We start from the raw sequence: 57,671 nt of genomic DNA, 5'->3' as shown, positions 1-57,671 counted from the left end.
AGGCAATAACTGCGAGAATGAGCGCAAATATAGCAGTTACGGCTAATTCAGAAGAGGATAGGACATGCATGGTCTCAGGCATCCTTTCGGCTTGCAAAAGTTAGGATTCAAAAAAGGTGAATTACTATTTCTTGAAGATACCCAGGGGAGCTCCCATCGGCAAGAAAGTGCGTCCGAAATGAGCATTTAACACTGACGCTCCGCATCCGTATAGGGACACTATACCAATTCCAAGTTCGGCACAGGCAGCAAGCTTATGGAAGAACTCAGGAACGATACCGAAGGAATCAAAAGTTAGTCCAAGAAAGAGGAAATCTATCAATACAAAAATGATAAGCAAAACTCTATTAGCTTCAACCGCACCAATGGTCATAAAGATTGTGAAGATCAAGTAACCCAGAAATACAAATCCGAGCTGCTTAGGATCTACAGCCTCCGCAAGCGTTGGGCCGAATACGCCGAGCTTGATCAGCCAGCTGCTAGCCATGCCGAACCAAAAGAACGCGTAGGCGCCAAAGGCAGTCATACCAAAGGTGTTATTGTGCTTAGCATCTTGAATTGCGGCGAATAGTTGAGCGAATGCTCCCAGGAAGATAGCCCAAGGAATGACGTAGCTAAGTCCTGTTGTAAATTCAAGCTTCTGTGAAGAAGCAACCAATGTGACAATAGCCAGTCCGAATAGCCCGATGGCGCTAGGGTCTGCGGTGACGATTTTGACAGATTGGGTGTTAGGGGATTGCGCTGACATGACAGTAACAGCCTCCATTATTATATATAGTTTTACGCTCTTAAAAACAGCACTCAAGGAGCGCTGTTCATAGGCTTGCCTATCATATCATATCGGTATGTGCTTGCCTATAAAACAGCACTCATTTTTTGTTGTAAAATGGTGGTCCTATGTTAAATAAGAGGTATTATCGGGTGTATCTTCAAATATCATGTTTCTAAACCAAACAAACGGAGGTATTGTGTCAAGATTAGACATTAAATGCAGTGATAATCTTCACAATCTGTTGAAAATTGATGTATAATAGTCAGTGATAATTATTATCAAGTCATAATGAAAAGGCGGTAAGCTTGAAGTGAACAAATGGACATTATTTACGAAGGCGACCCGGTTTTGGAGTTTTTCTGTTATGCTCATCCCGATTGTTTTAGGTACAGTTGGGGCATATGTATGGGAAAGGTCATTCCATCCGGTCTTATTTATTCTAACCTTAATAGGGGCGATTTCCGCTCATCTGTTCTCCAATATGGTGAATGATCTATGGGATTTTCGCAACGGAACTGATACAGAGGCGAAGAATTCCACTGGTGAAATCAGCACAAACTCCGGGCTACTGACAGGTGGAATCCTCTCGGAGTCTTTTTATGCGAGTATGACGTGGGGGATGCTGGCGATTGCCATCATATGTGGTGGAGTACTCAGTATATATAGCGGTTGGAATATCCTCTGGTTTGTACTTGTGGGTGTTTTAATTGCTTATTTCTATGTAGCCCCGCCACTGCGTTATGGATATCGCGGCAAAGGATACAGTGAGGTGGCCATATTTATAGCTTTTGGGATTATGCCTGTGTTAGGCTCCTTTTTCGTACAAACCGGTCATTTTAGCATGAAGCCTGTAATTCTTTCGTTGCCGGTCGGATTCTTGACTACATTACTGTTGTTTAATCACCATTTCCTACATTGGAAAGCGGACGAGCAGGCTGGAAAGCTTACGCTTGTTGTAGTGTGGGGTGAGCAAAAAGCACTTGTATTCTCGCGAGTACTTCTCTTCACCGGATACGCTTCGGTGGTGGTCTGTGTGCTGATGGGCGTACTTCCAGTTTATGCCCTATTGGCGTTGGTTACAGCCTTCTGGCCGATTCGTATTTATCGTGGACTGAAGCCGCATAACGCTTCGCCAGCTTATATCCCGCTCATGGGTGCTTCACAAAAAGCCTCCGTCCGATGCGGAGTAGTGATGACAGCAGCATTACTAATTCAAGGATTATTCTGATACTAATAGTCAACATACAGAAGGAGTGAGCTTTCATGGAAAAGAAGGACAAGGAATTGATGAAGGAAGAACAAAGCGCTAAAGGCAATCAAATGGTACTTGGAGATTTCCACTCCATTTTAGAAGAAGGAAAGGTCTGGAAAACAGGCGGATTTACACTGCCTGATGGATCCTTCTGGGCTTATCGTGAACCGGAAGCGGTAGTTATTGTTCGTAACGATACGCTTTATGTACGTGCGAAATTATCTCGTGAGAACCATCAAGTACAAATTCTAGACAATGCTAAGCATATGTATTACTCCGCGGAGCCTGTGGAAATTCCTGAGGCCGGAGAGATTAGCTTCGAGCTGCAAATTCGTTGCCGTACACAAGGAACAGCACATGGAGATTTGTACGACGGTTATGTATCGCTGAACTTGCTTGATTTTACGACAGGCGCGGCGCTTGACTTTTTTGCGGGAAATGATAAATATGCTAGTGTATATGGAATTTTGCCGTTCCCAGGGGTACAAGTACCAGAGAGCAAAGGAACAAAATATTTCTGCATCTTTAAAGAAGATACGGATTTCAAACCACGTGAATTTAATACCTATCGCATTACGTACCACCGTGGCAATGATGAGGCTATATTCTATTTGAATGGCAAAGAAGTACGCCATGAGAAAAATATACCGATCAAATTCAACAACTTTACAGTGGCGCTCGGAATTATGACGGAGAAGGATCTGAGTCCTGAAGGCAGCGTGTCTGTGCATGGACAAACGGTTATTGCAGAATGGTCCCCAGTGAAGATTACAACGACTGAACAGTAATACCTTGCAGGCTCAATTGATAGATAAGGGTGTATGGTGTGAATATTAAAAGTTTTCTAAGATTTGTTGAGCTGCCGACAAAAGTAGCCAGTATGATTCCTTTTCTAATGGGAACGCTGTATGCCCTGTACCGGTTTGAGGATTTTTATGTGTTACGTTTTGGTTTGATGTTCGTTTCCTTGCTTAGTTTTGATATGGCAACGACGGCGATTAACAACTATTACGATTTCAAAAAAGCATCCAAAACCCACGGCTATGGCTATGAAACGCATAATGCGATTGTACATTTTAAGCTAAAAGAGAGCACCGTCGTGGCGACGATTGTTATTTTGCTGGCTCTGGCTGCAGGGGGCGGGATTGCGCTTGTTACTCAGACGGGATTGCTGGTCTTTTTGCTTGGTGGGCTGTCGTTCTTAATCGGCATTCTTTATTCGTTCGGGCCGATCCCCATTTCGCGGATGCCGTTAGGTGAACTGTTCTCAGGTTTGTTTATGGGCTTTGTGATTATTTTTATTTCTGCCTATATTCATACAGATGAGCATGTGGTATCGCTGTTGCTTCAGAACGGCTGGGTCAGCCTGAATATCAACATCGTGGAGGTGCTGTACCTGTTCTGGTTCTCCGTTCCCGCTATTCTGGGGATTGCAGGGATTATGCTCGCTAATAATATCTGTGATATTGATGAAGATGTGGAGAACCGCAGGTACACGCTTCCGGTCTACATTGGCCGCCGCAATGCGCTCATGCTGTTTAAATATCTCTACTATGTCTCTTATCTGGATCTTGTAGTGCTGCTGATCTTGGGGATTAACCCTATTCTTGTCTTGTTGATTCTACTTACACTGATCCCGCTGCACCGAAATATCGATTTGTTCACACAGAAGCAGGAGAAGGCGAGTACTTTTATTCTTGCCGTCAAAAATTTCGTGTTGATGAACGCGGCGCGTATTGTTGTGCTTGGTGCGGCTGTGTTGTTAAATGCGATAATGTAACTTTTCAATTGAATTAATAAGCAGTACCTATCGGAGACGAAACTCCTATGGGTGCTGTTTTTTTCCATTCTGACTGCTCCTTTTTATTAGTGATGGGTTTCATTCTATGGTAAGGTGTCTTAAAGTATAGTAACTAATCCAAGGGAAGAGGTGTAGCCATTATGGTGCAAAAACTTCGCTGGGGAATCATAGGCTGTGCGCAGATTGCGACAGGTTCAGTGATGCCAGCTATCATGAATTCAGATTCGGGAATGATTAAAGCGGTAGCGAGTCGTAGCTTGGAAAAAAGCAGCGCTGTTGCCGCAGAGTTCGGAATAGAGAAAGCATATGGCAGTTATGAAGAGTTACTTGCGGATAAAGAAATCGATGCGGTATATATTCCGCTCCCTAATCATCTCCATCGTGAATGGGTGATTCGAGCGGCAGAAGCAGGTAAGCATGTGTTATGTGAGAAACCGATCGCACTGAACAGCAAAGAGGCTGCAGAGATGGTAAAAGCGTGCAAAGACGCAGGAGTTCACTTAGCAGAAGCATATATGTATCGGCATCATCCACGGATTGCTGAACTACAAGAGACTATCGCTAGCGGTGAAATTGGAGAATTACGCTCGATTCGTGGGACGTTTACTTATAATGACGCTACAGATACATCTAATATTCGCTTTAAATCAGCATGGGGCGGCGGCTCGCTTTATGATGTTGGCTGTTATCCGCTTAGCGCGGCACGACTGCTGTTTGGGGCAGAGCCGGAAGCTGTGACTGTGCATGCGATGTTCTCCCCAGAGCATGACAACGTAGATATGATGGCCTCAGGTCTAGTAGAATTTCCGAATGGTTTAAGCTTGATCTTTGATTGCGGAATGTGGGCATATAATCGCCAGCTGTTAGAGATTCTTGGGACCGAGGGACGAATTGAGGTGCCTATGCCTTTCAACGCTAGAGATGAGGATGCAGAATTCTTTGTGTACACTGGCGATGAGGTGAGACGAGTAGATGCCACCGGGGCTAATCCATATATCCGGCAGGTGGATAATTTTGCAGTCGCTGTATTCACAGGTGAGAGATTAATTGAGCCTGAGGATGCGGTGCTGAGTATGCGGCTGATCGAGGCCTGCCTTGCTTCCGCCAAAGAGCGGAAAAGAATTAGTGTGCTTTAGAAGCTGAATCTAATATGGATCTACGCAAAAAAACCTCCGGCTTTCTGCTATAAGCAGATGCCGGAGGTTTTTTAAATATAAGAAAGTATAAGTTTCACGTTATACATTATCCCTATATTTCTCGCATAAACGCTTACCGTCCTTTAAGGTCGCCGAAGGCGTTTTTGCTTGCGTGTTCAACTTTTAAACGGTACTCAAGAGAATATCGTCTTCGTTATCATTGCTATTAAACGCTTCGCGGTCAAATTCACCTTCTGAATTGGCCACTAACAGCGCGGTTACAGCTGTTCCAGTTGCATTTACAGCGGTACGACCCATATCGATGAGCGCTTCTACACCCGCTACGATAGCGATTCCTTCAAGCGGCAGACCGAGAGCAGTTAACACTACAGTAGTGGAGATTACGGCAGGTCCAGGTACGCCAGCTACACCAATGGAAGAAATAATACTTACTAATACCAGTGTGATGTAGTCAGTCCAGTTCAGATCAATTCCGAATACTTGGGCGGTAAACACTGCCACAATGGCCGGCCAAATCCCACCGCATGCGTTAAAGTTGACGGAGGCCCCTAACGGTGCGATAAAGCTTGCGATCCGTGGGGAGACATGAAGCCGCTTCGTAATCACTTCGAGATTAACAGGAAGTGTTGCGTAGCTACTTCTGGTTGTGAAGGCGACGGTAATGGTTGGATAGATTTTGCGGAAGAAACGAATTGGATTCACCTTCGCTACTAATAAAACCAACCCACCAAAGATAAGTACAAAATGTATAATCATTGCGACATATGAGGTTATAATTACGCTGCCCAGCTCCTGCAACGTTTCCCAGCCATAACGTGCTGTAATTCCGGCAATCAGCGCGAACACGCCGTAAGGCGTCAGGCGAATAATGAATTTCACTACCTGATGCAGTACCAGTGTCAATGATTCTATTAGATCACGTACAGGCTTGACGGCTTCTGGTTTCTTGGAACCAATCTTGATTATAGCTACAGCTAAGAAGATAGCGAAAATGAGCAGAGGCACAACCTTACCTGTGGCCGCTTCATTTACAGGATTAGAGGGTACAAGATCCAGGATGACTTGAGAGAAGGTTGGAATTTCTCGCGCGGCAAAATCTGCGGGTACATCTTGTTGTATGCCTTGACCAGGATTGAACAGCAGGGCAATTGAAAGGCCAATAATAGAAGCAATACCCGTTGTTCCGAGGAACCAGGCAAAGGTCTTGATACCGACTTTGCGTAAATATTCTAGGTTGGTTAAGGAAGAAATGCTGTTCAATACAAGAATGAATACTAAAGGAATAACGAGCATGCGAATCAGGCTGACATAAATACTGCCGAATGTACTAATGGCTTTAGTCTCTAAGTCAAAGTACTGAAAGAAAATACCTGCTACAAGTCCGATACCGAGTCCGATAAGCACCCGTACGCCAAATCCAATCCTTTTACGTGCCAGTAGAAACAAAATCCCAAACACAACTATGGAAACGACAAATCCATACCAGTTGGTTTCAATGGCGGACAACAAAGTGTTGTTTATGTTCATTACCAATACCCCCTAAACCTACAATTTTAGTGTGTATATCTTGATGTGATCAATCTATATACAATTTATAGTAAAGTCAATGTAATAATATGTTAAAAATAATTAATTCCGATAAAAACCATGTGAAAATAAAAATTAATTGACATAAAGGCCTGATATATCGTTATCGATTTGTGGGTACAGTAAGGCACTTGATGTTATTTCCAACAAATTTACAGCTTTAGTCATCTATGCCATGGAAGATGGAATCATTCGATACAGTGATATCAGAAGATGTATCGAAAGCATCTCTAAAAAAAGCTAACTCAAACTTTGCGGCAACTGGCACGAGATGGATTGGTCCAACGTGAGATTACGCCATCTGTTCCACCCATCGTAGAGTATTCTTTAACCTTTGGGGGGATGATCTCTACACTCTCAGGGAGAACCAGTGGTTCTCCCTTTTGTTATGAATTAGGCATTAGCATTCATAGATATAAGAGGAGTGAGTTAAATTATGGAGTGGGAATCTGTTGAATGATACATTGATTGTAATTACATGAGATAGTAATTTTTTTGTGTTATTAATTAGTCACTAGAGAGGGGATTAGGATATGGGACATGCTGATGAACCAGTCATTGCGATTTCTGGTTTATGGATGAACTACACTGACCGAATGGTGCTAAGGGGAATTGATCTTAAGGTATACAGAGGACAAATTATTGGCTATATCGGCCCTAACGGGGCTGGCAAGAGTACAACTGTCAAGATTATGCTCGGTTTGGTAGAAGGTTATAACGGCAAAGTAGAGATTTTCGGTAGGGATATTGCTGATGGAGATGTTTCTTACAAGAAACGAATAGGTTACGTGCCTGAGGTAGCTGAATTATATGATAGCCTCACCGCTAGAGAGTATCTAACCTTTGTTGGTGAGTTGTATGGCCTAAAGCGTAGTGATGTGGATTACAAAGCTGAAAAGTTAATGGCCTTGCTCGGTCTTGAGAAAGCTTATGATTCGCGGATCGCAACCTTCTCCAAAGGGATGAAACAAAAGGTGTTGCTGATCTCCAGCATGCTTCATGATCCCGATATTCTATTCTTAGATGAACCGCTGAGTGGTCTGGATGCTAATAGCGTAATGGTAGTGAAGGAGATTTTTGCATCTCTGGCAGCACGGGGTAAGACCATTTTTTATTCTTCACACATCATGGATGTGGTTGAGAAGATCAGCAGCCGGATTGTTTTGATTGACGGAGGAGACATCGTGGCAGATGGGAGCTTTGCGGAACTTAAAGAGAAGGGCCGTGAAGGGACGCTTGAGGATATTTTTAATCAATTAACTGGATTTGATAAATACCGTGATATTGCTGGGGAATTTGTTGCGGTCATGCAAGAGGACTCTCCTCATGACTGATTTCTTTGTGTTGAAGCTTCTGGATAAGATGCGTGGTGGGTTTAACCGAATCGGAGTTGATTATGACGTGATGCGGAGTATTCTGCAGGTCAAACTGACGATGGACGGAAGAAGAACACCAACAGTGCTTGCTGGAATGCAGAAAAAGGAGGAGAAGAAAGAGGGCTCACCGCTGCGTGTGCAATGGATTTATTTACTTTTTGGAGTCATGTTAATTCCCCTTATGATGTTAATGGGCAACTATATGCTGCAAATGAGCCTTGTATTTGGTGTAGTGATGTTTATGATTACGACCACACTGATCTCTGATTTCTCTTCCGTGATGCTCGATCTTCGGGACAAAAACATACTGGCTTCAAAGCCAGTGAACCGCCTTACCTTGAACATGGCGAAGAGCATCCACATTCTCATTTATTTATTTACAGTGACGCTAACATTGACCGGACCATCGCTGATTTTTTGCTTGTTCAAACAGGGAGTACTTTTTTTTCTACTATATGCTGCTGAGATCATTCTGATGGACTGCTTTATCCTCGTCATTACGGCGCTGCTTTATTTACTGATTATGAAGTTTTTTGACGGGGAGAAGCTCAAGGATATTATAAATTATGTGCAGATCATTTTAACTATAGGAATTACAGTAGGGTATCAGCTCATAACTAGGCTGTTCGATATTGTTGAACTGAGTACTTCTTTTAAACCCGCATGGTGGCAGTATTTGATTTCTCCTGTTTGGTTTGCGGCTCCTTTCGAGATGTTTTTGAGCGGTTCGAGAGATACACACTTCGTGGTCCTTTCTGTGCTAGCCTTAGTAATTCCGCTTCTACTGATTGTGGCTTATATTAAGCTGATGCCTCTATTCGAAAAGAGCTTACTGAAACTTTCAGAGCAAGGCAATGTTGGCAAAGGTAACGCCCGAATGGTGGACTGGATTTCGAAAATAACTTGTAAGAACCCGGTAGAGGGAATGTTCTTTCGTTTTAGCTGGTCGATGATGAAGAATGAGCGTGATTTCAAGTTAAAGGTATATCCGGCAATCGGCTATTCCATCGTCTTCCCGTTCATTTTTATATTTGGGATCCTTTGGGATGGCAATGCATCTACCATCAAGGATTCCAACACGTACCTGATGATTTATTTCGGTGCGATGTTACTTCAGACGGTTGTTCTAATGCTAAGGTACTCTGCGAGTTATAAAGGTTCTTGGATCTATAATCTGATTCCTCTGCTGGACACCACACCCATCTATCGTGGAATGCTTAAGGCAGCGATAGCTCGCTTACTATTACCTTTATTCGTTATAGAAGCAATAGTATATCTTTGGTTGTTTGGAGTGCGGATTGTGCCGGACTTAGTAGTAGTGCTGTTCGCAATGCTGATCTATTCGGTGATTTGCTTCCGTTTATATCCCCGGGTATTACCTTTCTCAGAGCGATATGAGGCAGCTAAGCAGAAGGATTACACCGCAAGCTCCTTTGGGTTGTTATTCTTGTTGATGGGGATGGCAGGTATACATTATGTTTTCACTTTGTTTACGGGTGGGGTTTATATCTATTTGTTAGTTCTGGTAGTTTTGAATTTATGGATATGGCGAATTACCTTTCCAAAAAACGTATCGCCAACAGGTCATGTTTCAAACTTTCCAGGTTGAGCGATTGCGTCAAATATGGACATTTTTTGCGTAATAAAAAAAGGGTTTAAATTCCAGTATTTACTTAGACAATCCTCTGAATACAGAGTAGAATACATCTAAAGTTTCTTTTTCAGGGATAACCTATAATCTTTACGCACTCTTCCATATATCTGATATTCGTGTACTGATTTTTTACTTGAGAAATACGCTGAAGCAATTACGGTGTTCAAAGCCGGCGAAGAGGGTTAACTAATGGACAAAATGGGAATCCACTATAATGTTTGGATTGTTTTACTATCATTTGCACTAGCGGCAACTGCTGCTTATTCCGCACTGAATCTGATCTCGCAAGTTTCTCGTTCTACCTGCAAGATTCGACGCCTGTGGCTGATCTCGGGGGCTTGTGTGCTAGGCTGCGGGATTTGGACAATACATTATGTTGGGATAATGGCGAGTCGTTTTCCGGTTGAGGTCAATTATTATCCAGGCAGAGCTATGTTATCACTATCGGTGGGTGTATTGTTCTGCTATTTGGCATTCCGGGTAACATTAGTGCCACGTTTAAGGATATGGAATTTAGTAGTAGGTGGTATTCTCTTGGGAAGTGGTATTTCGGCTATGCATTATATCGGAATGTCTGCCATGAAGATTGTGACGAAGATTCATTATGATATATGGATTCAAGCCGCTGCTGTCACCCTTGTTTTGGTTTCGTCTTATATTGGATTATTGATGTTTCACAAGTTTAAAGAATGCGCGGGGTTTCACCGATGGAAGCTATACTCGGCATTATTTATCGGATTTTCAGTTACCGGATTACAATATACAAGTATAAGGGCTAGCCATTTTGAATATAACAGCTTGCTCGGAAGCAAACCTATTTTCGTGGAGACGGATATTGTCCTGTTAATGGGAGTTTCGCTGGTAACGTTGCTTATGCTCGCAGCTTCTGTTGGCGCCGTATTTCTGGAGCACCATGTGCTTGAACGAATGGCTTATCAAGATCCATTAACGGAGCTGCCGAATCGGCATGGACTGGAACGCTATTTTAAAGATGAATTTTTCGGAAGCAGATCTGGTGCCGTTTTTTTTATGGATATAGATCGGTTTAAGTCGATTAATGATACGATCGGACATGACATAGGTGATATGTTACTGCAGGAGGTCGCTGTAAGGTTAAGACGTTCTGTAGGAGTTAAAGGCAAGGTCTTTCGTTTAGGCGGTGACGAATTTCTGATTGCTCTCCCGGATTGCACGCTGGAGGAAGCGCAGGATGTGGCAAAGCATATTATGCAAGAACTTAAGAAATTCTATCGTATTAAGGGCAACGAGTTATATGTTACTGCAAGCCTTGGAATCAGTATGACTCCTATGCATGGGACTGATCGCTCAGCGCTAATGAAGGCTGCAGATACGGCGCTTTATACTTCTAAGGATTCTGGTAAGAATAAATTCAGTGTGTTCGACCTCGAAATGTATCGCCATCAGTTGCGGCGGATGTGCCTGGAGAAGGATCTTTGCAAAGCGTTGGCACGCTCTGAGTTTATGGTTGTGTATCAGCCTAAATGGGATTCTTATATGAATGTTACGGTGGGTCTTGAAGCGCTGCTGCGCTGGAGACATCCAGAGCATGGGATCATTTCGCCGGCGGAATTCATTCCGATTGCAGAAGAGACTGGACTGATTGTTCCGATTACCCATTGGATGTTGCATGATGTGTGCAGTCAGAACAGGCTCTGGCATAAGGAAAAGATAGCTAACGTCCCAGTCTCTGTTAATATGTCAGCACGGATGTTTGAGGGCGGAAGCTTATACGATGTTGTAGAGGAAGCACTCACACGCTCAGGATTAGAGTCTCACTTCCTTGAACTGGAGATTACAGAGTCCATTGCGATGATTAACATGGAAGAGACGGTTGCACAGCTGTCCAGACTTCGGATGCTTGGGGTAAGAGTGTCGCTGGATGACTTTGGGACAGGTTTCTCATCCCTTGGTAATCTGGATGAGATTCCAGTCAATACGCTCAAGATTGACCAAGTATTTATTCGTAACAGTAAGATGCATTCCAAAAAATCCATTATCAGCAATATTATTGCGATTGCCACCAATCTTAATATGGAAGTCGTAGCGGAAGGTGTGGAGACACCAGAGCAGAGTGAATTGCTGCAATCACTCGGTTGTAGAGTCATGCAGGGGTATTATTACGGACGGCCGATGCCCGTTCATGAACTGGGCGAGTGGTTTATAGCGAATACGGCAGCGTCGTGATCTCAATACATAGAAGAGGGGGCTAGCGACCAAGCAGAATTTCTCTGCTTGGTCGCTAGCCCCTTTACGGTTAAGAACGAATAAGAAGGATTATACTTTGAAACGTTCAATAAGAATCTGTAGCTTCTCAGCTAGCGAGGACAGGAAACCTGCAGCTGATTCCACTTCTTCCATTGCTGCAAGCTGTTCTTGTGAGGAGGCAGATAATGTTTCCGCACCGCTCGCTGTCTGATTAGCGACGTCTACGATATTCTGAAGGGCAGCAACGAGACCATCGGAGATTAACGCTAGTTCGCGAACTGTCCCGGAAATCTGCTGACTTTGTGAAGCCATTCCAGAGACAGACATCTCAATCTCGGAGAAGGATTGGCCTGCCGTTACAATCATCTCCCGGCCTTGGTCCATCTCTTCCGTAGAGCGTTTCATAGTTTCTCCAGCTTGGTCCATCTGGTTAACGATGATGCTTACCAGTTGGCCGATTTGAGCAGCGGAGTGGGCTGATCGCTCGGCAAGCTTGCGTACGGAATGGGCAACTACAGCAAATCCTCTTCCCTCTTCTCCGGCTCTTGCAGCTTCAATTGCTGCATTTAGCGATAGTAGATTGGTTTCTTCTGCGATGCTCGCAATCGTGCCCACGATATTCTCGATTTCCTTGGAATAGCCACCCAAGGTTTCAATAATGACAGCTAGATCAGCGATGCTGTCACTGACGATGCTCATCTGTTTCGTAGTAGAATCCATTGCTTCTCGACCTGTACGTGCCTTATTAGCGTTATTGGCAGCATCATTCATAGCATGATCGGCATTGCCTGCAATCTCAGTAATGAATCGTGACAAGTCTTGTACAGACTTATACCCACCCTCCAAATTCTGTAACTGTGTATTGGCTCCATCAGCAAGTTCAATCGTAACGTTGACGCTGTGCTCACCCGCTCGGTTGGTTTCTTGCGCACTGGCAGAGAGTTCTTCGGAGGAAGATGCCACCTGCATGGAGGTTTCATTGACCTCCGTAATGAGCATGCGTAGGCTTTGTGTCATGTCATTGAAATTACGGGCTAGAGTACCAATCTCATCTTTGCTATTGAATGTAATAGGATCATGAGTAAGGTCACCCTGAGCAACAAGATTTACGCCTCTGGACAGCTTCGTTAATGGACTTACCATTCGGCGGATTGACAGATAAGCTGCCACAATAGCAATAACCAGAATGGAGGCCCCAGTAATAAAAGGCTGGACAATAATGTCTCGGGTCCGTTCTTGAATTAATGGGCCGTCGAAGTTAATAGCCATTAGAGCGACTATAGGCTTGGACGGATCATGATCTTGATAGATGGGGCCGTATCCCGTCTTGAGTGATGTGCCTTCGTATGTATAAACCTTGGAGTAGGCGGAATGCTTAGATGTAGTGATCTTTTCCTTCTCTTCATCTGAGAAATAAAAAGTATCGCCTGCTTTATAGCCTCTTGCTTTGAAGCTTGAATCTGCCGCGAGTATCTTTCCATCTAGAGATAAAATGAACGCCTCTTTAAAAATAGCCTTATGTGCCACAATCCAACCAATCCGGTCCTCGATAGCCTCCAGTTTACTTTGATCTCCTGCAATTAATGCGGTAATGTCTGATGGGTCAATCAGCCCGGTTGTAATATTGGCGCATCCTACCAATTCGATACCTGCTGCTTCGTCTACTTGCTTGTACGCAGTACGGTATCCGAAGAACCCGATGGATGAGCCCACAAGAAGTAACACGCTGAACATCATCCAAGTTAATTTTGTTGCCAATTTCATTTTTTGCACCAACCTTGACAAATTATGTTTTCAGAGACAATCGCTCTCACTGCTACGATTATAGCGTATCGTTCAGCCTAGAACCTTACATAGAATATAGTATTTTTGTGTCGGATATTGTAAATTGGTGGAAGAATTATGGAAAAAAACGTGATTATGAAATGTTTAGTAGACAAAAGCATTGAATCATAACCAGTTCTAGTGGTACGCTTGAGTTATTAAAAACGGATTGGGAGTTGAAACAAGGATGCCACAGCAAGTAGATCCGTTAATAGAGCGTCTTGGATTGTCCATGTGGAGGGTACAGCGTAAGATCATGTCTCAAATGTCTTTGCATAAAGAACTCGGACTTACTGTACCTCAAATGGGTCTGTTAAATATAGTAGCGAAAGAGAAGAAGTCGCGGGTGGTACAGCTGGCGGAGTGTATGGAGGTCAAATCCAGTGCCATTACAGTGATGTTGGATCGTCTGGAAGCGCTGGGTTTTATTAAGCGTGAGACGGATGGGAAAGATCGGAGAGCGGTTGTCGTGACCATCACCGAGCAAGGTCAGCAAATGCTTGAAGAAGGACATTTCCGTTCAAAACAACTGCTTGCTGAGCATTTATCCATACTGAAGCCGGAAGAACTGCAAAATTTCGCGGAGTATTACCGTATGATCGAGAATCAGGAACGGTAAATCTCTAGCTTTGGTATATTGATACAGAAAGAAGGCCACCTTCTCTTCGGAGAAGGTGGCCTTCTTTGAAATATAATAATGATAAGTTCTAAGGTTCAATTGGTTTGTCTGGCAGCTGCGTAATGTAGCTATGGGAAAGCTGTAGAAGTCTCAATGCTCGGTTGTATTCATCCTCAGTGGCAGCCGATGCTTTTCCATTATAAATAGGATATTGGGTATTATCTTCAAAGCTGTTACCCGGAATAAGTAGTCCTGAGCTGGAAATGAAAGATCCTGAAGGTAAATAATATCGCTCTGGCAGCAAATTATAAGTCTGACTGAGTAAATCTTGACCGAAAACCAGGTTATTCTCTAATGAAATTCCAAGAAGACCAGCAGCAGTTGGCATAATATCCACTTCGCCACCGACTTGCTCTAAGGTCTGTGGTGCTGTGCTGTCTCCTGCATGAATGAGCAGAGGAATGTTTAACATATCCGCATAGGTATATTCATGACCATAAATTTCAGTCATTAATTGCTTATCATCATGATCGAGAGAATAAATGGGCAGTCCCATATGGTCTCCATAAATCATGATCACGCTGTTATCCCATACGCCATTCGCTTTAAGCTCTTCTACGAAATGTCCGAAGGCATCATCCGCATAGTTCTGGGAACGGATATAGTCACCCACAAAAGTACCTTCGTAACGCTCTGGCAGCTTCATGCGGTATTTTTCCTCAGGGATTGTGAATGGGTGATGCGCTGACATCGAAATAACCTGAGCGTAGAAAGGTTGACCCTCTTTGCTCATGTCTTTTAGCTTATTGGCTGTCTTACTGTAGAGCGTATCATCAGAAGCGCCGAAGAAGAAAACATCATCTTCACCGAAAAATGAGCGATCATAATAATGATCGAAGCCCAGTGATTCATATAGTTCGCCACGGTTCCAGAATTCTACAACATTGGTGTGGAATGTTGCGGTTTGATAACCATTGTCTTTAAGCAAGCGTGGCAGACTTGGTAGCACCTTATCCACATAGGACATCGTAGCCGCTCCACGTGGCGGAATGTAGGCGGAAGTGTTCACTACGAACTCCGCATCCGACGTATTCCCTTGACCGACCATTTGATAGAAATTAGGGAAGTAGAGACTATCCTTCATCACCTTGTTCAGGTTCGGTGTAATCTCTTGTCCGTCTAGCTGAAGTCCCATCAAAAAGTTCTGGAAGGATTCCAATTGAATAATAATGAGATTTTTGCCTTTAGCCGTGCCGTGAAGTGGGGAACTAGCCGTAGTATTAATCCCCTTCAGTTCGTTGATGGTATCCTGTGTAATGTCACTTGATTGCACAAGCTCTGGTTCTTCTTTAGCAAAGATCGTATAGGCTTCATAATTAAGAATACCCATTTCCTGAGCCTTCTTAATTTCGTTCATACTAGCCTTATTAGGTAAAATGTTGAACAAGCATAGACCAAGTGAGACCGCGAATAGAACACTGTACTTCAGTTTTCCACTATGACGGTTGATATTCTCTTTCTTAAAGACTCGGCCTTTCTTATTAAAGAAGAAATAGCCTCCTAGGACAATGATATCTGTAAAGATTAACAGGTAGTAAGGATCCATTAGTGAGAATACGCTGTTGCTGACGGCTGTGACTTGATTCACCTGCTCCGCTGCATGGTAAGTTACAATGACCCCATAATATTTAAAATACATAATGGCTGCGAAAAAGATGGCTGTCACTAATAAATTGACCGTCATGTAATATCCAAGCTTGCGTTTGGAAGCGAAACGTTCAATGATACAGAAGAGTGCCCAGGCAAAAGGGATTTCTGTCAGTAATGACTTCCAAGGTAGCACATCGTCAAAAATTACACCCCAAGCCAAGAAAGCTTTTAGAATAAAGAGTATCGTGAAAAACACAAAAGGTTTAATGATCCACTGTTTAATGTTAAAGGATGACACAGCTTCCCCCTCTTTCAATATGATAAAAACGCCATTTCTTAGATATGAAGAAACAGCGTCCAGACAAAATGACTCCATAGTAATAAAATTTATTATGCAGGGCTAGCTATAGAAAGTCAAAAATCAAAAACGTAAGTATAAGCTTTGTGGAGCGCGTAAAGTTAATACACACGGGTAAAAGATGACGTTTATGCTGTCATATGGGGTTATACAGAGAATAAAGGACCAAAATAGATGTTGGGAAGAAAAAGGATATATGACTAATTGAGGGAAGTGAGAATAGGTGAATCATACAGTAACCCTATCGGTTAGAAACCTCGTTGAGTATGTTTTTCGCAGCGGTAGTATTGAGCCTGGATTTCACGGCACTGCCTCTATGGTCGAAGGAACACGAATTCATCAGAAGATACAAAAGCAATATAAGGAGGGCGACCGCAAGGAGGTATATCTGAAGACAGAAATTCCTTATGGAAGCTTACTCTATATTGTGGATGGGCGCTGTGATGGATTACTTGTTTCCGAGGATGGGAGCTTTACGGTCGAAGAAATCAAATCAACCTCCGGGCTACTGGATTTGCTGGAAGAGGGACATGAGGTTCATTGGGCACAGGCGCTAATGTACGCTTATATGGTATCGCTGGAGCAGGAGCTTTCCTCTATTCAGGTTAAGCTTACCTATGTCCACCGGGCTACTGATGAGCAAAAAAGCTTGTACCGAACATTGGCTTTAGAAGAACTGATTTCATTTGCTAATGACACCGTAGCCAGATATGCTCCATACGCTGAGATGATGGTTCGTCATGATACTAATAAAGAGCAGAGTCTTCGAAAACTGTCTTTTCCGTTTCCTTCTTATCGAAAGGGACAACGGCATTTTGCCGGAGCAGTGTACAAGTCAATTGTGGAAAAAGTCAGCTTATTCGCTCAGGCGCCCACAGGTATCGGAAAAACAATGTCGACATTGTTCCCTGTCCTTAAAGCAATGGGCGAAGGACAAGCCAAAGGATTGTTCTATTTAACGGCTAAGACGGTTACCCGTTTTGCCGCGGAGGAAGCTATCTCGCTGCTGCTGACGCAGGGACTTCAGCTGCATGTCATTACACTTACTGCTAAAGAGAAGGCTTGTTTTCGAGAAGAGGGAATTTGCGGTAAGGATTCCTGTCCCTATGCGGATGGTTATTATGATCGGATTAACGATGCGGTAATGGATCTGCTTAAGCATGAGACGCTGATGAGCAGGGACACCATTGCACTGTATGCTCACAAACATAAAGTGTGCCCGTTTGAGTTCTCACTGGATGCAGCCTATGCCTGCGATGTGGTGATCTGCGATTACAATTATATATATGATCCTCGGATCAGCTTGAAACGGCTAACGGAAGAACGAAAGAGAGAAACGGTGCTTCTGGTAGATGAAGCGCATAATCTGGTGGACCGGGGACGGGAAATGTTCTCCGCCTCTTTGTTGAAGGCACCTTTTCTGGAAATCCAGCGTCAGTACAAGGAAGTAAACCGAAATTTGAGTAATGCAGCTAAATCGGTGAATGCTTTTTTTATCTCCCTTCGCAAAATTTGCAATGAAGAGGGGCAAGGGCAGTGGGCTTCGTTCCCCGAGGAGCTGCCAGGATTGCTTGAGACTTTTTCCTTGGAAGCGGAACAGGAGCTTATTCATCCAAACTCCAGCATTGTTCCTCTGAATGGAGAAGGAGAAAATGTTCTCCTGGATACATATTTTGCAGTTCAAGGGATGCTTCGCACATTTAAGACCTATGATGAACGCTACTTAACCTATGCTGAGGTTCGGCGCGGTGATGTGTATATCAAGTTATTCAATTTGGATCCCTCGCATCTACTTCGGCAAATGTCCAAGAGCTTTCGAAGTCAGATTCTGTTCTCCGCTACGCTTTCCCCATTATCGTACTACCGGGATATGATTGGTGCAGTGGAGGAAGATTACAGTTTAACCGTTTCATCTCCTTTTCAGAAGGAGCAGTGGGAGGTAACCGTGCTGCCTGTCTCCACACGTTATCATGACCGGGAAGCTTCCCTAATTCCGTTGACTAAAGCATTGAGTCAAATGGTGTCCAAGAAGGGCAATTATCTTGTTTTCTTTCCTTCTTACCTATATTTGCAGAATGTATATCAGGCCTTTACCGAGAATTACCCCGAAATACGAACATTGATGCAGGATACGGGCATGAGTGAGCAAGCTAGAGAAAGTTTTTTAGCTTCATTCCGTCCAGACAATGATGAGACACTGTTAGGATTTGCTGTACTCGGAGGGATTTTTTCTGAAGGTGTAGATCTGCCGGGGGATCGTCTCAATGGGGTAATGGTTGTCGGCGTTGGTCTGCCACAGCTTGGTCTTGAGCGCAATCTGCTGCGTCAGTATTTTAATACCAGAGGTAAAAACGGCTTTGATTATGCCTATGTCTACCCAGGAATGTGCAAGGTATTGCAAGCTGGCGGCAGGTTGATTCGCAGCGAGACGGATACAGGTATTATCGTGTTGGCTGATGATCGCTTTTTGCAGAGTCCGTATATGCATTTACTGCCCGAAGAATGGAGAGATTATCTTAACCGCTATTAAGAGGATATAATCTATGAAAAGGTATTCATTATCAATGGGCAGGAGGAAAATAGAATGACATTAAGAGTGGGTATTGTGGGTACAGGTTGGTTCTCTAAGGTACATGCTGATTTGCTGGCAGGGATGGAGGATGTCCGTTTGCAGGCGGTTTGCGGAAGCAGTAAGGCCAAAGGCGAGGATATGGCACGTCCATACGGTGCTGCTGGATATGGTGATATTACGGAGATGCTCGATGCGGAGACGTTAGATGCTGTCTATATTTGTGTGCCTCCACAATCTCATGGTGCGATCGAACGTTCATTAATCAAGAGGGATATTCCTTTTTTTATAGAAAAGCCGCTTAGTATGACCACTGAAATTCCTGCGAGCTTGTTGCAAGATATTAAAGAGCATAATTTGCTAACCTCGGTAGGGTATCATTTTCGCTATCAGGAGAACGTTAAACGTCTGAAAGAAACTTTGCGTGGTGACAAGGTCGGTATGATTATGGGGCAATGGATGGGCGGCATGCCAGGCGTAGCTTGGTGGCGTGATCAGAAGCAATCCGGAGGACAATTCACAGAACAGACTACACATATCGTGGATTTGGTGCGCTATCTAGCCGGAGAAGTGAAGGAAGTCTACGGCATGTTTGGAAACCGGATTATGCATGAGCAGCATGAAGGTGTGAGCGTCGCAGATGTGGGCACCGTATCCATGAAGCTTGAAAATGGAATTATTGCTAATATTTCAAATACATGCGTTTTGCCTGATCAGGTAGGAAGTGTAGGTCTTAGCTTCTATAATGATCGGGGACTATTGGACTGGAACCCGGATCGTCTATTGGAAGTGCGAAGCGGCAATAGTACCGAATTTGAGAATACTGGAAACCCATATTTAGTGGAGAGTGAAGCCTTCCTATATGCTGTACGGACGGGAGATCGTTCACGTATTTTATGCGACTATGAGGATGGATACAAGACCCTCAAAGTCACCTGTGCGGCCTACGATTCAGCACAAAGTGGATTGCCTGTTAAGTTCTAAGGTTCGATTCATAGAAAAAGGACATGCTACTTTAGATGTACTAAAGAGACATGTCCTTGGCCCAAGCTGGGTCAGCCTAGTGGAGGAATATCGCGAGCAAAGCTGGCGCCACACCTATAGATAACAGTGCGGACAGAATCATCGCAATACTGGAGATGGTTCCGGTCAGTGAACTAAGCTCGAAGGCTTTGGATGTTCCTGTACCATGAGCAGCGGTTCCCAGCGATACACCGCGCGCAATTTCATTCTCAATGCGGAAGATACGAAGTACAGTAGGGCCCATCATTGTACCAAGTATCCCGGTAATAATGACGAAGACTGCCGTAATACTCGGTATGCCGCCGATACTTTGCGAGATGCTCATGGCGATCGGTGTAGTTACCGAACGTGGTACCAGACTGGTGGCCAGATCGCCGCTAACATGCAGCCATTTGGCGAGCAGAATGGAAGAGATCACCGCAGTAATCGTCCCTGATAGCACGCCTGCCGCAATTTCGGCGGCGTGCTTTTTGAGTACCTTGAAGTTCTTATGCAAAGGGATGGCAAAGGCCATGGTTGCCGGTTGCAGCAAATCCGTCAGCCATTTTCCTCCCGCATTGTAAGAGTCATAAGTAATGCCTGTTATGAGCAGGAAGACGATCATAATCACTGGTGTGATGATTAATGGAGAGGTATAGACTTTACCAGTAGAAGCATAGATGCGTTTCGCGAGTAAATACACCGCGACCGTAAGACCAAAGAATAACAGAGCGTTTAACATGATCCTTTCCGCTCCTTCGCTTTATAAATTCTACTGGTAAGTAATCCGGAACTGGCCATCACAGCAAATGTGCCTAAGACGACAACGGCAAGAATGCGTAATCCATCCGTTTCCAGAATATTAGCATATTTCATTACACCTATAGCAGATGGAATGAAGAACAGTAGGAGCTCGGCGAGTAGCCAAGAAGCGCCAACCTCTACCCAATTCAAACGAATGACACCGAACTCAAGCAGGAGAAACAATATAATCATTCCGAGTATGCTTCCGGGAATAGGGATATGCAATAATGGGGTCACAGCATTGATAAGTATTGAGAATAATGTAAGTCCCGCTACCTGCAGCAAGCCTATAACAATCTTTTTCATAAGGCTTCGCTCCTTTCATGATAATGAAAGTTTACATCAATTGTTTTCATAGGTAAAATGAATATATAGAATAAATAACATTCCTTTTGTCTATGGATTGGGGGGCACAAAAATGGATATCCGACAATTAGAGTATTTCGTTCAAGCGGCACGAATGAAAAGTTTTACCAGAGCTGCTGAATCATTATATATAACACAGCCCACGATCAGTAAAATGATCCGGAATATGGAGATCGAGCTGGAGGCAGATTTGTTCTACCGTGAAGGGAAAAGCATACGACTTACTGATGCGGGGGAGATCCTGTTCAATAAAGCGCAAAATATCGTGGAGTCGTTCGCCAGCTTGTCGTCCGAGCTGGATAGTTTACGAAATCTGGAGCAGGGCCACATCCGTATTGGTCTGCCTCCAATGGTAGGAGCGAGCTTTTTCCCTTCTGTGATTGGTCAATTTCATAAGCGTTATCCGCAGGTTACTATTCGATTGCATGAGGATGGGGCAAAAAAAGTGGAGGAAGATGTAGAAACGGGACTGCTAGACATTGGGATGGTCGTGTTGCCTGTAAATACAGCCAAACTTCATTGTTTCACCTTTGTTGAAGAGAAGCTGAATCTTATTTTGCCTATGGGACATCGGCTTGCCGAGGCAGAACTTGTTCCGTTAAGTGAGCTGGCTGAAGAGGAGTTCGTGCTGTTCCGGGAGGATTTTACGCTACATGATCGGATTATTATGGAATGTGTAAAAGCTGGATTTCAGCCTAAGGTTATCTATGAGAGCTCCCAATGGGACTTAATTAGCCGTATGGTAGCTGCCGGAATGGGAATCGCCTTGCTGCCGGAAACCATTTGCCGCGACATGGATCGCTCACGCTTGGTCGTCGTTCCTTTGACAGATCCGGTAATTCCTTGGCAGATCGCTATGGCATGGCGTAGAGACCGTTATTTATCTTTTGCAGCACGTGAATGGATTTCTTTTGCAAAGGGATTACTGAGAGAACAGTACCAAAATGAGCTTCCCTACGAGCCTATGTAACATCCGAATAAATAGCTGTTTTATTTTTGTGGATGTTCTGCGAATTTTTCTTTTTTTTTGAAAATATGTTTTTTGGTATCATGGATTATGATAGGAGGAGAAGTTGATAGAGAGAAGGAGAGAGTTGTGACACTATATCAAGGTTCTTCCGAGAATGTTTATAGAAGAGACTACAGAGAAGATGAGCTGTTTGTGACTATAGAGAGCCTTAGATGCGAATTGCTGGAAGTCGCGGAGCAACGGAGTCTTAGTGACCGTGCGGTCTTAGAGCTAAGCGAGCGATTAGACAGCTATATTTTGCTGGCACAACATAAGATGATGGATAATTTGCGCAGTCGCAAATCAGGTGCAGCAGCCTACGGCAGAAGTTCAAAAACTGCCATTACAATAAGTTAAACTACGAAACATCCATAAAATTAATTCATTATGAAGATCCAACCGATAAAGAGGAGAGAAATACGCTCCTCTTTTTGTCGTACAATCTATTTGGTTGTACAATCCATAACTTTCACCTATAATGTCAATTAATAGGATCTTTTCAAGTCAAACTTTGGGGGTGCCGAGTGGAGGGAAAGTTAACAACTATACGCTCAGAAATTGAGAAAAATTTGTCCCGCTCCGGCCATAATCTCGCCTCTTTTTCAAAAATTTGTGGCCTGAATCGAGGAAGTCTCAGTGCAATTCTGCATGGGAATCCGCCGAAGCCTATGTCCTTGGGACAAATAGATGCAATCATTAAAGCCTTTGGTTTTCCTGACGGTTGGCTGTATCCACTGTACGTTGATGAATGCTTCAATGAGGAGAAGGTTTCACGCCGCAGGGTGGAGCCTTTTTTAATACGCTGCGCTGAATTGGGTAAGCAGCAATGCATAGATGAAACATTAAATAGGCTGTTGGAATATCCAAAGTCGCTAGATATTGTTTATTCGGTAGCTGATAAATTGTTTAATAAAGGTAAAATGGATGAAGCGATATATTTTTATAAAATCGTGACTGAGAATGAGTCCGATAGCTACTCAGAGCGGCTCGCAATAAGTCATTATCGTATTTTTAGAGCAATCTTATCAATCGTCGATTCAGACGAAAAGCTGCATGCAGTTATTACATTTGAATCTTTCAGGAATCGTCTGCCAGAAAATATGCAGTTGGATGGTCTGCTAACTCTAACGCAGCTGAGTTTCGATCTTCGGCGGTGGATTAAAATGGAGTCGTTTGCTGATGAACTAAGAACGTTGGCCAATGCTGTTTACCGTGATCAATTACGGAAAAGTGAGGATAAACGGAGGGAAGTCCTTTATACAGAACGTCCGCTTGTTGTTTATTATGGTCACGGATATCTACTCAAAGCAATCTCGCTGACCAAGCAAGGTAAATATGAGGAAGCTAAGAAGTATACTGCGGGTTATGCAGACCTTGGCTGGTTTGAAATGCTTAACGAAGAAGGTCGTCAGGCTGTAGAACAATTTCGATTATTCGCAATTGGCAATGGATTCACGATAGAGATGCTGATGGGCAATGTTGATGTCTTACCTAGCTATACGGATTTTTTGGCAGATCACCCAGGTGAAATCTTGGCGGGACTTATTACTATTATGGATGCGGCTAATCGATATGGGTTCTCTGCTGATAATATACTTACACGATTCTCACGAGAAATGTTGAGATTTGAGGGGTTTCAGGAGCCTAATAACGTCGACCGAGTATTCCGTTTGTACTATCAAGTAGCGATCTATCAAATAAATAGGAAACGTTATAGTACAGGCGTGGATTATCTTGTGAAATCTCTGGAATTATCTATTAAGCAGAACAACGGAAAAGACTTTATTAATTGTATAACCTTATTTGAGACGAGTAGAGATCATACTACTACCGCTCAACAGGATAAGTATAGAGAATTAGTAAAGGAGGTGAGAAAAAATGAAAAAATCACTATTGATGATGGCAAGCGTGTTAGCATTGTTTAGCTTCATCATTATCGGTCCTGTAGGCTCTGGAAGCAATGGAGGCATTACAACGTATGAGCATGGAGCTTGGTTCTAAGAAGGAAGAAATCTATTCAGTATTCTTATAATACAGAGTAATACATATACGAAAATATACTCCCTTGCCATTGTGCTTGGGAGTTTTCTTTTTCGTAATAATTGATAGCGTATTTAAAATTTGACAAAGCGTTGCGCCGAAAATATAATTAGGTAGCCTAAATAATACAGTGTTTAATAATTAGTAGACCTAACTAAATTAGAGGTGAAAGAAATTGGGATAAACGGAGGAAATACAGAAAATAATGAAAATTCAGTCGCACACAAGCTTTTTGCGGCGATGAAACGGCTGCATAAAGCACAATGGCAAAAAGGCGTTGATGGCCATAAGCCGAGTGAGATGACTTTAATGATATGCATTGAAAAATGGAATCATTCTGATGAAGAGGGTCTAAAGGTGTCTGAAATCAGCCGACTTCTCGGATTCACTCCTCCTACCATTACGCAATTGATTAACAGTCTTGAGGCGAAACAGATGGTGGAAAGACACGCGGATCCTTCGGACCGAAGAGTCGTACGTGTGAAACTGACAGAGAGTGGAAAGGAACTCACACGGAAAGCAGAACAATATCGGGACGGGTTGCTTAATGAGCTCGTACGGTACTTAGGTGAAAAAGAGACTAAGCAGCTCACAGAACTACTGCTGAAGGTACATGCTTTCGTTGAAGATAATCCGCCACCTAATTGGGATAGGCTACAAATGAACGGAGATGAGAAGATTGATTAAATTATTTAAACAACTGAAGCCATTTCGAGTAGCTATTGGTGCTGTATTAATTCTTGTGTTCTTGCAGTCCATGGGCGACTTATACCTCCCTACGCTGATGTCCGACATCGTCGATAAAGGAATTGTTCAGGGAGATCGTAATTATATTTGGAAAATAGGTAGCTTCATGCTTCTAGTTGCAGGAGGCGGGGCCATATGTTCAGTCATTGCCAGTTACTTATCGGCAAAAGTGGCAGCGGGGTTCGGTAAACTTACCCGTGCTCGTGTGTTTAATCATGTAGAGAATTTCACGCTGCATGAATTCGATAAGCTCGGTACCGCATCCTTAATTACGCGCACAACGAATGATATTACACAGGTACAGACTGTACTTACTATGATGCTGCGTATGATGATCGGTGCGCCGATGATGATGATTGGTGGTATCATCATGGCGGTGTCTGAAGATGCGAAATTATCATTGATCTTTGTAGTAGTGATCCCGGTACTCGTTGGGGCAATTTTCTTCATCGGGATGAAGGGGTTACCGCTGTTTAAAGCGATACAGGTTAAGCTGGATAAATTGAATCTGGTGCTGCGTGAACATTTGACTGGTATTCGTGTTATCCGTTCATTTAACCGAATTGACCATGAGAATAAACGCTTCTCTGAGGCTAACCGTGATCTGACAGATACAGCAATCAAGGTAAATAAAATTATGGCCGGTTTGATGCCGCTTATGATGATTATTATGAACTTTTCCATGATCGCTATTCTTTACTTTGGTGGGATACGGATTGGCGATGGCGATTTGCAAGTTGGCTCACTGATGGCATTTATTCAATATGCGATGCAAATCATGTTCTCCCTGATTATGGTGTCGATGATGTTCGTGCTGATTCCTCGTGCTTCAGCTTCAGCCTTGCGTATCAATGAAGTACTCGATATGCAGCCGGAGTTCACAGATCCTTCAGAGAGTGAATTGCGTACAACGGCTCAAGCTACTAAAAAAGACGGCCGCGATTCTATGCGTGGTTTTGTTGAATTCGATAACGTATCCTTCTCTTATCCTGGCGCGGAACAACCTGCACTTTCGAAAATTAGCTTTAGTGCTCGTCCAGGTGAAGTTACTGCGATTATCGGCGGTACAGGTTCAGGTAAATCTACGCTGCTTAGCTTGATTCCAAGGTTCTATGATGTTAACGAAGGTGCTGTACGTGTTAACGGCGTAGATGTTCGTGAGATGACACAAGAAGAGCTACGGAGCAAAATTGGTTACATCCCTCAAAAAGCGGTATTGTTCTCAGGTACGATTAACGAAAACATCCGCTACGGTAAAGAGGATGCTACCGATGAAGAAATTATTCATGCAGCCAAGGTGGCACAAGCCTACGATTTCGTATCCGCGATGAAAGATGGATTTGAGTCGGAAATTGCTCAGGGTGGTAGTAATGTCTCCGGTGGTCAGAAGCAGCGGTTGTCCATTGCTCGTGCGCTTGTGAGAAAACCTCAAGTTTATTTGTTCGACGACAGCTTCTCAGCACTTGATTTCAAAACAGATGCTAAGCTTCGTGCGGCACTCAAAGATGAAACCACGGAATCCACTGTTCTAATCGTAGCTCAGCGGGTTAGTACCGTTATGGATGCCGACCGGATTATTGTTATTGATGAGGGTGAAATCGCCGGAATGGGCACTCACCGTGAACTGCTCGCGAGCAGTGATGTGTACCGCGAGATCGTATCCTCGCAGCTGTCAGAGGAGGAAATAGCATGAGCGAACAAAACAGAAAACCTTCTGCTCCGAGCGGCCATAGAGGTCCGGGTGGCGGTCCTGGAATGCGGCTGCCTGCAGAAAAGGCTAAAGACTTTAAGGGTACGCTTCGTCGTCTGATCAAGTATTTACGACCACGTATGGTTCAATTGATCATCGTTCTAATTATGGCTATTGCCAGTACGGTATTCAGTATCTTCAGCCCTAAGGTTATGGGTAAAGCAACAACCAAGCTGTTCGAAGGTGCATACGGCAAAATGATGGGTGTTGAGGGAGCCACCATTGATTTCGGATATATTAATGATATCCTGATCATACTTGCAGGTCTGTATCTGCTTAGTGCTCTGTTTAGCTATATTCAGCAGTATGTAATGGCTGGTGTAGCTCAGAAAGTCGTTTATGACATGCGTGAGCAGATTAACAGCAAGCTGGAACGTTTGCCTTTGAAGTATTTTGACTCCCGCACACACGGGGAAATTCTCAGCCGCGCTACGAATGACGTGGATAACATCAGTACTACGTTGCAGCAGAGCTTAACGCAATTGATTACCTCAATCGTCACTATTATTGGTGTCATTGTAATGATGCTTACCATCAGCCCATGGCTGACTTTAATTACGATTACTACGTTGCCACTCAGCTTCGTTGTGATTATGGCTATCTCCAAACGCTCGCAGACTTATTTTGTGGGGCAGCAGAAATCGCTCGGTCAGTTGAATGGTCATGTAGAGGAAATGTATACAGGTCACCGAATTATTAAAGCATTCGGTCGCGAACCGCAGTCGCTTAAGGATTTCGATGAAATTAACGATAAGCTTTACGACTCTGGCTGGCGTGCCCAATTCATGTCCGGTATGATTATGCCGCTCATGATGTTTATTGGTAACTTGGGTTATGTGCTTATCTGTGTAGTTGGTGGTATTTTTGTTACTAAAAAAATGATTGATGTCGGGGATATCCAAGCCTTTATTCAGTATTCACGTCAGTTCACCCAGCCGATTGCACAAACGGCTAACATAGCTAATATTATTCAATCCACCATTGCTTCCGCAGAACGGGTATTTGAACTTCTGGATGAAGAAGAGGAAGTTAAGGAAGTTAATACTACGCTTGCGAAGCTTGATGAAGGTACTCCGGAAGGTTCCGTTGAGTTCCGTCATGTGAAATTCGGATATAAAGAAGATGCTATTCTGATTGAGGATATGAACATTGAGGTTAGTCCAGGTCAGACTATAGCTATTGTTGGTCCTACTGGTGCTGGTAAAACCACTCTGATTAACCTGTTGATGCGCTTCTACGAGCTTAACGATGGGGAAATTATCATTGATGGAGTTAATATTACCAACATGAAACGGAGTGACCTGCGCAGCAAATTTGGTATGGTACTTCAGGATACCTGGTTGTTCAATGGTACAATACGCGACAACATTGCTTATGGTCGTGAAGGCGCATCGGAAGCGGATGTGGTGCGGGCTGCCAAAGCTGCTCATGCCGATCACTTTATCCGTACACTTCCGCTTGGCTATAATACGGTGTTAAATGAAGAAGCTTCTAATATTTCACAAGGACAGAAGCAGTTGATTACGATTGCTCGTGCGATTCTGGCCGATCCATCGATCCTCATTCTTGATGAAGCAACGAGCAGTGTCGATACACGGACAGAATTGTTGATTCAAAAAGCGATGAAGGCGCTGATGCAAAACAGAACCAGCTTTGTTATCGCCCACCGTCTTTCGACGATTCGAGACGCGGACCTCATCCTTGTTATGAATCAAGGTAGTGTAATCGAGAAAGGCAACCACGAGGAACTGCTGGCACAAGGCGGATTCTATGCTGATCTCTATAACAGTCAGTTCTCCGAAGGAGATTTGACGGACGCAGGTTAATTTAAAGTAAATTGAAGCAACCCAAATACCCCTCCTTTCACATCTTGCTGAGTCTTTATGTGAAGGGAGGGGTATTTTAGGCTAACAGGTAAATTAGTCAACTGTTTCAATTGGCGCAGTTGACTAATAGCGCTAATTGTCCAAATAGCTTACGGAACCAATTGGCCAGACTCTAGACTTAATTGCCGTTGCCGGGTGTCCGGCTGATCATAAGTTCGTATTTGTCGATGGAAGCGCCAAGTATGGCTTCATTACCACCAGCACCGCGGTGCGATTGACGGAAGGAGTCGCTGGAGGTCCAGCCTTTGAACGCGTCCTCATTCTCCCACACCGTACAGATCTTTAATTCCTCAACACCTTCTTTGGCACTGCCGTGCCAAACTTCCATACGGACGAATCCTGGCATATCCTGTACACCGTTATTTCCTCCGAAACGTTGAGCAATGGCTTCGCCATGACCTTCTTTAACCTTAATGGTGTTTGTTACTACCAGCATGTTAGGTAAACCTCCGATCAGCATTGTGATATTAATACATAAGCATCAGGTTGAACAAATAATTGCACTTTATACACTTAAACGTTCCGGTTCGTTAGAAACGAAGAGATAAGTGTATTCTCTGCAACTAAATTCTATGAATCTGGTGAATAGTCGAGAATTGCTTTCTTTTAGTTGCACAGAGTGCAATTAAAGTATGAAGGATCCTCTAATTACGCTGAATAAATGTACAAAGTGCAACTATTGTCTATTCAAACGCTAAGTAGTGCCCAAAGCTCGAAGTACCTATCACAATTACAAGAATCCACCACAATCACTACAAGTACCAATCATAACTAAAAAGCACCTACCTCAACTACAAGTACCTAATCTCCAGCTACCTACCCAAACCCCAAAATGGGGTTTCATTGCAGAATGTGCAACAGAACAGCCAGAATATAGTCTACATAAGGCATTCTACTGTACAAAGTACAGCTGGAGTAGAACCAGCTAGCGCTGTTTTATTGCGGATTGGTGGTCCAGAGTCCTGCTGTTTTTAGGAAGACACGGTCCGGTAGCTTCAAGGCTGTTAACGCCAATTCAGCTACATCCTCAGGCTGCATCATGCGGTCTTCATCACCGATCTTAAGTCCAGCGTTGGAAGCTAGTTCAGTGTTTACAGTGCTTGGAGTCAAGGCTACAACGCGGATATTGTGCCTGCGCACCTCTTGTGCGAGGGCTTCGGTCATGCCCATCAGTGCGAACTTGGATGCGCAGTAAGCAGAGCCTGTCGCGAAGCCGCGTTCTCCGGCTGTAGAAGAGATGTTGATAATATTTCCGCCATTCTTCTCAATCATAGCCGGCAGTGCAGCGCGGGTTACGTAATAGGTACCGTAAAGATTGACTTGGATGTGACGTTCCCAATCCGCAGGGTCCATTTCTACTAAAGTGCCGAATTTTGCAATTCCGGCATTGTTGATTAATGCATCAAATGTTCCTAACTCATTTTGCAGGGAAGCCACAGCACGTTCAGCATCTTCGCGTACAGCGATATCCGCTACGGCAATGCTAACTTTAACGTCGTATACTTCCGTTAAGGCTGATTTTAACGCTTCGAGATCGCCTGAAGTTCTGGAGATCAGGCCCAAATTAGCACCTTCCTTAGCTAGTGCCATGGCCAAGGCTTTGCCGATCCCTTTGCCTGCGCCAGTAATTACAACGCTCTTTCCTCTCAAATCCATCTCTATCGTCACTCTCCCTTAAACATTTTTGAAGCTAATGCTTCATTCACGTCTATTATACCTGAATGCTATAGGGCAATTACAATCGCCCCTAAGAAAACGGTTTGCAGATTTTCATGAAAAACTCATTCATATATCTTCGTCAGTGGTACCGAGGCGGGCCCCTCTAATACTTCTCCATCATAGGAGAAGCGAGAGCCATGGCAAGGACAATCCCAAGAACGGTCGCCATCGTTCCATTCGCATTCACAGCCCATATGACTACAGGTTCTGTCCACCAGATGTAGCGTACCTTCTGGATCTTTGTAGGCGCCAACTCGTTTGCCGTCATGGAAGACAACAGCCCCTTCGTCTGCTTTTAAATCACTTGTCTTTTTGTGGACGATTTCAACTTTGCCGGCTACTAGCTCTTTTGCCACATTGGCATTTTGAACGATGAAGCTCTTTATGCTGGCGCCTACTTTAAATCGGGATGGATCGTACAACTCCGTATATGGATTATCTTTACGCTGAATCTGATCCGAGATGATTTGAGCGGACAAGGTACCGCTTGTCATGCCCCATTTTCTGAATCCGGTGGCGATATAAATCTCTTCGTTGCCCGAAATCCTGCCGATGTAGGGGACCCTGTCGAGGGTAATTAAATCCTGTGCTGACCAGCGATAAGGGATCGATTTGATGCCGAGCAAGTGGCTTGCAAATAATTCCAGATTCTCATAATGACCTATCGTGCAGATGCCTTGGCCTGTCTTATGATTCTCGCCCCCGACGATAACCAGATTACGGCCTTCCCATTCAACCGCACGCAGAGAACGGGTGGGTTCACTCGCGCTTAAATATATCCCTCCCTCAAACTCCGTTTCAGGCTGGATCGCCAGACAGTAGGAACGTTCAGCATGTAGTCGCGAGAAATATAGCGCACCTCCATCGTAGAAGGGGAAATGTGAAGCCGACACGGCGTAACGACAGGTGATCCGATAGTCGTTCTTCTCCGTAAAAAGCGTAAGCTTATCGTTCTTCTCCACCTTGTTTGCCATCATCGTATGTTCATAGATCACGCCGCCCTTTTCCACAATTAACTTCAACAAGGCCTTCAAATATTGCAGTGGATGAAAGCGGGCTTGCCCTGGTAATTTAATAGCACCACTCGCCATCAGAGGGATAGAGACGTTATCCAGCCATTCCCCGGGCAGACCCAATTGTTCATAGGCTTTATACTCTTCCTCCAGCTGTTTAAGCGTTTTATGATCTTCAGCATCCGCGTACAGATAGGCCGCCTCACGTTTCATGCCGCAAGACACTTCAAGTTCTTCCGCCGTATTTAGGATCCAGTCCATTGCCTCATTGTTCGATTGATAATAGAGCCGGGCATTCTCTTCCCCGAAATGCTTGATCAAATGGTGATAGATTAGACCATGCTGAGCGGAGATTTTGGCACTTGTAAAACCCGTAGTCCCGCTGAGAATTTCCCCTGCCTCCAATAGCGTGACTTTGAATCCTGCTTTACTTAGCAGATAGGCTGTAGTGATTCCTGTAATACCGCCGCCCACTACTGCGACATCTGTAGAAATATCTTCAGTTAGCTCTGGAAAAGCCGGTAAATCCGTGGTGCCTCTCCAAAATGATTCCGGAAACTGCGGGAGACCTTGCGTTATTTTTCGGTGTGGATCCATCTATTATCCCTCCATCTGTACAATCCTCATCTCATTTATTACCACAGTCCCGTTAAAAGAAACTCCGTATTCACAAGTGTAGTGCATGAAATTAGAGAAACAGTGCCAAAATAAGGTGGCATCCGGGAAGCACAGGATAAATAGGAGGGATGATCCATGTCAGTTCAACAAGATAAGCACAATGTTTCTCTGGAATGGATCAAGGATCAGTTGAATGGGTTTGCCGATTTAATTGATAAGACGCTCGTCGCACCTTTTGGGCAGATCAACCTGCTTTATATTAAAAGTGTTACAGATTCGCAGACCCTCAGACGCCATGTAATTACACCCTTCTATGAGATGGAAAATATCAACGCTTACCGGGATTACATTTTGACGTATCCGGGCAGTGAAGAGGCGACAACGAGGGAAATAGCGATCGAGCTTTTGCTTAGCGGCTATGTTCTTCTGGGCATAAATGATGTGATCTGTTTATTCGATGCTATGAGTACGGAGAGCAGCGGTGTTAGTGAAACGTCTGCAGAAAGCATTTCACAGGGACCTTCAGATGCACTAACGGAGGATCTTGCGGTTAATCTGAACATGATTCGTCGACGCTATCAATCCACTAATCTCAAAATGGAAACCATGATCATCGGCGATATCTCCAAAACAAAGGTGGCAATTTTATACGACATTAGTCGTGTTGATCATAACGTATTAGCGGAACTAAGGGAGAAGATGAATACACTAAAGGTTGATGTATTGCAGGCTACGGGAGAACTTGAAAAATTTATAAGCAGTGACAGTCTGAGAATATTGCCCAAGTCCATTGTGACCGAAAGGCCAGATAGAGTCGTGTTTAATTTGTCTGAAGGAAAAGTAGCAATATTGCTGGATACAACGGGATATGCGATAGTGTTGCCTTCTATATTTAATGATTTCTTTACATCCATGGATGATAAAATCCAATTTCCTATCGTGGGCCGTTTCTTAAAGCTACTCCGAATTATCGGTGTGTGCATGACGTTGTGGCTGCCTGCGGTCTATGTAACACTTACCTCATATAACCCAGAGATTATTCGTGTGCAGGTTGCACTGCTCATTTCGGGTAGTCGTGCGACCGTGCCTTATCCATCTGTTGTGGAAGTGCTCTTAATGCTTATGATGATGGAATTTCTGACAGAGGCGAGTTTACGGCTCCCTAAGGCGATTGGTCCAACGGCTACGACCGTAGGAGGCCTAATCTTGGGTCAAGCAGCGACGGCGGCAGGGCTAGTAGGTAATATTATGATTATTTTGGTCTCTGCCGTTGCGATATCCAATTTTCTGATCCCGCTGAATATGATGAGCTTGTCGATACGCGTGCTGAAGTACATTTTTCTTATAGCTGCCGCTGTTCTAGGAATGGTTGGTGTAGTGGTCTGTGTCGTGGGATTCGCGATGTATTTATGCAAGCAGCGTAGCTTTGGACAACCTTATTTCAGATTGTTTTATCTTGACAACCTTGGTAAGAAGAAGGGCGGGCAACAATGATGGCCAAAAGCCGTTATTTCTACTGTCTTTTTCTGATGAACAGCTTGATCAACATCATTAATTTTGTTCCTAGGGAACTAATAGACAGACGCTTTGACGGTGCTTTGTTCTCCATACTAATTGCAACGGTCATTGGCACTTTATTTGTCTATATATTTACTGTATTAATTGCTAAATTTCCTGGAAAGGGGTTTCCGGAAATATTTAATCCTCTTTTGCCTAAGCTGGTAGTCAAACCTTTACTAGTGTTTTTTGCTGGTTTATGGTGTGTGGCTGGGGGGATTACATTGCTCTCTTTTGTAGATATTACGCTGCGGTATATTAGTCCAGATTCAAGTCCGTATACTGTCGTGATTAGTTTTCTGATCCTGGTCTGTATCTGCTGTCGCTTTGATTCTCTATCACTTTTGTATGGTCTTGAAATCATTCTCTGCGTGACATTACCGTTAATTCTCTATGGCATCGTAAAGGCGCTGATCAATCCGGATTTTAATTGGGATTCAGTTCTGCAGGTCACTACATACGTCTGGCATAAGCCGGATCTAATGAGCCTTGCGGCAGCCACCTTTTCGTTCAGTGGTTATATTAATCTGGCGATATTTAATCGGGTATTTCATGGGTTAAAGCTGAAGCATGTCTGGATTTTAGGGGTGGAAGGTCTGCTCGTACTTCTCTTGACCTTTTTGGTCCCTATCGGTTATTTCGGAACCGCTGCGATTGAGAGACATGTATATACGTGGTTCTCGACGGCAGACAGTATCCGGATTGAATCCTTTATTATTGAACGGATGCTGTTTATTTTTTATTTTGCCTACATGACTTTATCTCTGGTAAGTGCAATCGTTCATTGGCATGTGGGGCTAGAACTATTTAAAAGTGCCATCTCATCTGCGAAAAAACAATCCCCAAGGGCAGAGCAGTGGAAAGAGTGGATCATCCTGTGTTTATTCAGCGGAGTGGTTCTCTCCTTAATCTGGATGGATCAATATCAGCTCAACGTGATGGGCGCTTGGTTTCTACAAATCCGTTGGTTTGGTGAGATGTTCTTAATCGCTCTGCTGTTTTATTGTTATCGTAAAGTAAGGAGGCAGGGTTTGTGAGAAAAGTACTTAGTGCAATAGGAATTGTGTTACTGCTACTCCTTCCCGGCTGCGACTTCAAAGAAATTGATTTGCGGATATTCGTACTGGCGATTGGTATTGACCCTGGTGAAGGAGAAGGGACTTTCAAGATTAGTTTGAAACTTGCCATCCCTCAGGGTGATGTTACCAAAATTGATGAGAAGATGCAGATATTAACCGAAGAGTCCCCGAGTATCTCGGAAGCGCTTCGTAGAATGAAATCTAGGGTATCGAAGGAGCTGGATTATTCACATTGTAAATCGATTGTTTTTGGGGAAGGGATTGCGCGCAAGGATATTCAGCATGTGATGGATTGGGCGGTGCGGCGCAGAGATATTCAGCTTATTCTCAATTTTGGAGTTGGGCGTCCAGATGCGCTTCGAGTGCTGCAGGTAAGACCCAAATCGGAGCATATCCCATCGAACTCTCTTATTGTGGCTATGAGTGGTCAGGGAACGGAGTCTCCTTTTATTTCCAGTGTGTATTCCTTTCAACTGATGAGAAATATTTATGAGCAGGGGATTGATCCGATTTTGCCTATTATCGAGACCGAAGGGAAAAATGAGTTTGTAATTAACAAAATCGCTCTGCTGAATAGCCAGAAAATCAAGATGGTTCTTACACCGAACGAAACCCGTCTGTACAATCTGTTATCGCGCTCAAACCTGCGGACCAATTTACCAGCCCATTTTGAGGGAGTCATGTATCAGTATTACACCGAGAGATCATCCTCGAACTATAAAATATTAAATCCGGAGAGTGGGAAAGCTACTATTCGATATCATATTAAGATTAAAGGGATCCTCGAAGAGAGTAGCAGCCCGGATTTGGTGACTCATGGTATGTTGGAGGAAATTGCGAAAGCTGGAGGAAAAGAACTAGAAAAAGATGTATTAGCGTTGTTCACTAAAATTCAAGCTAGCGGTCTGGATCCATTTGGGTGGGGTCTGCACTATGGAGCTAGGCATTTTAATAATGATACAGAAATGGAAGTGTGGAAGGGGCTCTATGCGGGTCTCGATTTTCAGGTCAAAGCTGACGTAGATATTAAATATTCTGGATTGATCAAGTAACTGAGAAAGTAATGAGTGGATAAAAGTGGGATTGACGTTCTTACATTCACGATTTATACTTGATCTAAAAACAAGTTAGAGGATGATAGTAATGAAAAGCCTAAATTTGACTTCCCAACGTCAAGCCGTTTACGATATCGTCCTTAATTCACATGACCATCCCACTGCTGCGGAAGTAATGAACCGACTAGTAGAACAAGGTCATAGCTTAGCATACGGTACTGTATATAACTCCCTACGTTATCTTTCAGATAAACAAATGATTCGTGAGCTTAAGCTTGGTGAGGCTGCCAGCAGATATGATGCCCGCATGGATGATCATCAGCATATCATTTGCGAGGTTTGCGGTGCGGTTGACGAGGTAATGAACCAAGTTCCACGAGACTGGATGAACACAGTAGCCAAGGATACAGGTTACACCATTGGTCATGCCCATGTGGTATTCGGAGGCGTCTGCCCGAACTGCAAGAACAAGAGTATGAACTAGGATGAAAGAACCGGAGTCTTTTGCTGCGGCAATGATAATTAAATAAGCATATTTGAGTAGACCGCTGCCTTTGAAGCGGTCTTTTTGTTGCGTTTATATGACAATTCTTAAGAATGATGAGAAAAATGAAGAAAGATAGGAGGAAAATCGGTTCCAAAGGCGGATATATAATTATATATTAAGTCTGGTAAATATGTCCTTCTTTAAGACTAGAAGAGAGAGAGTGTGATGACATCTATGAACAAAAAAGCAGGAATGACTATCCGAACCAAGTTAATTCTTACATACCTACTAGTTCTGCTGTTGCCCAGTATCATTATCGGCTGGCGAACCTATCAATCTGCCAGCCATGAAGTGGAAGATCAACTGGTGAACAATGCTACCGAAAGTGTTGTGGCAGTAAATGAAATCATCAACTCGAATATTCAATCCAAAATAGATGCTGTTTCTTATTTTGCCGCTGAGTTCACCGCTGAGGGGACCAACAGTGAGGCAACTGGGAAGACGGTAGCTTCTATGAAGGACAGATTAAAGGAATATGCTGTGCTACATCCTGATGTGCTGGACATTTATGTTAGTACAAGCAGGGGGCAATCCATCCATGCTTTGGAAGCTAAGCTGCCTGAAGGCTACGATCCAAGGCAGGAAACTGCCTATGTTAATTCTCTGAAGCACGGGAAAGGTGTTGTGATCTCTCCGGCCTTTCAAACCGTAAATCAGGAAACGGCGATTGCGATATCAACGGTTCTGAAGAGCGGAGACGGGGTGGTTACCTTGAGTCTCAACCTATCCGCATTAGGAGACTTAACCTCGACTAAGGTTGGTAAGGAAGGATATATTATTATTCTTGATAACAGCAAGAAATATCTTGTTCATCCAACAGAGGTTATTGGGCAGGAATCATCCGATGATTTTGTTAAGAAAATGTTCGAGGAAGAACAAGGTTCTTTTGATTATGTAAACAAGGATACACACAAAAAGATGACGTTTATGGTTAATGAGCTTACGGGCTGGAGAATCGGGGGTACGATAAGCATAGATGAAGTGACTTCGGCAACGAGCGGAATCCGCAATACAGCGCTGCTTGTTATCGTAGTTTCCGTTCTACTTGCACTGATCGTTATCTATTTTAATATTCAATCTATTCTGCGGCCGCTTCTCCGGCTGCGGAAAGCAACTGCAGTGATAGCGCAAGGCGATCTGTCCGAAGACATAGGGGCTTTCCGCAAAGATGAAATTGGCCTGCTAGCCGAGAACTTTCAATTAATGGTGCTCAGCTTGCGGGAGATGATCATTGGCGTACAGGAGATGACGAGCAATGTCTCCTCTTCAGCCGAAGAGTTAACCGCCAGTGCAGAGCAGAATGCCCAAACGATTGAGCAGATGACGATAGCGATTCAGGAAGTAGCGGCAGGGACAGAACGGCAGGTTATCGGTGTGCGAAAAGGAATGGAAAGTACAGCGGCGACGACAAGCGAAGTGGATCATATTTCCGTATATATGGAGCAGGTGTCTGCGATGATGGACAAGACTTCGCTCTCTGCTTCAGAAGGAAATGATTCGGTCATCAGCGTGGTGGATAAGATCAATGGTATCCATGAAACAGTGGGAGAGCTTGGCAGTGTAATCGACAAGCTAAATGAAAGGACCGGTCAAATTGAGGGCATTGTCGGTGTCATCACAGGGATTGCCCGTCAGACTAATCTGTTAGCTCTTAATGCTTCTATTGAGGCCGCCAGAGCTGGAGAGCATGGCCGTGGATTTGCCGTTGTTGCTGCCGAAGTGCGTAAGCTGGCAGAGGAATCAGAGAGATCAGCGCATCTGATTGCACAGCAGATTACCGCCATTAATAGTGAAATGACGCTGGTAACCCATACGATGGAAGATACAAAGCAGCGAGTAACCGAAGGGATTGAGGCCGTGGATACTTCCGGACGTTCCTTCTCACGTATTCGTAGAGCGGTCAAGAGTGCCGCGGAGAAGATTGAGGCAATGGGCGGGGCTGTACAGACCTTATTGGTGGAGTCAGATCATATGGAGAAGGCTATTGGAGAGATTCGCGGAATCACCGAAGAAGCGGCTGTAAGTACAGAGACCATCGCAACGGCAGCGCAAGAGCAGCTCGCTTCTGTTGAAGAGATGGCATCTTCGTCTACCGACCTTAGCCGTCTTGCGGAGGAACTGCAGAAGCTTGTGAGTAGCTTTAAAATACACTCTTCCTAGCAATAATATATATTTCAGATAGGAGAACGATGCTTTTATCTTCCCTTTTGCAGTCCTTTGCAAGTATACTGATAAACAATAATGTTGGGTTAGGCAACGGAGAGAGGAGAGATAATAGTACATGGCAGAGCAATTGAAAGGGTTCACGGTCGCCTTGGCGGGTCCGCGTAAATCGGAAGAAATGGCCAAGCTGGTCCAAAATATGGGAGGTACGGCGATATGCCGACCTGCCCAAGGTACTGTATTTCTTGATGATGAGGCATTGGAGGAAGGATTGAATTCATGGATCAACCATCCTCCTTACTTGGCAATTCTTACCACAGGCATGGGACTGGATGCTCTCTTCGAAACGGCTGAACGCCTGAATATCGCTGATCGTTTCTTAGAAGTACTTTCTGGTTCTATTATTGCCGCACGGGGTTATAAGACAGTGAATGCTTTGAAAAAAAGAGGGCTTACGCCGGAGGTTCGCGATGACGATGGAAGTACGATCGGGCTGATTCGTGGGCTTCAATCCCTGGATTTGCAGGGCAAGGAAGTCGTTTTGCAGCTGCACGGCGATCCAGCTCCACGTATGCTCGCATGGCTGCAGGAGGCTGGGGCGAATACCCGCCAAGTGCTGCCGTATCGTCATACTCCACCAGAACCAGGTGAGCTTGAAAAACTGCTTACAGAAATCACAGAAGGTAAGATTGATGCCGTGGCTTTTACGAGTGCGCCACAATTTCGTTTCCTCTCTCAATTTGCTCGGGAACAGGGCAAGCTGGAGGAGATGCTGGAGTCTTTCGAGGATAAAGTGCTAGCTGTTTCTGTAGGGCGTATTACCTCTGAGGCGCTTAAGGAAGAGGGCGTACAACGTATCATCATGCCTGAGCATGAACGGATGGGAAGCATGATTGTAGAGCTGGGCAAATATGTGGCGGCGAACCGCTAGACTATAGTATGCGGCAGCCTTACAAGATTGACGTTACCAGGCAGAAGCATTCCCGCCGGATTCACTGGGTGGGGATGCTTTTTTGCCCGGAAGATGATGCCTTAAGAGTAGTAAACCTGCCATCTGCATGGACATTCGCAGCAGTTTTCCTTAGAATATAGGCAACATGTGACGAATAATAACAATGAATAAGGAGGAGGATCCCCATGGACAAAAGAAAATGTCTACTACTTGGTGATTATACCCATCCCCGTTTCCATCCACTTCAAGGAGTGGACCAACAAATTAGTGAGATCTTAAATGATTTATTAACCGTTCAGTGTTCGGAGAATAAAAAATTGATGCGAATTGAGCATTTGGCAAGTTACGACTTATGTATTGCCTACAACGAATTGTGGAACGAAACCGTATCTCCTCAGCAAACGGCTGGTCTACTCAGCTATGTGAGCGGTGGTGGAGGACTGATTGTTCTTCACACAGGTGCTTCATTGACGAAGCGAAACGAACTAGCTCAGCTGATCGGAGGCCGCTTTAAGGGGCATTCCGCTTACGAGCCGATGAACTTTAAGGTGCTAGAGCATGACATTACTGAGGGCGTTGAGGATTTCCAACTAGATGAAGAGCCTTATCATTTCGAATTTGATCCGTTCATGGAGCGGACTATTCTGCTTCAGTATGAATCAGAGGATGGATGGTTGCCAGCTGCATGGTGCCACAGCTATGGTTTAGGACGAGTAGTATTCCTTATGCCTGGTCATCATGAGCCATCCTTCCTCCATCCAGCACTACGTAAACTGATCCTGCAGGCGGCTACTTGGGCTGCTCGTATTCCGATCACTAACTAAGAAATGTTGTGTTTTTTTTGAAATATCTACACAGTGGGGTATACTTTAATCATAAACTCCGTTTGTAATGAAACGGAATCTTTGGGAGGAAAGTACTATGAGTGATTTGTTTAAAAAAGCGATCTCTTTAGGAGTGGGCCTCACCATTGTCAGTAAGGAAAAAGTAGAAAAGGTTGTTGAAGAACTAGTGAAACGTGGGGAGCTTGCTCCTTCGGAGTCTAAGGCCCTCGTTGATCGGCTGATTGAACGCGGTGAGGAAGAGCGAGGTATGCTCAAGTCTGTAGTACAAGAACAGGTACAACGCGTGTTGAAGGAAATGAAGGTTCCTGTACAAAGTGATATTGACGAGCTGGAAAGCCGAGTTGCTGTATTGGAGCGTCGATTGGCCGAGCTGGAAGGGATTTCCCATCTAGAAGGAACATCGGCGGAAACGCGTACGGACTAAATGGCAGTACGCATTAGACATACCGGACGTTACCGGTCCATTGCCATGGCGCTTATGCACCATGGTTTTGGCTATATGGTGGAGGAGCTGGGCCTCTATCATGTATTATCCCTTCCACGCCGTCTTGTAACGCAAGAGGCACACACAAGTCTTACGCTCGGGGAGCGGATTCGGCTGGTATTGGAGGATTTGGGCCCAACCTTTATTAAGCTCGGACAACTCGCCAGTACCCGTTCGGATCTGCTACCTGATTCTATTATTCAAGAGTTGGTAAAACTACAGGATAATGTACCACCTTTCCCTGTGGAGCGCGTGCGCGCTATCGTGGAGCATGAACTGGATCAGCGTATGGATGAAATCTTTAGTTCCTTTGAGGATACTCCTCTTGCTGCTGCGTCGATCGGTCAAGTGCATAGAGCTGTTCTTTATAGTGGACAGGTCGTGGCTGTTAAAGTTCAGCGCCCTGGCATTTTGCGTACGATGAGCAGGGATTTGGAAATTCTCAAAGATCTAAGCGCCCTTGCAGAAAAGCAGCTAGGCTGGGCGAGGCAATATCAGTTGTCCCGTATGGTAGAGGAATTCTCGAAATCGCTAATTGGCGAGTTGGATTACAGTCAAGAAGGGCGTAATGCAGAGAAAATTGCTCAACAGATGGATTATGACGGAGTCTACATCCCGGATATCTTTTGGGATTATACATCGGCACGAGTGCTGACGATGGAATATGTGGTAGGGATTACGCTGAGTCGTCGCGATGAGCTACTGAGTAACGGCGTTAAGCTTAAGGATATTGCTCAGAAGCTCGTGGAAATGATGCTAAGACAAATCTTCATTCATGGTTTTTTTCATGCTGATCCTCATCCAGGAAATGTTATACGGATGGATGATGGGAAGCTGGCTTTGATTGATTTTGGCATGACGGGGCGACTGAACGAAGAGATGAAAGAGCAGCTGTCTGCGCTTATCATCGCACTGATGCGCAAAAATACGGATGCTATGGTCCGGGCAATCTTGCGTCTCGGAGTCATCCCAGAGGATACTGATCGAGCTGCACTGCATAATGATATGGATCGACTACGCGATGAGTATTATGATGTTCCGTTCAGTAAGATGAGCATAGGCAAAGCGCTGAATGATCTGTTTGGCATTGCTCGCAAGCATCGATTAGTTCTTCCCCCGGATCTAACGATGCTGGGCAAGACGATGCTGACGCTTGAGGGTGTCATTAGCAACTTGGATCCAACAATCAGCATTTTAGAGATGGCAGAACCTTTTGGACGCGAACTTGTGAAGCAGCGATTTAGTGGTCCACGATTACAGCGTAAGCTCCTTGGAGGCGTAGCCGATTTAACGGAGAGTCTTCTAGAGCTTCCTGGGCAGGCTAGGCAGTTATCCGCGCTAATTAGTAAGGGGAAGCTAAAGGTAGAGATTGTGGCACCCGAGTTAGAGCATTTGGAGCGAAAGCTGGACCGGGTTGGGAACCGCTTAGCATTTAGTATTGTGATGCTTGCGTTCAGTATCATCATGGTTGGACTCATTATTGGCACTGCGATGCGCGGTCAGCCTTCAGTGTTATGGAATTTCCCTACAGTGGAGATTGGTGGCGTAGTGGCGCTTCTGATGTTCTTATGGTTGATCTTTGCGATTTTTAAATCGGGAAGGTTCTAGCCTCCAGGGTAGAATAATTATTATTCTGCAGTTTCACACAAATGCCGTTCTATCAAGTACAATATAAAGGATAACTTTCTAAGCTTAACTTTACTTCTATTGTATAAAGTGGAATGGAACGCAAATGGAGTGCCGTCTAAACGTCCGGTGGATCGCTGCTGCCCAGAAACCGAACTTTGACCGCACTCTTTTAACGGGTCAAGGGATACATGGGACGGAAGAATGCCGGTGACGGGGTTCTTCCGCTTTTGTTTGAATATAGCTGAATCGGAAGCATACGCCCCCAAAAGGACAGTCGATATGGGCTGCCTGAATAGGGCTTTGGAAGACGAAAGTTAAGAAAGAGATGGAATCAAATTAAACTGAGAGAATAGTGAGGTGGAGAATTTGCCGGGATTTAAAGAATTAGGAGTTTCAGAATTACTGTGCACATTGCTTCAAGGTCAAGGCATCGTTAAGCCTACACCAGTGCAAGAGGAAGCAATTCCGCCATTGGTGCAAGGACTTGATGTGATTGCCAGAGCAAAGACAGGAACAGGGAAGACATTGGCCTTCTTGCTGCCAATTATGGACAAGATCCATACCGAGCGAGCTTATCCGCAGGCGCTGATTATGGCTCCAACACGTGAGTTGGCTCTGCAGATTACGGAAGAGGCACGTAAGCTGGCTCGTCATACGGACATCAAAATATTGGCGGTTTATGGTGGTCAAGATGTGGAGAAGCAGCTGCGTAAGCTGGAAGGTGGAAGACATCTTATTATCGGTACACCGGGCAGACTCTTGGATCATATGCGCCGGGAGACGCTCGACCTTAGTGGCGTTAAGATGCTCGTTCTGGACGAAGCCGACCAAATGCTGCATATGGGATTCTTGGAGGATGTAGAGACCATTATTACGGCTGTTCCTTATCGTCGTCAAACGATGCTGTTCTCTGCGACTATGCCAGATCCGATTAAACGCCTCGCTGCTAATTACATGAAAGAGCCGCTGGATATCATTATTAAGAGTGGTTCCCCGATTCCGCTGGATAATATCAAACAGCAAGTAGTGGAATGCTCAGATCGTAATAAAGAAGAAGCACTCAAAGCATTGATTGAACGGGATCGGCCGTATTTGGCTATTATTTTTTGCCGGACCAAACGGCGGGTGTCCAAGCTGAATGAAGCACTCCAAGCAGCAGGTTATGATTGTGATGAGCTGCACGGCGATTTGTCCCAAGGTAAACGTGAAGGTGTGATGAAAAGATTCCGTGATGCGAAGCTGCAGCTTCTTGTAGCCACAGATGTAGCGGCTCGGGGTCTGGATGTCGAAGGTATTACTCATATCTTTAACTATGATATGCCACTTGATGTGGATAGCTATATTCACCGGATTGGTCGGACAGGCCGTGCCGGAGGCAAAGGACTTGCAATTACGTTCACTTCTCCGCGTGAGCAAGATGGTCTAGACTTGATCGAGCACGGCATTTCGCAGCGCCTGGATCGTCGCCGTTACGATAAGGATGAATTCGGCGTTGGCGAATTCATCGCTGTGCAAGGCGGCGGACGCCACGGCGGTCGCCAAAGCGGCGGCGCTGAGGCAGCGCGCACGGGCCGCGGACCGAAGACCGGCGGCTCTGGCCGCGGCGGATCTCCGCGCGGCGAAGGCGGAGCGCGGCAAGGTGGCCGCGGCCGCGGTAAGGAAGCAGGCGGCTGGAGCAAGCCTGCTGAACAAGGACGCCGCAGCCGTTCCGATGCGGCAGATGGCAAGCGCGGCGGCGGCAGCTACGGCGCTGGTGCACCTAAGGACGGCGGCAAGGCTGCCGGCGTAGTGAGAGTAGGCGGCGGCTATGGCGCCTTCGCCTCCAGAGGCGATGCGCCAGCTAGCGGAAACGCAGCAGCGCCTAGCGCCGGTTCGCGCGGTGCGAACCGGAAGGGCGGCCCAAGCACTGGCTACAGCGAGAACGTAGCCAGAGGCGCAGACGGCGGTGCTTACGCTGGCGGCACACCACGAGGCGGCTTAGGCAGCGGCTACGGTGCAGGCCCGTCCAGAGGCGGCGGTAAAGGTGGTAAAGGTAGCAAAGGCGGATACGGCGGTGCTAAGGGTGGCGCTGGTAAAGGCGGACGCAACAGCGGAAGCGGTGGATCTTCTCGCGGTGGCCGTGGCAGCTCCGGCGGCTTTAAAAGCGGCGGCAGAGGCACATCCAGATAAAGTAAGTGGAATTTTATAACTAAAACTTGTTACCATAGGGAAGTTAGCGGACAAGCTAATCACCTATGGTAACTTTATTTTGTGGATGGATTTGAGCGATATTTGTCCAAAGAAGGATCTTAGTGTAACATTTTTGAAGGAAAGCTTGTCTAATAGATAAATAGAGTGTTTCGACTTCGAGGAGGAAGATCTTGCAGATGTCTAAAAAATTGAAATTAGTGAGCTTGTTGATTGTCGTTATTGCAGTTGGCTGGGGAATTGGGAAGTATACGACAACTTCTCCCTCTGCGTCGAACAATAGCGGGTCCAATATAAATGTACAGGATAATCTTCAAGCTAAGCCTGGTGCAGACGGTAATGGCACCGAAGTGGGCATAACGGACCCGGCGGTAGCTAATCCATCTAATTCAACGGATCCCTCTGATCCATCCGAATCGGACAGTAATGGCGGGGGCAGTAGCACTGATAATTCTTTTAAAGCGCCTGATAGTATAGCTGTGATGGTGAATAAGCAGTATGGACTGCCTGATAACTATAAACCATCTGATCTTGTCTATCCGGATGTGCGGTTTACGTTTAAAGAGAAAATCGAAAAGCGTATGATGCGCAAGGAAGCTGCCGAAGCATTAGAGAAAATGTTCGCAGGCGCAGAGGAAGACGGGATTTACTTGGCTGGCGTTTCGGCATACCGTTCTAAGGAGACCCAAACGAGGCTGTATAATCGTTATGTTGAGAAAGACGGAGAAGAACTGGCCCGTACTTACAGTGCCGTGCCTGGCTATAGCGAGCATCAGACAGGGCTTGCTATCGATGTCTCAGGAAGTGACGGTAAATGTGCTGCGGAGAGCTGTTTCGGTGGAACGAAGGAAGCTGAGTGGCTAGCGCAGCATGCAACCGAATATGGTTTTATCATCCGCTTTCCAGAAGGTAAGCAGGACATTACAGGCTATAAATATGAGCCTTGGCATATCCGTTATGTGGGCAAGGATATAGCTGCTTATATAGCGGATAAAGGGATTACGTTGGAAGAATATTATGATGTTGTACCAGTATCCAAATAACAGAGTCATAGAGAGCAGTCCTAAGAAATACAAAGGGCTGCTTTTTTTTCTTTCTTAGTGGTTACATTAAGTGTCGATAAGTTGCATTGTATTAAAGTTCGGGTAAGATACGTATTGTAGTCTAAGTACATGGAAGGAAGGGGAATAAGGATGTCGATCTACAATTTTTCCGGTGTTACGCCTTCGGGTAAAGAAGTTTCATTTACGGATTATGAAGGTAAGGTGCTGCTGATTGCCAATACGGCCAGCAAATGTGGACTTACACCGCAGTATGGGGATCTCCAGAAGCTCTACGAACAGTATGGGGATCAGGGACTTGTAGTATTAGGATTCCCCTGCAACCAATTCGCTGGTCAGGAGCCGGGTACAAGTGAAGAAGCTGAAGAGTTCTGCCAGATTAATTACGGAGTCACCTTTCCCGTATTTGCCAAAGTTGATGTGAACGGACCAGATGCCAGCCCTCTTTTCAATTATTTAAAAGAGCAGCAGCCTGGTGCTGGAGAGAGTAGCGATATTAGCTGGAATTTCACGAAGTTCCTTATTGATCGCAGTGGCAATGTAGTGGCTCGTGTTGAGCCGAAGGAATCGCCAGAAACGATGACAGAACATATTGAGTCCTCACTGTAAACCAGTTATGGTCTAATGAATTGTTATTTTACAAGTATCCTTTTGACCTCGGTTTTTGGCCGAGCCTCGAAGGGATTTTCTTTTTTACATAGGAATAAGGAATAGTCCCTTTTGAATTTTATTGTGATAAATTATACTTGACGCTTTACAGAGACCATGTATCCTTTGAAGAGAATGTAATGCCCATGCAGAATATGCATAAAGAGTGGATTGCAGCAGGATAATAACGGCAGGAGGGTTTTATACAAGCATGAAGTTAATTACAGAGGTAGCATCACAAGCGGGAATTGGCGAAGAGCATCTGGAACTATACGGAAAATATAAAAGTAAACTTTCGCCGTCCTTATGGGAGGATATGAAGAACAAGCCAGATGGCAAGCTGGTATTGGTCACTGCGGTGAACCCCACCCCTGCTGGCGAAGGGAAGACCTTGACAACCATAGGGCTAGCACAAGCACTGAACGCAGCAGGTGTAAAGACCGTGGCTGCTTTACGCGAGCCCTCCCTTGGACCATGCTTAGGCATGAAAGGCGGTGCCACAGGCGGAGGAAAGTCGCAAATCGTTCCGGCCGATGAGATTAATTTGCACTTTACGGGCGATATTCATGCGGTAACTTCTGCGCATAATCTCTTGTCTGCAATGATTGACAATCATATCTTCCAAGGCAATAAGCGGGGTCTTGATCCACAGCGTATCGTTTGGAAACGCGTAATGGATATGAATGATCGCAGTCTGCGGAGCATCGTGACAGGGCTCGGAGATGGAAACGGAGCCGTACGGGAAAGCGGCTTTCAGATCACGACAGCATCTGAGATTATGGCTGTGTTATGCCTATGTGATAATTTAAGTGATCTTAAAAATCGTCTGAACCGCATTTTGATTGGATATGACCAAGAGGGACAGCCTGTAACGGCCGAGCAAATAGGGGCAGTTGAAGCAATGACAGCGCTGCTGAAGGAAGCGGTTAAGCCTAATCTGGTGCAGACCTTGGAGGGGACTCCTGTTATTGTACACGGCGGTCCATTTGCGAATATCGCCCATGGCTGCAGTAGTGTTATCGGTACTCGTTATGCACTCAAGCTGGGAGATGTTGTTGTTACGGAAGCAGGCTTCGGAGCGGATCTTGGTGCAGAGAAATTCATGGATATCAAATGCCGGCAAGCCGGTCTAACTCCTTCAGCGGCAGTGCTTGTCGTGACGGTGAAATCCTTGAAATATAACGGTGGCGTACCTAAGAATGAGCTCCAAACTGAGAACCGGACGGCGCTGCGCTCTGGATTGTCTAATTTGGAGCGTCATGTAGAGAATCTCGGCAAATTTGGGGTACCTGTTCTTGTTGCCATTAATCATTTTGAAGGCGACAGCCCAGAAGAGATTAATGATGTTGTGGAGGCTTGTCGCCGATTGAACGTTCCTGCGGCAATATCCAAGGTATGGGCAGAAGGTAGCGCGGGCGGACAAGAGTTGGCTTCGGAACTAAAGAAGCTTCTGGACCATAGCGACACTGAGCGCTTTGCGCCTTTGTATGAGAACGAACTCGACATCTCTTCCAAAATCACCAAGATTGTGCGCGAAATTTATCGTGGTGCAGAGGTTAACTTTTCCCCTGTGGCCAAACGCAGCCTAGCAGTTATTGAGCAGCTCGGGTTGAATGAACTTCAAGTATGTATGGCGAAGACACCATATTCCTTCTCGGACCAACCTAGATTGCTTGGCGCTCCTGAAGGGTTCACCGTAGGCATACGTGATATCACGCTTTCGCTCGGTGCAGGGTTTGCTGTAGTTATCACGGGCAATATCGTTACGATGCCAGGGCTGCCGGCTAAACCAGCCGCTGAGGCACTATGGCTGGATGAGGATGGCGAGATTCACGGTTTGGTGTAAATTCAATTTATGATCAGGCTTCTCCCTGTTGGATTAGGGAGAAGCCTGTTTTTGCTACATAACTCCTTTTATTTTTACGACAACCGGTTCTTCTTATTCCTGTTGATTCCTGCGGGGTCAGAACATAATGTCCTACCTACATGGCAAAGCTAACGAGGTCGCACCCGGCAGCGGTGACGAAAAAATAATTAAAATTGTGAACAATCTGAGGATATAGACGGAAAAGACTTGTAATGTGATAAATATCACAATATAATCAGTTTATAAAGTGAAATAAATCACAATTAACCCAATGTTGATCAGATTTTATGATTGGTCGGTCAAGCAAGTCAGAATATATAACCAGGTTGTCAATTTGAAGGAGGAAGAAAAGATGAAAGTAGCTGTCATTGGATGTACCCATGCTGGAACTGCCGCAATTGTAAATACTGCTCAACTTTACCCGGAAGCCGAGATTACAGTGTATGAGCGTAATGATAATATTTCCTTTTTATCCTGCGGGATTGCTTTATACGTAGGTGGAGTAGTCAAAGATCCACAGGGGCTGTTCTATTCCTCCCCAGAGAAACTTGCAGAGCTTGGTGTAAAGACCAACATGCGTCATGAAGTGACCGCAGTGGATACGAAGTCCAAAACGCTGCGCATTCGCAATTTGGCAACTGGACAGGAGTTCGCCGATACCTACGATAAGCTGATTATGACTACGGGTTCATGGCCGATTGTGCCGAAGCTCGAAGGGCTTGAACTGGATGGGATCTTACTCTCCAAGAACTATGACCATTCCAATACCATTATAGAAAAAGCAAAACAAGCGAACAAAATCACAGTCGTAGGCGCTGGTTATATCGGTGTTGAGTTGGTGGAAGCTTTCCAAATGAACGGGAAGCAGGTTACGCTGATCGATGGTGAGGATCGTATTCTGAATAAATATCTGGACCCAGAGTTCACTGCACCAATAGAACAATCCTTTAAGGATCATGGAATTAAATTAGCACTAAATGAGAAGGTCAGTTCTTTTGCTGGCGAAGGCGGTAAAGTTACCAAGGTTATTACAAGCGAAGGGGAACATGAGACGGATCTGGTCATTCTCTGTATCGGCTTCCGTCCGAATACAGAACTCTTGAAAGGTCAAGTGGATATGCTGCCTAATGGCGCAATTCTGGTCAATGACTATATGCAGACTAGTTGCCCAGATGTGTATGCCGCTGGTGATAGCTGCGCGATTCATTACAACCCTACAGGTAAGCACGCTTATATTCCACTGGCAACCAATGCAGTACGGATGGGCACCTTGGTCGCACGTAACTTGGTGACAGAGACGATTCCTTATATGGGTACTCAAGGGACTTCTGGCATTAAGATTTATGAAGACAATATCGCAGCAACAGGTCTTACAGAAGAAGGGGCTAAAGCTGAGGGAATGGATGTAGAGACCACCATGATTATTGACAACTACCGTCCAGAATTCATGCCAACCTTCGAGCAGGTTCAACTAAAAGTAGTATTTGATCGCGTCACACGCCGCATTCTCGGAGCGCAAATCATGTCCAAAATGGATCTGACGCAATCGATTAACACAGTGTCTGTATGTATTCAAAATAAAATGACGATCGACCAGCTTGCCTTCATCGATTTCTTCTTCCAACCTCATTACAACAAGCCTTGGAACTTCCTGAATACAGTAGGTCTTCAAGCGCTGCCGACTACAGTACCAAGTAAAGAGGCTGTAACCGTTTAACGTAATTGCATAAGAACAATCCGTCGGATGAACCGGGGCCATTTATGGCTTCGGTTTTTTTGCGGTCGAAAAAGTGGTACTATTTACCTTTAAAATAATTTGGAACCTATTTTGACAATTGTAATTATGTATGCGTCATGCTAAATTTGACATGTCAGTGAAAACTTTCACTTAGTTTTTCATTAAGTGATAATTGTCACGTTAATGTGTTTTGTGACACGCTACAATGGTCATAAAGGAAAAAATTTTAAGTAAATAGATGAAGGGGATAGGAATCATGGCTTATAATAAACCGCAGCAGATTGCCGCAGTTACGGTCGAGAACGGCATAAAAAAGGCGCACAATCCTTTAAGCACCGTACTTATTCTGGGTTTTCTGGGAGGAGCGTTTATTGCGCTCGGATTTTTACTGGATATTCGTGTCATTGCTGGCGCACCGCAAGAATGGGGATCTATTGCTAACTTTATTGGGGCAGCAGTCTTCCCTGTTGGATTGATTCTAGTACTGCTTGCAGGTGGAGAACTACTGACAGGCAATATGATGGCCGTGCCGCTCGCTTTTATGGCAAAGAAGATTTCTTTCTGGGAAGTCGTCAAGAATCTCGTATTGATTACGCTCAGCAATCTAGCGGGAGCCTTGTTTGTAGCTTACTTTTTCGGTCACGTAGTAGGTTTAACCGCAGACGGTGTGTATTTGGAAAAAGTAGTGGAAATGGCTGGACATAAGCTTGAGGCTGGCTTCTTGCCGGCATTTGTTTCCGGTATCGGTTGTAACTGGCTCGTAGCTCTGGCGGTATGGCTCTGCTATGGAGCAGATAACTTCAGTGGCAAAATCCTCGGTATCTGGTTCCCAACAATGGCTTTTGTAGCTATCGGCTTCCAGCACGTTGTAGCCAACATGTTCTTAATTCCGGCTGCTATTTTTGAAGGGTATTTTTCATGGGGACAGTACTTTAGCAACTTTGTTCCGGTATGGCTAGGCAATCTGACGGGCGGTGCGATATTTGTTGCGGCAGCGTATTGGATGGCTTACTTGCGTAAAGAACCTGCGGCTATTCAATCCGTGAACAGCATGTCCGGTAGCGGTGTGAAGAAACACGCCTAACCTATCTTATAGAGCACTCCTTTGTATATTCGAGGGGTGCTTTTTGCTGTATAGACAAAACAAAATTCGCCGTGATGTATCCGAGCTCGGGGGAACGAAATCGGACGCACGGCGAATTTTAGAAGGGGGAGTGTTTCTAGGCTCTATTACCCCGACTTTTTAATAACGAATCACTTAATTTTTGAAATATAATAGAGTATGAGTTTCACACAATACATCATCCGTATATTTCTACGAGAAAAGGTTGTCATCTTTAAAGGGCGACAACGTCGTTTCTTTTTGTTTAGTCTGCTTTACGGACGACAGCGGCAACTATAAAATATAAATAGATAGTAGGAACAAGGGGAGGACTGCGGACGTGAACCACCTTCTCCAATGTAGAGAAACATCAGTAGCTGGAGAAGGGGCCGACCTTGCAGATTCATTCGAAGGATGCATTAGCTCGAGGGATCAGTGACGGAGATGAGGTTATCGTATTTAACGCCCGTGGTACTATAGATCTTACAGCGAAGGTGACGGACAAGATGCTGCCAGGCACCGTTATTAGTCAGGGACTATGGTGGGAGGGTAAAAGGAAGCGACAACGAGTGAATGTGCTTACTCCGGACCGACTCGACTCAGTGACATGGGGAACGGAGCCACTTTTTTTCAGCTACGGTAGAAGTTAGGCTTAAATAAGAGGTAGAGTATAGTGACTTTATCACGATAAAACGTCAATGTGTCTGCTTGCTCCGAACCCTGTTTTGGGACGATGCTGGATGGAATAATGACACATATATTACAGGGGATGTATACTATTAATGAAGTTCTTACAGAATTATCCTAAAGAAGTTAAAATATTTTTAATCGCCAGCCTTATTAACGCAACGGGTAGTGCACTGATGTGGCCACTTGTTACGATGTATGTTTTTGATGAGCTTGGACGCAGCATGTCGGATGCTGGACTAGTGATTCTTATTCAATCGGTTGGCGGGATCGTGGGTCAACTACTCGGGGGCTCACTCTATCATAAGGTAGGCGTAAACCGGCTGATTGTCGGATCGCTGGCCATGAATGCACTTGCACTGTTCACTTTGCCGGCAGCAAGTAACAACTGGATGTTGTTTATGGTCGCAATGGGACTGGTAGGGCTTTTTAATTCACTGTCATTACCTGCGATTCAGGCGTTTATCGGCTTTCGCTTCACGAAGCAGCGCGGAGAGCTGTTTAATGTTATTTATGTCGCCAATAATATTGGTGTAGCATTAGGTACGGCGTTAAGTGGTTTTCTGGCTGATATTTCTTATATGCTCAGCTTTGTGATGAACGGCGTGACATCCGCAGTATTTGCGGGATTCTTTTTTGTTTATCTCAAGAAAATCGGTGGAGGTCCTTCACATGAGGTTGTAGAACAGCAGAAGACTGGACCTGAGAAACAATCCACATGGAAGCTAATGGGACATACACGGATTTATCTTTATATGGGGATTGCCTCCATGTTCCTGCTGTTAGGGAACTCTATCTGGAATACTGGGGTATCCCCATTCATTATTTCTGAAGGTTGGCCTAAGAAAACCTATGGTTTTCTCTGGACACTGAACGGTATTCTTATCTTTGCGGCTCAGCCGCTCGTAACGGTTATTAAACGCTGGTTCGCGTCTACCTCAACGGCGCAAATGACAGCAAGTGCTCTATTTTATTTGGGTGGGTATGCTATTCTTCTATGGATGCCGACCTATTCAGGTTTAGTGCTTGGGATGGTACTCGCTACGCTTGGGGAAATGCTGATATCTCCGGCCATGCCTTCCTTTATCTCGGACCATGCAGGTCGCAGTGCCCCATTCTATTTAGGGCTAAGTGGAGGGATGGGTGCAGTCGGGAGGGTGATTGGACCCTACTTAATGGGGAGGTTGTACGATAGTGGAGGCTTAGCGCCTACAGCATGGCTGGCATGTGCGATGGCGGTATTATCCGTAGGGTTCTTCATTATTCATGCATATGGCAATCGTCGAGGCCATTCGCTGGAGCGGACAACAGTATAGTTGTGCATAGTGGATTTAGAATATCTGCTGTGAATTATATAGAGGTGCAAGGCAAGGGGGGTACATCTTTATGAAACAAAGCAATAGGGATAAGCTTATAATAAGGCCCTCAGAGATCAAAGACGTACGAGAACTGATTCATCTGGATCATATGATCTGGACGGAGGATACTAGCCCGGGGCCATTAATGTGGCGTTCACAAGAGGATTACCTACTGAATGCTCCCCCGGGTTCGCAGCTTGTAGCGCTGAAGGATGACAAGTTATGCGGATATGTTGGATTTGGCTGTCCTAGTAGAATGGAGAGCAACAGGCATGTGTGCGAAGTCAATATTGCTGTTCATCCGGATTATCAACGTTTAGGCATTGGCCAGCAGCTCATGGAGGCCATTAGGGAACATGCTGTGGAAAATGCCATTCGTAAGCTTCGTCTACGCGTATTATCCTGTAATGAACCAGCGCTTTCTTTTTATCGTAAATGCGGTTTTGTGGAAGAGGGACGTCTGCGGGAGGAATTTTATCTTGGTGGCCGTTATGTGGATGAGATATTTATGTGCTGCATGCTGACAGGAGGAAATGGATATGGAGATCATCTCGCTTAATGTGGGGCGACCGGTTACGGTGGATTATCGGGGTAAGCCTTTGGAGACTGGGATTTATAAAATGCCTGCAGAAGGATCGGTTCAACTACATACAAACGGATTTGATGGAGATGGTCAGGCAGATCTTAAACATCACGGAGGCCCTGATAAGGCAGTTTGTGCCTATCCCATCGAGCATTATTCCTACTGGGAGAAGCAGCTTGGGAAGAAGCTGGAATACTCTGCCTTCGGAGAAAATATAACAACAGCTGGCCTACTGGAGACAAAGGTGTGCATTGGCGATGTATATGAAATAGGCACCACCTTGCTGCAAGTTAGCCAGCCACGATATCCTTGCTTCAAAATCTCACAAAAGCACGGACCTGCAGATTTACCAGCTCAAGTGTTGGATACCAGATACAGCGGGTTTTACTTACGCGTTTTGCGTGAAGGGAAAATTTCCACCGGTGATGTAATCGTCAAAAAAGAAGATGGAGCAGGTAGAGCATCCGTGTCGCACGTACTGCATTTAATGCAGGTTGGTCTTCAGGAGGAGGCTGCTCTAGCAGAGCTTGTAGAGCTGGAAGCTCTTTCTGCCGTAGTTCGGAACAAGTTTAGAAAACAGCTGGGTATGCCAGAGATCTAGCCTTAGTCTGCTCAATACAATAAACCTGGAGGCATATGCCTGCCAGGTTTATTGTTGTTGCTTCCTTGCTTACGTAACTTAGCCCAGTAGCTGCCACTCACTACGCAATAAACCGTATATAGCGTGGTTCACGTAGCCATTTGGCAGCTGTTCTGCCTGCCTAATCACACCCTCGAGTACAAAACCAAGCCGTTCTGGAATCGCTCGGCTGGAAACATTAGCGGTCGCGCAGCGAATCTCTACACGTTGCAGCTCCATTTCCAGTAGTGCATAGTCCACTAGAACCCGACAGGCGCTGGTCATATACCCTTTACCTTCATATCCTTCACCAAGCCAGTAACCGATCCCAACAGATCGGTTATGCCAGTCAATCTGGTGATACCCAATCACACCGGCGAGTTCACCGCGAACCCACAATCCAGCGGTAAAAGCACCATTGTCGGTGCTTTGTTTAACCGCGTTTTTGATGAAATTTAGAGTGTGACCCTGCTCCGTAACGGCATCCACCCAAGGGAGCCATTGTCTTAGCCGTTCTCGCGAGTGCTCTACTAACGTGAACATGTGACGAGCGTGCTCTGGCATGAGCGGCTTTAACATAAGCTCTTCATCGATGACATAATTAAACAAGCGGTTGCCTCCTTTTTGGCACTAGGCCGTATGTATGATTATGGATTATTTCTTATGATTATCATGCTACTCTATCGCCCAGACAGAAGTCAAAAGGTCTAAAGTTGCTAAAAAATGATCTATGCCCTATGTCCCCTTTTATTGAACAATCTACGGTTAACGGGTATATTAGTAGGAAACATGTTTATACAAGAAGTAGTGTAACACTACAGAACGAAAGGTTGATAGCTGTGGAAAACCGTAGCACCCCCTCCAATTTTATTAAGAATGTTATTACCGAAGACCTCCGTACGGGTAAAGTAAAGGAAGTTGTCACACGCTTTCCGCCGGAGCCGAACGGTTATTTACATATCGGACATGCTAAGGCGATTTGGATTAACTTTACACTGGCGGACGAGTTCGGTGGTAAGACTAACCTGAGATTTGACGACACGAATCCGGCCAAAGAGGATATGGAATACGTAAACTCAATTCAAGAAGATGTAAAGTGGCTCGGTTATGAATGGGAAGAGCTGCGTTTTGCATCGGATTATTTTGAGGAAATGTACAAACGTGCCGAATTATTAATTACAAAGGGCAAAGCTTATGTAGATGACCTCAGTGCGGATGAAATTCGCCAATTGCGGGGAACGCTGACCGAGCCAGGACAGAACAGTCCACATCGTGATCGTAGCATTGAAGAGAATTTGGATCTGTTCCGCCGTATGCGGGCAGGCGAATTCAAGGATGGGGAGAAGGTCCTTCGCGCCAAGATCGATATGGCTTCACCAAATATTAATCTACGTGATCCTGTTATCTACCGTATCACTCATGCGCATCACCATAACACAGGCGACAAATGGTGTATTTATCCAATGTATACATTCGCTCATCCGCTAGAAGATGCTATCGAGGGAGTCACTCACTCTCTTTGCTCGTTGGAATTCGAAGATCAGCGTCCATTCTACGATTGGGTCGTAGCTGAATGTGAGATGCCAGCTGTCCCACATCAATATGAATTTGGTCGTCTGAATCTGGCTCAAACGATGACTAGTAAGCGTAAGCTGAAGCTGCTTGTAGACGAAGGACATGTGGATGGCTGGGATGACCCGCGGATGCCGACGATCTCCGGTCTGCGCCGCAGAGGATATACGCCGGAAGCGATTCGTAAGTTCGTGTATGAGGCGGGGATCTCCAAGAGCCAAGGTCTAGTGGACCTGCAAATGCTGGAACACTTTATACGTGAGGATCTTAAGCTAACTGTACCGCGTACAATGGCTGTGTTACGACCGCTTAAGGTTGTAATTACCAACTACCCTGAAGGTCAAACAGAATGGCTTGAAGCGGAGAATAATACAGAGAATGAGGAAATGGGTGTACGCCAAATTCCGTTCTCTCGCGAGATTTATGTGGAACGTGATGACTTTATGGAGAATCCGCCGAATAAATATTTCCGGTTGTTCCCCGGCAATGAAGTACGTCTGAAACACGCTTATTTCATCAAATGTAATGAAGTTATTAAGGATGAGAATGGCGAGGTTGTTGAGCTGCACTGTACGTATGATCCAGAAACGAAGAGTGGCAGCGGATTTACAGGTCGCAAAGTAAAAGGCACTTTGCACTGGGTAGAAGCTAGCCAAGCGGTACCTGCAGAATTCCGTTTATACGAGCCTCTAATTTCTGCTGAAGAAGCGGATGAGGCTGTGGAAGTTGAAGGTTTGGATTCCTCAGTAGAGAAATCGGAGCCTAGCTTCTTAGATCAGCTTAATCCTAAGTCCATAGAAATCCTGCAAGGTTTTGTTGAACCTGCACTTAAGGATAGCGTGGCTCAGGATAAATTCCAGTTCTTCCGTCATGGTTACTTTAATGTGGATAGCAAGTATTCGGCTCCAGGACATCTCGTATTCAATCTTATCGTTTCATTGAAAAGTTCATTTCAGCCTCCTAAACAAGGCTAAACAGATAAATCGATCAAGGTAATAATTAAAAAGCAGGCTCAGACGTCCCGAATAGGTACGTTTGAGCCTGCTTTTTTGAATTATAATGCTTCGATGTCGAAGATCTCTTCATCTTCCTCTGTAGGGGGGCGATACCCTCCACGGCTAACAAAGAGCCACATGAAACCAAAGCCAAGCGTTCCAATAAGCGTCAAGAATACACCAGTCTGATACATGCTCTGTGCACCCAGATACTGATACATCCAACCTCCGAGAATACCTCCAATGAAACCGGATATCCCACTCCAGCTTAGGGTGTAGAGCGCTTGTCCGGAAGATCGATAAGGCCGTGGAATCAGGAGCATCGTCAATTGGGTACCTACATAGAAGAAGCCGCCGAACGTTATGCAGTGTAAAATTTGAATGAACACTACTTGAAGGGCAGTAGTCGCATCAGCCATAAACCACCAACGCAGAACGAATAAACCACTGACCAATGCAAGCCAGCCGAGCAGAACAGAAATTTTACGTTTAAGGAATCGGTCACAGAGAACAAATACGCCTACCTCCAAAATGGAGGAGAGGAATACGGCAAGACCAATCATTTTTTTAGAACCGCCCAGATCTGTAATATACAAGGATATGAATGTGGTGTTCATAGTGTTCGGTATGGAAACCAGAATACCAAATAATAAAAAACACAAGAAAAAGGGATTGAAAATCAACTTACTTAAGCCCTTAAACGGCATCGGAGCTCTCATAATGGTATGGTTAATTTTAGGTAATACAAGAACGGATAGGATTGATGCACCTAGTAACGCTGTAAGCAGATAGGTCAAGATGGATACACCAGCCCAATCCAGGATAAAGCCGGCGACAATCGCAATCAGTGCCCACCCTATTGAACCCCAAAGCCGGAAAGAACGGAAGCGCTGATTAGTTCCGTCAATATAGCTGAGAATCATCGTGTTGCTTTGAGCAAATAGTGGTCCTTGGAAGAAATAGAACAAAATAATGGCGTTGTAGATCGTCTCATATGTATTTGCTCGAAACATAAACTGTGAGAACACTAGCGTTCCGAATAACATAACCAAAACGATACGCCGTATATTCTGAGAACGGTCTGTTAAGAACGCCCAGAATGGATTTGCAAATATGGATACTAGCGCTCCCATAGAGAATAAGA

At 44.9% G+C, this 57,671-nt stretch carries 48 protein-coding genes and 2 pseudogenes (2 of these 50 only partly in view); 38 read left to right on the top strand and 12 right to left on the bottom strand.

The window, feature by feature from the left end; translation table 11 throughout:
• Positions 1-70: the beginning of a hypothetical protein gene (locus MHH52_RS27425; RefSeq protein ID WP_313641462.1), read on the bottom strand. Its footprint begins 248 nt before the window's first position; only the first 70 of its 318 coding nucleotides appear in the window; the start codon lies at positions 68-70; its stop codon lies off the left edge, out of view.
• A 54-nt stretch (positions 71-124) separates the two neighbouring features.
• Positions 125-748, bottom strand: a complete 624-nt coding sequence (locus MHH52_RS27420) for an acetate uptake transporter (protein WP_340005541.1) — start codon at positions 746-748, stop codon at positions 125-127.
• A 334-nt stretch (positions 749-1,082) separates the two neighbouring features.
• Here MHH52_RS27420 and MHH52_RS27415 point away from each other — a divergent pair, with 334 nt between their 5' ends.
• The 4 genes from MHH52_RS27415 (at position 1,083) to MHH52_RS27400 (ending at position 4,961) form a co-directional block, all read left to right on the top strand.
• Positions 1,083-2,000 (top strand): prenyltransferase, encoded by a 918-nt coding sequence (locus tag MHH52_RS27415; RefSeq protein WP_313641460.1) that lies wholly within the window; start codon positions 1,083-1,085, stop codon positions 1,998-2,000.
• Positions 2,001-2,035: 35 nt separating this feature from the next.
• Positions 2,036-2,812 carry a DUF6081 family protein gene (locus MHH52_RS27410; RefSeq protein ID WP_313641459.1) on the top strand — a complete coding sequence of 259 codons (777 nt, stop codon included), beginning with the start codon at positions 2,036-2,038 and terminating at the stop codon, positions 2,810-2,812.
• 38 nt (positions 2,813-2,850) lie between these two features.
• Positions 2,851-3,804, top strand: coding sequence for a 1,4-dihydroxy-2-naphthoate polyprenyltransferase (gene menA, locus MHH52_RS27405; protein WP_313641458.1), 954 nt, complete (start codon positions 2,851-2,853; stop codon positions 3,802-3,804).
• A 161-nt stretch (positions 3,805-3,965) separates the two neighbouring features.
• A complete protein-coding gene (locus MHH52_RS27400; RefSeq protein WP_340005536.1) occupies positions 3,966-4,961 on the top strand; it encodes a Gfo/Idh/MocA family oxidoreductase in 996 nt (331 codons plus the stop codon).
• Positions 4,962-5,144: 183 nt separating this feature from the next.
• Here MHH52_RS27400 and MHH52_RS27395 read toward each other — a convergent pair whose 3' ends face one another.
• Positions 5,145-6,509, bottom strand: coding sequence for a dicarboxylate/amino acid:cation symporter (locus MHH52_RS27395; RefSeq protein WP_340005534.1), 1,365 nt, complete (start codon positions 6,507-6,509; stop codon positions 5,145-5,147).
• 157 nt (positions 6,510-6,666) lie between these two features.
• On the opposite strand from MHH52_RS27395, the pseudogene MHH52_RS27390 reads away from it, so the two are divergent.
• The 4 genes and pseudogenes from MHH52_RS27390 (at position 6,667) to MHH52_RS27375 (ending at position 11,804) form a co-directional block, all read left to right on the top strand.
• Positions 6,667-7,025: pseudogene (locus tag MHH52_RS27390) on the top strand (helix-turn-helix domain-containing protein).
• Between the two features lie 77 nt (positions 7,026-7,102).
• Positions 7,103-7,903, top strand: coding sequence for an ABC transporter ATP-binding protein (locus MHH52_RS27385; RefSeq protein ID WP_340005532.1), 801 nt, complete (start codon positions 7,103-7,105; stop codon positions 7,901-7,903).
• Entirely contained in the window at positions 7,896-9,554 is a 1,659-nt protein-coding gene (locus MHH52_RS27380) for a hypothetical protein (RefSeq protein WP_340005530.1), read from the top strand. The genes MHH52_RS27385 and MHH52_RS27380 overlap by 8 nt, the downstream gene beginning before the upstream one ends.
• Positions 9,555-9,788: 234 nt before the next feature.
• On the top strand, positions 9,789-11,804 hold the full coding sequence (locus MHH52_RS27375) for an EAL domain-containing protein (protein ID WP_340005529.1): 2,016 nt from the start codon (positions 9,789-9,791) through the stop codon (positions 11,802-11,804).
• Between the two features lie 90 nt (positions 11,805-11,894).
• On the opposite strand, the gene MHH52_RS27370 is transcribed toward MHH52_RS27375, so the two are convergent.
• Positions 11,895-13,589, bottom strand: coding sequence for a methyl-accepting chemotaxis protein (locus tag MHH52_RS27370; RefSeq protein WP_340005527.1), 1,695 nt, complete (start codon positions 13,587-13,589; stop codon positions 11,895-11,897).
• Between the two features lie 247 nt (positions 13,590-13,836).
• Between MHH52_RS27370 and MHH52_RS27365 the strand changes: the two genes are divergently transcribed.
• Positions 13,837-14,268, top strand: coding sequence for a MarR family transcriptional regulator (locus MHH52_RS27365; protein WP_340005525.1), 432 nt, complete (start codon positions 13,837-13,839; stop codon positions 14,266-14,268).
• A gap of 88 nt (positions 14,269-14,356) precedes the next feature.
• Here the strand turns inward: MHH52_RS27365 and MHH52_RS27360 are convergent, their stop codons facing one another.
• Positions 14,357-16,216: an LTA synthase family protein gene (locus MHH52_RS27360; RefSeq protein WP_340005523.1), complete on the bottom strand. Its 1,860-nt coding sequence runs from the start codon at positions 16,214-16,216 to the stop codon at positions 14,357-14,359.
• Between the two features lie 283 nt (positions 16,217-16,499).
• Here MHH52_RS27360 and MHH52_RS27355 point away from each other — a divergent pair, with 283 nt between their 5' ends.
• Both MHH52_RS27355 and MHH52_RS27350 read left to right on the top strand, forming a co-directional pair.
• The gene (locus MHH52_RS27355) at positions 16,500-18,806 is read left to right on the top strand and encodes a helicase C-terminal domain-containing protein (RefSeq protein WP_340005522.1); all 2,307 of its coding nucleotides are present in this window, start codon (positions 16,500-16,502) and stop codon (positions 18,804-18,806) included.
• A gap of 54 nt (positions 18,807-18,860) precedes the next feature.
• The gene (locus tag MHH52_RS27350) at positions 18,861-19,829 is read left to right on the top strand and encodes a Gfo/Idh/MocA family oxidoreductase (protein ID WP_340005521.1); all 969 of its coding nucleotides are present in this window, start codon (positions 18,861-18,863) and stop codon (positions 19,827-19,829) included.
• Positions 19,830-19,905: 76 nt separating this feature from the next.
• On the opposite strand, the gene MHH52_RS27345 is transcribed toward MHH52_RS27350, so the two are convergent.
• Both MHH52_RS27345 and MHH52_RS27340 read right to left on the bottom strand, forming a co-directional pair.
• A complete protein-coding gene (locus tag MHH52_RS27345; RefSeq protein ID WP_340005519.1) occupies positions 19,906-20,589 on the bottom strand; it encodes a CidB/LrgB family autolysis modulator in 684 nt (227 codons plus the stop codon).
• Complete coding sequence (locus tag MHH52_RS27340) at positions 20,583-20,957, bottom strand: CidA/LrgA family holin-like protein (RefSeq protein WP_313638441.1); 375 nt, start codon at positions 20,955-20,957, stop codon at positions 20,583-20,585. The genes MHH52_RS27345 and MHH52_RS27340 overlap by 7 nt, the downstream gene beginning before the upstream one ends.
• Before the next feature lie 112 nt (positions 20,958-21,069).
• Between MHH52_RS27340 and MHH52_RS27335 the strand changes: the two genes are divergently transcribed.
• From MHH52_RS27335 to MHH52_RS27305, 7 genes are all read left to right on the top strand, one after another.
• Entirely contained in the window at positions 21,070-21,987 is a 918-nt protein-coding gene (locus tag MHH52_RS27335) for a LysR family transcriptional regulator (protein ID WP_313638442.1), read from the top strand.
• 126 nt (positions 21,988-22,113) lie between these two features.
• A complete protein-coding gene (locus MHH52_RS27330) occupies positions 22,114-22,383 on the top strand; it encodes an aspartyl-phosphate phosphatase Spo0E family protein (protein WP_340005517.1) in 270 nt (89 codons plus the stop codon).
• 167 nt (positions 22,384-22,550) lie between these two features.
• Positions 22,551-23,951 carry a DNA-binding protein gene (locus MHH52_RS27325; RefSeq protein WP_340005515.1) on the top strand — a complete coding sequence of 467 codons (1,401 nt, stop codon included), beginning with the start codon at positions 22,551-22,553 and terminating at the stop codon, positions 23,949-23,951.
• Positions 23,905-24,027: a hypothetical protein gene (locus MHH52_RS27320; RefSeq protein WP_340005513.1), complete on the top strand. Its 123-nt coding sequence runs from the start codon at positions 23,905-23,907 to the stop codon at positions 24,025-24,027. Before MHH52_RS27325 ends, MHH52_RS27320 begins: the two co-directional genes overlap by 47 nt.
• 279 nt (positions 24,028-24,306) lie before the next feature.
• Positions 24,307-24,753, top strand: coding sequence for a MarR family transcriptional regulator (locus tag MHH52_RS27315; protein ID WP_340005512.1), 447 nt, complete (start codon positions 24,307-24,309; stop codon positions 24,751-24,753).
• On the top strand, positions 24,746-26,506 hold the full coding sequence (locus tag MHH52_RS27310) for an ABC transporter ATP-binding protein (RefSeq protein WP_340005510.1): 1,761 nt from the start codon (positions 24,746-24,748) through the stop codon (positions 26,504-26,506). The genes MHH52_RS27315 and MHH52_RS27310 overlap by 8 nt, the downstream gene beginning before the upstream one ends.
• Positions 26,503-28,389, top strand: coding sequence for an ABC transporter ATP-binding protein (locus MHH52_RS27305; RefSeq protein ID WP_340005508.1), 1,887 nt, complete (start codon positions 26,503-26,505; stop codon positions 28,387-28,389). The genes MHH52_RS27310 and MHH52_RS27305 overlap by 4 nt, the downstream gene beginning before the upstream one ends.
• A gap of 178 nt (positions 28,390-28,567) precedes the next feature.
• On the opposite strand, the gene MHH52_RS27300 is transcribed toward MHH52_RS27305, so the two are convergent.
• The 3 genes from MHH52_RS27300 to MHH52_RS27290 all read right to left on the bottom strand — a co-directional run bounded on the left by MHH52_RS27300 (position 28,568) and on the right by MHH52_RS27290 (position 31,778).
• Positions 28,568-28,885, bottom strand: a complete 318-nt coding sequence (locus tag MHH52_RS27300) for an antibiotic biosynthesis monooxygenase (protein WP_313638449.1) — start codon at positions 28,883-28,885, stop codon at positions 28,568-28,570.
• Between the two features lie 500 nt (positions 28,886-29,385).
• Complete coding sequence (locus MHH52_RS27295; RefSeq protein ID WP_340005505.1) at positions 29,386-30,105, bottom strand: 3-ketoacyl-ACP reductase; 720 nt, start codon at positions 30,103-30,105, stop codon at positions 29,386-29,388.
• A 125-nt stretch (positions 30,106-30,230) separates the two neighbouring features.
• Complete coding sequence (locus tag MHH52_RS27290) at positions 30,231-31,778, bottom strand: FAD-dependent oxidoreductase (RefSeq protein WP_340005503.1); 1,548 nt, start codon at positions 31,776-31,778, stop codon at positions 30,231-30,233.
• Positions 31,779-31,934: 156 nt separating this feature from the next.
• Here MHH52_RS27290 and MHH52_RS27285 point away from each other — a divergent pair, with 156 nt between their 5' ends.
• The 19 genes and pseudogenes from MHH52_RS27285 (at position 31,935) to MHH52_RS27195 (ending at position 53,942) form a co-directional block, all read left to right on the top strand.
• A complete protein-coding gene (locus MHH52_RS27285) occupies positions 31,935-33,293 on the top strand; it encodes a spore germination protein (protein ID WP_340005501.1) in 1,359 nt (452 codons plus the stop codon).
• Positions 33,290-34,393, top strand: a complete 1,104-nt coding sequence (locus tag MHH52_RS27280; RefSeq protein ID WP_340005499.1) for a GerAB/ArcD/ProY family transporter — start codon at positions 33,290-33,292, stop codon at positions 34,391-34,393. The genes MHH52_RS27285 and MHH52_RS27280 overlap by 4 nt, the downstream gene beginning before the upstream one ends.
• The gene (locus MHH52_RS27275) at positions 34,390-35,487 is read left to right on the top strand and encodes a Ger(x)C family spore germination protein (RefSeq protein ID WP_340005497.1); all 1,098 of its coding nucleotides are present in this window, start codon (positions 34,390-34,392) and stop codon (positions 35,485-35,487) included. The genes MHH52_RS27280 and MHH52_RS27275 overlap by 4 nt, the downstream gene beginning before the upstream one ends.
• Before the next feature lie 91 nt (positions 35,488-35,578).
• Positions 35,579-35,974, top strand: a complete 396-nt coding sequence (locus tag MHH52_RS27270; protein ID WP_149645372.1) for a transcriptional repressor — start codon at positions 35,579-35,581, stop codon at positions 35,972-35,974.
• 228 nt (positions 35,975-36,202) lie between these two features.
• On the top strand, positions 36,203-38,197 hold the full coding sequence (locus MHH52_RS27265; protein ID WP_340005494.1) for a methyl-accepting chemotaxis protein: 1,995 nt from the start codon (positions 36,203-36,205) through the stop codon (positions 38,195-38,197).
• A gap of 121 nt (positions 38,198-38,318) precedes the next feature.
• Complete coding sequence (locus tag MHH52_RS27260; protein WP_340005492.1) at positions 38,319-39,131, top strand: uroporphyrinogen-III synthase; 813 nt, start codon at positions 38,319-38,321, stop codon at positions 39,129-39,131.
• Between the two features lie 206 nt (positions 39,132-39,337).
• Positions 39,338-39,976, top strand: a complete 639-nt coding sequence (locus MHH52_RS27255; RefSeq protein ID WP_340005490.1) for a ThuA domain-containing protein — start codon at positions 39,338-39,340, stop codon at positions 39,974-39,976.
• 97 nt (positions 39,977-40,073) lie between these two features.
• Positions 40,074-40,421 (top strand): polyhydroxyalkanoate synthesis regulator, encoded by a 348-nt coding sequence (locus tag MHH52_RS27250; protein ID WP_340005488.1) that lies wholly within the window; start codon positions 40,074-40,076, stop codon positions 40,419-40,421.
• Positions 40,422-42,089, top strand: a complete 1,668-nt coding sequence (locus MHH52_RS27245; RefSeq protein WP_340005486.1) for an AarF/ABC1/UbiB kinase family protein — start codon at positions 40,422-40,424, stop codon at positions 42,087-42,089.
• 387 nt (positions 42,090-42,476) lie between these two features.
• Positions 42,477-44,279 carry a DEAD/DEAH box helicase gene (locus MHH52_RS27240; RefSeq protein ID WP_340005484.1) on the top strand — a complete coding sequence of 601 codons (1,803 nt, stop codon included), beginning with the start codon at positions 42,477-42,479 and terminating at the stop codon, positions 44,277-44,279.
• 197 nt (positions 44,280-44,476) lie between these two features.
• Positions 44,477-45,340 (top strand): M15 family metallopeptidase, encoded by an 864-nt coding sequence (locus tag MHH52_RS27235; protein ID WP_313638460.1) that lies wholly within the window; start codon positions 44,477-44,479, stop codon positions 45,338-45,340.
• A 150-nt stretch (positions 45,341-45,490) separates the two neighbouring features.
• The gene (locus MHH52_RS27230) at positions 45,491-45,967 is read left to right on the top strand and encodes a glutathione peroxidase (RefSeq protein WP_340005482.1); all 477 of its coding nucleotides are present in this window, start codon (positions 45,491-45,493) and stop codon (positions 45,965-45,967) included.
• Between the two features lie 250 nt (positions 45,968-46,217).
• Positions 46,218-47,852 carry a formate--tetrahydrofolate ligase gene (locus MHH52_RS27225; protein ID WP_340005480.1) on the top strand — a complete coding sequence of 545 codons (1,635 nt, stop codon included), beginning with the start codon at positions 46,218-46,220 and terminating at the stop codon, positions 47,850-47,852.
• A gap of 373 nt (positions 47,853-48,225) precedes the next feature.
• Positions 48,226-49,590 (top strand): FAD-dependent oxidoreductase, encoded by a 1,365-nt coding sequence (locus MHH52_RS27220; protein ID WP_313638462.1) that lies wholly within the window; start codon positions 48,226-48,228, stop codon positions 49,588-49,590.
• Between the two features lie 277 nt (positions 49,591-49,867).
• Positions 49,868-50,695 (top strand): formate/nitrite transporter family protein, encoded by an 828-nt coding sequence (locus MHH52_RS27215; RefSeq protein WP_340005478.1) that lies wholly within the window; start codon positions 49,868-49,870, stop codon positions 50,693-50,695.
• Between the two features lie 362 nt (positions 50,696-51,057).
• Positions 51,058-51,356: pseudogene (locus MHH52_RS27210) on the top strand (molybdopterin dinucleotide binding domain-containing protein); the annotation flags it as partial.
• 139 nt (positions 51,357-51,495) lie between these two features.
• Entirely contained in the window at positions 51,496-52,716 is a 1,221-nt protein-coding gene (locus MHH52_RS27205) for an MFS transporter (RefSeq protein WP_340005476.1), read from the top strand.
• Between the two features lie 70 nt (positions 52,717-52,786).
• Positions 52,787-53,317, top strand: a complete 531-nt coding sequence (locus MHH52_RS27200; protein WP_340005474.1) for a GNAT family N-acetyltransferase — start codon at positions 52,787-52,789, stop codon at positions 53,315-53,317.
• The gene (locus tag MHH52_RS27195) at positions 53,298-53,942 is read left to right on the top strand and encodes an MOSC domain-containing protein (protein WP_340005472.1); all 645 of its coding nucleotides are present in this window, start codon (positions 53,298-53,300) and stop codon (positions 53,940-53,942) included. Before MHH52_RS27200 ends, MHH52_RS27195 begins: the two co-directional genes overlap by 20 nt.
• 78 nt (positions 53,943-54,020) lie before the next feature.
• Here MHH52_RS27195 and MHH52_RS27190 read toward each other — a convergent pair whose 3' ends face one another.
• Positions 54,021-54,569, bottom strand: coding sequence for a GNAT family protein (locus MHH52_RS27190; protein ID WP_340005471.1), 549 nt, complete (start codon positions 54,567-54,569; stop codon positions 54,021-54,023).
• Positions 54,570-54,799: 230 nt separating this feature from the next.
• Here MHH52_RS27190 and MHH52_RS27185 point away from each other — a divergent pair, with 230 nt between their 5' ends.
• Positions 54,800-56,506, top strand: a complete 1,707-nt coding sequence (locus MHH52_RS27185; protein ID WP_313638468.1) for a glutamine--tRNA ligase/YqeY domain fusion protein — start codon at positions 54,800-54,802, stop codon at positions 56,504-56,506.
• Positions 56,507-56,586: 80 nt separating this feature from the next.
• On the opposite strand, the gene MHH52_RS27180 is transcribed toward MHH52_RS27185, so the two are convergent.
• Positions 56,587-57,671: the 3' portion of an MFS transporter gene (locus MHH52_RS27180; RefSeq protein WP_340005470.1), read on the bottom strand. Its footprint extends 139 nt past the window's final position; only the last 1,085 of its 1,224 coding nucleotides appear in the window; the start codon falls outside the window, past its right edge — the gene reads right to left on this strand; it ends in the stop codon at positions 56,587-56,589.

Origin of the sequence: Paenibacillus sp. FSL K6-0276 (genome assembly GCF_037977235.1) — a bacterium.
Lineage (GTDB): Bacteria > Bacillota > Bacilli > Paenibacillales > Paenibacillaceae > Paenibacillus_AQ.
The sequence above is the reverse complement of the archived record's forward strand: the minus strand, read 5'-3'. Positions and strand labels throughout refer to the sequence as shown.

Coding starts and splice junctions, on each gene's coding strand:
- MHH52_RS27375 (WP_340005529.1), top strand. CDS start 9,789: ATGGACAAAATGGGAATCCACTATAATGTTTGGATTGTTTTACTATCA.
- MHH52_RS27215 (WP_340005478.1), top strand. CDS start 49,868: ATGGCTTATAATAAACCGCAGCAGATTGCCGCAGTTACGGTCGAGAAC.
- MHH52_RS27410 (WP_313641459.1), top strand. CDS start 2,036: ATGGAAAAGAAGGACAAGGAATTGATGAAGGAAGAACAAAGCGCTAAA.
- MHH52_RS27300 (WP_313638449.1), bottom strand. CDS start 28,885: ATGCTGGTAGTAACAAACACCATTAAGGTTAAAGAAGGTCATGGCGAA.
- MHH52_RS27295 (WP_340005505.1), bottom strand. CDS start 30,105: ATGGATTTGAGAGGAAAGAGCGTTGTAATTACTGGCGCAGGCAAAGGG.
- MHH52_RS27420 (WP_340005541.1), bottom strand. CDS start 748: ATGTCAGCGCAATCCCCTAACACCCAATCTGTCAAAATCGTCACCGCA.
- MHH52_RS27320 (WP_340005513.1), top strand. CDS start 23,905: ATGAAAAAATCACTATTGATGATGGCAAGCGTGTTAGCATTGTTTAGC.
- MHH52_RS27255 (WP_340005490.1), top strand. CDS start 39,338: ATGGACAAAAGAAAATGTCTACTACTTGGTGATTATACCCATCCCCGT.
- MHH52_RS27370 (WP_340005527.1), bottom strand. CDS start 13,589: ATGAAATTGGCAACAAAATTAACTTGGATGATGTTCAGCGTGTTACTT.
- MHH52_RS27245 (WP_340005486.1), top strand. CDS start 40,422: ATGGCAGTACGCATTAGACATACCGGACGTTACCGGTCCATTGCCATG.
- MHH52_RS27195 (WP_340005472.1), top strand. CDS start 53,298: ATGGAGATCATCTCGCTTAATGTGGGGCGACCGGTTACGGTGGATTAT.
- MHH52_RS27365 (WP_340005525.1), top strand. CDS start 13,837: ATGCCACAGCAAGTAGATCCGTTAATAGAGCGTCTTGGATTGTCCATG.
- MHH52_RS27400 (WP_340005536.1), top strand. CDS start 3,966: ATGGTGCAAAAACTTCGCTGGGGAATCATAGGCTGTGCGCAGATTGCG.
- MHH52_RS27225 (WP_340005480.1), top strand. CDS start 46,218: ATGAAGTTAATTACAGAGGTAGCATCACAAGCGGGAATTGGCGAAGAG.
- MHH52_RS27395 (WP_340005534.1), bottom strand. CDS start 6,509: ATGAACATAAACAACACTTTGTTGTCCGCCATTGAAACCAACTGGTAT.
- MHH52_RS27335 (WP_313638442.1), top strand. CDS start 21,070: ATGGATATCCGACAATTAGAGTATTTCGTTCAAGCGGCACGAATGAAA.
- MHH52_RS27385 (WP_340005532.1), top strand. CDS start 7,103: ATGGGACATGCTGATGAACCAGTCATTGCGATTTCTGGTTTATGGATG.
- MHH52_RS27270 (WP_149645372.1), top strand. CDS start 35,579: ATGAAAAGCCTAAATTTGACTTCCCAACGTCAAGCCGTTTACGATATC.
- MHH52_RS27280 (WP_340005499.1), top strand. CDS start 33,290: ATGATGGCCAAAAGCCGTTATTTCTACTGTCTTTTTCTGATGAACAGC.
- MHH52_RS27265 (WP_340005494.1), top strand. CDS start 36,203: ATGACATCTATGAACAAAAAAGCAGGAATGACTATCCGAACCAAGTTA.
- MHH52_RS27235 (WP_313638460.1), top strand. CDS start 44,477: ATGTCTAAAAAATTGAAATTAGTGAGCTTGTTGATTGTCGTTATTGCA.
- MHH52_RS27290 (WP_340005503.1), bottom strand. CDS start 31,778: ATGGATCCACACCGAAAAATAACGCAAGGTCTCCCGCAGTTTCCGGAA.
- MHH52_RS27315 (WP_340005512.1), top strand. CDS start 24,307: ATGAAACGGCTGCATAAAGCACAATGGCAAAAAGGCGTTGATGGCCAT.
- MHH52_RS27200 (WP_340005474.1), top strand. CDS start 52,787: ATGAAACAAAGCAATAGGGATAAGCTTATAATAAGGCCCTCAGAGATC.
- MHH52_RS27205 (WP_340005476.1), top strand. CDS start 51,496: ATGAAGTTCTTACAGAATTATCCTAAAGAAGTTAAAATATTTTTAATC.
- MHH52_RS27220 (WP_313638462.1), top strand. CDS start 48,226: ATGAAAGTAGCTGTCATTGGATGTACCCATGCTGGAACTGCCGCAATT.
- MHH52_RS27350 (WP_340005521.1), top strand. CDS start 18,861: ATGACATTAAGAGTGGGTATTGTGGGTACAGGTTGGTTCTCTAAGGTA.
- MHH52_RS27250 (WP_340005488.1), top strand. CDS start 40,074: ATGAGTGATTTGTTTAAAAAAGCGATCTCTTTAGGAGTGGGCCTCACC.
- MHH52_RS27230 (WP_340005482.1), top strand. CDS start 45,491: ATGTCGATCTACAATTTTTCCGGTGTTACGCCTTCGGGTAAAGAAGTT.
- MHH52_RS27380 (WP_340005530.1), top strand. CDS start 7,896: ATGACTGATTTCTTTGTGTTGAAGCTTCTGGATAAGATGCGTGGTGGG.
- MHH52_RS27305 (WP_340005508.1), top strand. CDS start 26,503: ATGAGCGAACAAAACAGAAAACCTTCTGCTCCGAGCGGCCATAGAGGT.
- MHH52_RS27340 (WP_313638441.1), bottom strand. CDS start 20,957: ATGAAAAAGATTGTTATAGGCTTGCTGCAGGTAGCGGGACTTACATTA.
- MHH52_RS27260 (WP_340005492.1), top strand. CDS start 38,319: ATGGCAGAGCAATTGAAAGGGTTCACGGTCGCCTTGGCGGGTCCGCGT.
- MHH52_RS27345 (WP_340005519.1), bottom strand. CDS start 20,589: ATGTTAAACGCTCTGTTATTCTTTGGTCTTACGGTCGCGGTGTATTTA.
- MHH52_RS27285 (WP_340005501.1), top strand. CDS start 31,935: ATGTCAGTTCAACAAGATAAGCACAATGTTTCTCTGGAATGGATCAAG.